Source organism: Methylobacterium sp. UNCCL125, from assembly GCF_900116795.1.
Classification (GTDB): Bacteria; Pseudomonadota; Alphaproteobacteria; order Rhizobiales; family Beijerinckiaceae; genus Methylobacterium; species Methylobacterium fujisawaense.
In genome coordinates, this window is the sequence record NZ_FPBW01000015.1 from 113291 (window position 1) to 167764 (window position 54474).

The 54474-nt window shown below is 70.7% G+C and carries 56 protein-coding genes and 1 other RNA gene (2 of these 57 only partly in view); 31 read left to right on the forward strand and 26 right to left on the reverse strand.

Features of this window, described 5'->3' with window-relative positions; genetic code table 11:
- Positions 1-270, reverse strand: partial view of a MarR family winged helix-turn-helix transcriptional regulator gene (locus BM396_RS16785; RefSeq protein ID WP_043382616.1) — the 5' portion only. Its footprint begins 159 nt before the window's first position; only the first 270 of its 429 coding nucleotides appear in the window; it begins with the start codon at positions 268-270; the stop codon falls past the left edge of the window.
- A gap of 137 nt (positions 271-407) precedes the next feature.
- Between BM396_RS16785 and BM396_RS16790 the strand changes: the two genes are divergently transcribed.
- Together BM396_RS16790 and BM396_RS16795 are read left to right on the forward strand one after the other, a co-directional pair.
- The gene (locus BM396_RS16790; protein WP_043382619.1) at positions 408-2225 is read left to right on the forward strand and encodes a chloride channel protein; all 1818 of its coding nucleotides are present in this window, start codon (positions 408-410) and stop codon (positions 2223-2225) included.
- The gene (locus tag BM396_RS16795) at positions 2222-2704 is read left to right on the forward strand and encodes a hypothetical protein (protein ID WP_043382621.1); all 483 of its coding nucleotides are present in this window, start codon (positions 2222-2224) and stop codon (positions 2702-2704) included. The genes BM396_RS16790 and BM396_RS16795 overlap by 4 nt, the downstream gene beginning before the upstream one ends.
- Before the next feature lie 19 nt (positions 2705-2723).
- On the opposite strand, the gene BM396_RS16800 is transcribed toward BM396_RS16795, so the two are convergent.
- Together BM396_RS16800 and glp are read right to left on the reverse strand one after the other, a co-directional pair.
- Positions 2724-3596 carry a 4-(cytidine 5'-diphospho)-2-C-methyl-D-erythritol kinase gene (locus BM396_RS16800; protein WP_043382624.1) on the reverse strand — a complete coding sequence of 291 codons (873 nt, stop codon included), beginning with the start codon at positions 3594-3596 and terminating at the stop codon, positions 2724-2726.
- A gap of 66 nt (positions 3597-3662) precedes the next feature.
- On the reverse strand, positions 3663-4913 hold the full coding sequence (gene glp / locus BM396_RS16805) for a molybdopterin molybdotransferase MoeA (protein ID WP_043382626.1): 1251 nt from the start codon (positions 4911-4913) through the stop codon (positions 3663-3665).
- A 143-nt stretch (positions 4914-5056) separates the two neighbouring features.
- On the opposite strand from glp, the gene BM396_RS16810 reads away from it, so the two are divergent.
- Together BM396_RS16810 and BM396_RS16815 are read left to right on the forward strand one after the other, a co-directional pair.
- Positions 5057-6199 carry an aminotransferase class V-fold PLP-dependent enzyme gene (locus tag BM396_RS16810; RefSeq protein WP_043382629.1) on the forward strand — a complete coding sequence of 381 codons (1143 nt, stop codon included), beginning with the start codon at positions 5057-5059 and terminating at the stop codon, positions 6197-6199.
- A 206-nt stretch (positions 6200-6405) separates the two neighbouring features.
- On the forward strand, positions 6406-7671 hold the full coding sequence (locus tag BM396_RS16815) for an MATE family efflux transporter (RefSeq protein WP_043382753.1): 1266 nt from the start codon (positions 6406-6408) through the stop codon (positions 7669-7671).
- A 15-nt stretch (positions 7672-7686) separates the two neighbouring features.
- Here BM396_RS16815 and BM396_RS16820 read toward each other — a convergent pair whose 3' ends face one another.
- Positions 7687-8685: a lipid II:glycine glycyltransferase FemX gene (locus tag BM396_RS16820; protein ID WP_043382631.1), complete on the reverse strand. Its 999-nt coding sequence runs from the start codon at positions 8683-8685 to the stop codon at positions 7687-7689.
- Between the two features lie 313 nt (positions 8686-8998).
- Complete coding sequence (locus tag BM396_RS16825) at positions 8999-10264, reverse strand: glycosyltransferase family 4 protein (RefSeq protein WP_081948663.1); 1266 nt, start codon at positions 10262-10264, stop codon at positions 8999-9001.
- 106 nt (positions 10265-10370) lie between these two features.
- Here BM396_RS16825 and BM396_RS16830 point away from each other — a divergent pair, with 106 nt between their 5' ends.
- Positions 10371-11552 carry a DUF1972 domain-containing protein gene (locus BM396_RS16830; protein WP_043382634.1) on the forward strand — a complete coding sequence of 394 codons (1182 nt, stop codon included), beginning with the start codon at positions 10371-10373 and terminating at the stop codon, positions 11550-11552.
- The gene (locus tag BM396_RS16835; protein ID WP_043382637.1) at positions 11546-12787 is read left to right on the forward strand and encodes a glycoside hydrolase family 5 protein; all 1242 of its coding nucleotides are present in this window, start codon (positions 11546-11548) and stop codon (positions 12785-12787) included. The genes BM396_RS16830 and BM396_RS16835 overlap by 7 nt, the downstream gene beginning before the upstream one ends.
- Positions 12788-12821: 34 nt before the next feature.
- Here BM396_RS16835 and BM396_RS16840 read toward each other — a convergent pair whose 3' ends face one another.
- Together BM396_RS16840 and BM396_RS16845 are read right to left on the reverse strand one after the other, a co-directional pair.
- Entirely contained in the window at positions 12822-14126 is a 1305-nt protein-coding gene (locus tag BM396_RS16840; RefSeq protein ID WP_043382643.1) for a VpsF family polysaccharide biosynthesis protein, read from the reverse strand.
- A complete protein-coding gene (locus tag BM396_RS16845) occupies positions 14123-16228 on the reverse strand; it encodes a GumC family protein (protein ID WP_043382644.1) in 2106 nt (701 codons plus the stop codon). Before BM396_RS16845 ends, BM396_RS16840 begins: the two co-directional genes overlap by 4 nt.
- A gap of 517 nt (positions 16229-16745) precedes the next feature.
- On the opposite strand from BM396_RS16845, the gene BM396_RS16850 reads away from it, so the two are divergent.
- The 7 genes from BM396_RS16850 (at position 16746) to BM396_RS16880 (ending at position 21576) form a co-directional block, all read left to right on the forward strand.
- On the forward strand, positions 16746-16925 hold the full coding sequence (locus tag BM396_RS16850; protein WP_244538889.1) for a hypothetical protein: 180 nt from the start codon (positions 16746-16748) through the stop codon (positions 16923-16925).
- 69 nt (positions 16926-16994) lie between these two features.
- Positions 16995-17151, forward strand: a non-coding RNA gene (ssrS, locus tag BM396_RS16855) — 6S RNA.
- Positions 17141-17758 carry a 5-formyltetrahydrofolate cyclo-ligase gene (locus tag BM396_RS16860; RefSeq protein ID WP_081948664.1) on the forward strand — a complete coding sequence of 206 codons (618 nt, stop codon included), beginning with the start codon at positions 17141-17143 and terminating at the stop codon, positions 17756-17758. The genes ssrS and BM396_RS16860 overlap by 11 nt, the downstream gene beginning before the upstream one ends.
- A 3-nt stretch (positions 17759-17761) precedes the next feature.
- A complete protein-coding gene (locus BM396_RS16865; protein WP_043382652.1) occupies positions 17762-18580 on the forward strand; it encodes a TIGR00282 family metallophosphoesterase in 819 nt (272 codons plus the stop codon).
- Between the two features lie 206 nt (positions 18581-18786).
- Positions 18787-19767 (forward strand): MotA/TolQ/ExbB proton channel family protein, encoded by a 981-nt coding sequence (locus tag BM396_RS16870; protein WP_043382654.1) that lies wholly within the window; start codon positions 18787-18789, stop codon positions 19765-19767.
- Positions 19767-20780 (forward strand): peptidoglycan -binding protein, encoded by a 1014-nt coding sequence (locus BM396_RS16875; protein WP_043382656.1) that lies wholly within the window; start codon positions 19767-19769, stop codon positions 20778-20780. The genes BM396_RS16870 and BM396_RS16875 overlap by 1 nt, the downstream gene beginning before the upstream one ends.
- Before the next feature lie 280 nt (positions 20781-21060).
- On the forward strand, positions 21061-21576 hold the full coding sequence (locus BM396_RS16880) for a methyl-accepting chemotaxis protein (RefSeq protein WP_244538890.1): 516 nt from the start codon (positions 21061-21063) through the stop codon (positions 21574-21576).
- A 40-nt stretch (positions 21577-21616) separates the two neighbouring features.
- Here BM396_RS16880 and BM396_RS16885 read toward each other — a convergent pair whose 3' ends face one another.
- Complete coding sequence (locus BM396_RS16885; RefSeq protein WP_043382659.1) at positions 21617-23461, reverse strand: ABC transporter transmembrane domain-containing protein; 1845 nt, start codon at positions 23459-23461, stop codon at positions 21617-21619.
- 240 nt (positions 23462-23701) lie between these two features.
- On the opposite strand from BM396_RS16885, the gene rpmE reads away from it, so the two are divergent.
- A complete protein-coding gene (gene rpmE, locus BM396_RS16890) occupies positions 23702-23950 on the forward strand; it encodes a 50S ribosomal protein L31 (protein WP_012322259.1) in 249 nt (82 codons plus the stop codon).
- Between the two features lie 298 nt (positions 23951-24248).
- Positions 24249-25610, forward strand: a complete 1362-nt coding sequence (locus BM396_RS16895; protein ID WP_051976072.1) for a diguanylate cyclase domain-containing protein — start codon at positions 24249-24251, stop codon at positions 25608-25610.
- A gap of 12 nt (positions 25611-25622) precedes the next feature.
- On the opposite strand, the gene BM396_RS16900 is transcribed toward BM396_RS16895, so the two are convergent.
- From BM396_RS16900 to BM396_RS16920, 5 genes are all read right to left on the reverse strand, one after another.
- The gene (locus BM396_RS16900) at positions 25623-26153 is read right to left on the reverse strand and encodes a protease adaptor protein RcdA (RefSeq protein WP_043353077.1); all 531 of its coding nucleotides are present in this window, start codon (positions 26151-26153) and stop codon (positions 25623-25625) included.
- 195 nt (positions 26154-26348) lie between these two features.
- The gene (locus BM396_RS16905) at positions 26349-28487 is read right to left on the reverse strand and encodes a TonB-dependent receptor family protein (protein WP_043382662.1); all 2139 of its coding nucleotides are present in this window, start codon (positions 28485-28487) and stop codon (positions 26349-26351) included.
- 44 nt (positions 28488-28531) lie between these two features.
- Positions 28532-28864: a DUF2946 family protein gene (locus tag BM396_RS16910; protein WP_043382665.1), complete on the reverse strand. Its 333-nt coding sequence runs from the start codon at positions 28862-28864 to the stop codon at positions 28532-28534.
- A 145-nt stretch (positions 28865-29009) separates the two neighbouring features.
- On the reverse strand, positions 29010-29984 hold the full coding sequence (locus BM396_RS16915) for a copper chaperone PCu(A)C domain-containing protein (protein ID WP_043382668.1): 975 nt from the start codon (positions 29982-29984) through the stop codon (positions 29010-29012).
- Between the two features lie 42 nt (positions 29985-30026).
- The gene (locus tag BM396_RS16920) at positions 30027-30404 is read right to left on the reverse strand and encodes a hypothetical protein (protein ID WP_043382671.1); all 378 of its coding nucleotides are present in this window, start codon (positions 30402-30404) and stop codon (positions 30027-30029) included.
- Between the two features lie 229 nt (positions 30405-30633).
- Here BM396_RS16920 and BM396_RS16925 point away from each other — a divergent pair, with 229 nt between their 5' ends.
- Both BM396_RS16925 and BM396_RS16930 read left to right on the forward strand, forming a co-directional pair.
- Complete coding sequence (locus BM396_RS16925; RefSeq protein WP_043382674.1) at positions 30634-31932, forward strand: L,D-transpeptidase family protein; 1299 nt, start codon at positions 30634-30636, stop codon at positions 31930-31932.
- 213 nt (positions 31933-32145) lie between these two features.
- A complete protein-coding gene (locus BM396_RS16930) occupies positions 32146-33801 on the forward strand; it encodes a calcineurin-like phosphoesterase C-terminal domain-containing protein (RefSeq protein WP_043382677.1) in 1656 nt (551 codons plus the stop codon).
- A gap of 36 nt (positions 33802-33837) precedes the next feature.
- On the opposite strand, the gene BM396_RS16935 is transcribed toward BM396_RS16930, so the two are convergent.
- Entirely contained in the window at positions 33838-34416 is a 579-nt protein-coding gene (locus BM396_RS16935) for a type 1 glutamine amidotransferase domain-containing protein (RefSeq protein ID WP_043382680.1), read from the reverse strand.
- Positions 34417-34582: 166 nt separating this feature from the next.
- On the opposite strand from BM396_RS16935, the gene BM396_RS16940 reads away from it, so the two are divergent.
- Positions 34583-34786, forward strand: coding sequence for a hypothetical protein (locus BM396_RS16940; protein ID WP_043353093.1), 204 nt, complete (start codon positions 34583-34585; stop codon positions 34784-34786).
- 7 nt (positions 34787-34793) lie between these two features.
- On the opposite strand, the gene BM396_RS16945 is transcribed toward BM396_RS16940, so the two are convergent.
- Positions 34794-35183, reverse strand: coding sequence for a hypothetical protein (locus tag BM396_RS16945; RefSeq protein WP_043353095.1), 390 nt, complete (start codon positions 35181-35183; stop codon positions 34794-34796).
- A gap of 318 nt (positions 35184-35501) precedes the next feature.
- Here BM396_RS16945 and BM396_RS16950 point away from each other — a divergent pair, with 318 nt between their 5' ends.
- Together BM396_RS16950 and BM396_RS16955 are read left to right on the forward strand one after the other, a co-directional pair.
- The gene (locus BM396_RS16950; RefSeq protein ID WP_010682786.1) at positions 35502-35711 is read left to right on the forward strand and encodes a cold-shock protein; all 210 of its coding nucleotides are present in this window, start codon (positions 35502-35504) and stop codon (positions 35709-35711) included.
- 216 nt (positions 35712-35927) lie between these two features.
- Positions 35928-36164, forward strand: a complete 237-nt coding sequence (locus BM396_RS16955) for a hypothetical protein (protein WP_043353097.1) — start codon at positions 35928-35930, stop codon at positions 36162-36164.
- A 35-nt stretch (positions 36165-36199) separates the two neighbouring features.
- Here the strand turns inward: BM396_RS16955 and BM396_RS16960 are convergent, their stop codons facing one another.
- Positions 36200-37015: an inositol monophosphatase family protein gene (locus BM396_RS16960; protein WP_043353099.1), complete on the reverse strand. Its 816-nt coding sequence runs from the start codon at positions 37013-37015 to the stop codon at positions 36200-36202.
- Positions 37016-37436: 421 nt separating this feature from the next.
- Here BM396_RS16960 and BM396_RS16965 point away from each other — a divergent pair, with 421 nt between their 5' ends.
- Positions 37437-37892, forward strand: a complete 456-nt coding sequence (locus BM396_RS16965; RefSeq protein WP_043382683.1) for a DUF6101 family protein — start codon at positions 37437-37439, stop codon at positions 37890-37892.
- Positions 37893-37907: 15 nt separating this feature from the next.
- Here BM396_RS16965 and ubiA read toward each other — a convergent pair whose 3' ends face one another.
- Positions 37908-38855, reverse strand: a complete 948-nt coding sequence (gene ubiA, locus BM396_RS16970) for a 4-hydroxybenzoate octaprenyltransferase (RefSeq protein WP_043353102.1) — start codon at positions 38853-38855, stop codon at positions 37908-37910.
- 88 nt (positions 38856-38943) lie between these two features.
- Positions 38944-39423, reverse strand: a complete 480-nt coding sequence (locus tag BM396_RS16975) for a hypothetical protein (RefSeq protein WP_043353104.1) — start codon at positions 39421-39423, stop codon at positions 38944-38946.
- 220 nt (positions 39424-39643) lie between these two features.
- On the opposite strand from BM396_RS16975, the gene BM396_RS16980 reads away from it, so the two are divergent.
- The 5 genes from BM396_RS16980 (at position 39644) to BM396_RS17000 (ending at position 43468) form a co-directional block, all read left to right on the forward strand.
- On the forward strand, positions 39644-40396 hold the full coding sequence (locus BM396_RS16980) for a 16S rRNA (uracil(1498)-N(3))-methyltransferase (protein ID WP_043382687.1): 753 nt from the start codon (positions 39644-39646) through the stop codon (positions 40394-40396).
- A gap of 294 nt (positions 40397-40690) precedes the next feature.
- Positions 40691-42058: a glutamate--cysteine ligase gene (locus BM396_RS16985; protein ID WP_043382689.1), complete on the forward strand. Its 1368-nt coding sequence runs from the start codon at positions 40691-40693 to the stop codon at positions 42056-42058.
- A 97-nt stretch (positions 42059-42155) separates the two neighbouring features.
- Positions 42156-42503, forward strand: a complete 348-nt coding sequence (locus tag BM396_RS16990) for a hypothetical protein (RefSeq protein WP_043382692.1) — start codon at positions 42156-42158, stop codon at positions 42501-42503.
- A 93-nt stretch (positions 42504-42596) separates the two neighbouring features.
- Positions 42597-42854, forward strand: coding sequence for a sulfurtransferase TusA family protein (locus tag BM396_RS16995; RefSeq protein ID WP_043353112.1), 258 nt, complete (start codon positions 42597-42599; stop codon positions 42852-42854).
- 38 nt (positions 42855-42892) lie between these two features.
- Positions 42893-43468 (forward strand): NUDIX domain-containing protein, encoded by a 576-nt coding sequence (locus BM396_RS17000; RefSeq protein WP_043382695.1) that lies wholly within the window; start codon positions 42893-42895, stop codon positions 43466-43468.
- 2 nt (positions 43469-43470) lie between these two features.
- On the opposite strand, the gene BM396_RS17005 is transcribed toward BM396_RS17000, so the two are convergent.
- The 6 genes from BM396_RS17005 to BM396_RS17030 form a co-directional block, all read right to left on the reverse strand.
- Positions 43471-44316 carry a WecB/TagA/CpsF family glycosyltransferase gene (locus tag BM396_RS17005; protein WP_244538891.1) on the reverse strand — a complete coding sequence of 282 codons (846 nt, stop codon included), beginning with the start codon at positions 44314-44316 and terminating at the stop codon, positions 43471-43473.
- 10 nt (positions 44317-44326) lie between these two features.
- A complete protein-coding gene (locus BM396_RS17010; protein ID WP_043382700.1) occupies positions 44327-45802 on the reverse strand; it encodes a GumC family protein in 1476 nt (491 codons plus the stop codon).
- Positions 45803-46082: 280 nt separating this feature from the next.
- Positions 46083-47195, reverse strand: coding sequence for a glycosyltransferase (locus tag BM396_RS17015; RefSeq protein ID WP_043382703.1), 1113 nt, complete (start codon positions 47193-47195; stop codon positions 46083-46085).
- Positions 47192-49192, reverse strand: coding sequence for a glycosyltransferase (locus BM396_RS17020; RefSeq protein ID WP_081948666.1), 2001 nt, complete (start codon positions 49190-49192; stop codon positions 47192-47194). Before BM396_RS17020 ends, BM396_RS17015 begins: the two co-directional genes overlap by 4 nt.
- Positions 49193-49296: 104 nt before the next feature.
- A complete protein-coding gene (gene selD, locus BM396_RS17025) occupies positions 49297-50343 on the reverse strand; it encodes a selenide, water dikinase SelD (protein WP_043382709.1) in 1047 nt (348 codons plus the stop codon).
- A gap of 40 nt (positions 50344-50383) precedes the next feature.
- On the reverse strand, positions 50384-51103 hold the full coding sequence (locus tag BM396_RS17030; RefSeq protein ID WP_043382711.1) for a cytochrome c biogenesis CcdA family protein: 720 nt from the start codon (positions 51101-51103) through the stop codon (positions 50384-50386).
- Positions 51104-51261: 158 nt separating this feature from the next.
- Here BM396_RS17030 and BM396_RS17035 point away from each other — a divergent pair, with 158 nt between their 5' ends.
- The 3 genes from BM396_RS17035 to BM396_RS32230 all read left to right on the forward strand — a co-directional run bounded on the left by BM396_RS17035 (position 51262) and on the right by BM396_RS32230 (position 52450).
- Positions 51262-51771: a metallophosphoesterase family protein gene (locus tag BM396_RS17035; RefSeq protein ID WP_043382714.1), complete on the forward strand. Its 510-nt coding sequence runs from the start codon at positions 51262-51264 to the stop codon at positions 51769-51771.
- A 129-nt stretch (positions 51772-51900) separates the two neighbouring features.
- Entirely contained in the window at positions 51901-52224 is a 324-nt protein-coding gene (locus tag BM396_RS17040; RefSeq protein ID WP_078947352.1) for a hypothetical protein, read from the forward strand.
- Between the two features lie 4 nt (positions 52225-52228).
- On the forward strand, positions 52229-52450 hold the full coding sequence (locus tag BM396_RS32230; protein ID WP_139239507.1) for a hypothetical protein: 222 nt from the start codon (positions 52229-52231) through the stop codon (positions 52448-52450).
- Here the strand turns inward: BM396_RS32230 and BM396_RS17045 are convergent, their stop codons facing one another.
- Positions 52451-52696: a hypothetical protein gene (locus BM396_RS17045; protein WP_043355558.1), complete on the reverse strand. Its 246-nt coding sequence runs from the start codon at positions 52694-52696 to the stop codon at positions 52451-52453.
- 168 nt (positions 52697-52864) lie between these two features.
- Between BM396_RS17045 and flaF the strand changes: the two genes are divergently transcribed.
- Positions 52865-53236: a flagellar biosynthesis regulator FlaF gene (gene flaF, locus BM396_RS17050; RefSeq protein ID WP_043355557.1), complete on the forward strand. Its 372-nt coding sequence runs from the start codon at positions 52865-52867 to the stop codon at positions 53234-53236.
- 13 nt (positions 53237-53249) lie between these two features.
- Here the strand turns inward: flaF and BM396_RS17055 are convergent, their stop codons facing one another.
- Complete coding sequence (locus BM396_RS17055; protein WP_043355555.1) at positions 53250-53663, reverse strand: flagellar biosynthesis repressor FlbT; 414 nt, start codon at positions 53661-53663, stop codon at positions 53250-53252.
- A gap of 150 nt (positions 53664-53813) precedes the next feature.
- On the opposite strand from BM396_RS17055, the gene BM396_RS17060 reads away from it, so the two are divergent.
- On the forward strand, positions 53814-54474 hold the 5' portion of the coding sequence (locus BM396_RS17060; protein ID WP_043382717.1) for a D-xylose 1-dehydrogenase. It continues 116 nt past the right edge of the window; the window shows 661 of its 777 coding nt (coding positions 1-661); its start codon is at positions 53814-53816; the stop codon falls past the right edge of the window.

Consider the following 54474-nt stretch of genomic DNA (forward strand, 5'->3'; position numbering starts at 1 on the left):
CAGACCGGCCTCCACCATGCGGGACACCAGTTCGGCCGCGCTGTGCGGGGCGATCAGCAGCTGCTCGGCCAGAAGGCCGACCGTGGCGGGCGCGCGTCCGACATGGCCTGCCAGGGTCAGCAGGGCCTGATGCTGCTGCGGCGGCAGCCCCGCCCGGGCCGCCGCGGCCTCGCTGAACGCCAGGAAGCGGCGGAGCCGGAACCGGAAATCCGCGAGCGCCGCATATTGCTCCCGCGACAGCGCCTCCGTCCCGGACGCGTCGGTGTCCATGATCGCCTCCGTGATGGGGCCTGTGATCCGCCGACGATGCCCCGGATCGACAGGCTTGTGCAGCCTCGCCACGACCGTGCCGTTGTGGATTATATCGGATCACGACATAAATGCGGTCGTGAGGAAAGGAGGCCTGGATGATCGGCGGGACGGAAGGGGAGCGCGGGGGTGCGAGGCCGTTGCGCCGTGCGCTGCGGGATTTCAGTGCTGATCGGCGGGTCCTGACGCTGGCCGGCATGGCTGTCGTCACCGGCACGGCCGCGAGCGTCACCGCCTGGATCCTGCTCACGCTCATCGGCCTTGTGACCAATCTCGCGTGGTATGGCCGCTTCGATACCGCTCTGACCTCCCTGGCCGGCGCGACGCCGGGGCCCTGGATGGTGGCGATCCCGGTGATCGGGGCGCTGATCGTCGGCGCCATGGCGCGCTACGGCTCGGAGAAGATCCGCGGCCACGGGATCCCGGAGGCGATGGAGGCGATCCTGATCGGCGGGAGCCGGATGTCGCCCAAGGTGGCCGTGCTCAAGCCGCTCTCCTCGGCGGTGGCGATCGGCACCGGCGGCCCGTTCGGCGCCGAGGGGCCGATCATCGTGACCGGCGGCGCGGTCGGCTCGCTCTTCGCGCAGTTCTTCCACCTCAGCGCCGCCGAGCGGAAGACCCTGCTGGTGGCGGGCGCGGCGGCGGGCATGACCGCCATTTTCGGGACGCCCGTGGCGGCCGTGCTGCTCGCCGTCGAAGTCCTGCTGTTCGAGTGGCGGCCGCGGAGCCTCGTCCCGGTGAGCGTCGGGGCGGTCACGGCGGCCTGCTGGCGGCCGGCCCTGTTCGGCGCCGGCCCGCTGTTTCCCTTCGCCGACAATCCGGCCCTGCCCTGGTGGGGGCTTCCCGCCTGCGCGCTGCTCGGCGTCGCCTGCGGCCTGATCTCCGGCGCGCTGACCCGGGCGCTCTACGCGCTGGAGGACGCGTTCGGGCGGCTTCCCCTCCACTGGATGTGGTGGCCCGCCCTCGGCGCCGTCGTGGTCGGCCTGGGCGGCCTCGCGGAGCCCCGGGCGCTCGGCGTCGGCTACGACGTGATCCACGACCTGCTCTCCGGCCACATGCTGGCGAGCGCCGTGGTGCTGATCCTGGTGGTGAAGGCGGTGATCTGGCTCGCCGCCCTGTCGTCGGGCACGTCCGGAGGCGTGCTCGCGCCGCTGCTGATCCTCGGCGGCGCCTTCGGCTGGCTGATCGGCCTGCTCCTGCCCGGCGCTCACGGCTTCTGGGCGCTGCTCGGCATGGCGGCGATGCTCGGCGGCACGCTGCCGGCGCCGCTCACGGGCGTCGTCTTCGCCGTCGAGGTGACCGGCGACGTCGCCGCCCTGGCGCCCCTGCTCGCCGCCACCATGGCGGCCTACGCGGTGACCGTGCTCCTCCTCAAGCGCTCGATCCTGACCGAGAAGATCGCCCGGCGCGGGCAGCACGTCACCCGGGAATACGGGATCGATCCCTACGATCTGGCCCGGGTCGAGGCGGTGATGACCCGCACCGTCGAGACCCTGGACGCGGACCTGCCCCTGGCCGAGGCTCTCGCCGCCATCGAGACCGGCCTCCACCACGCCTACCCGGTGGTCGACGGCGCGGGTCGGCCGGTGGGCCTCGTCTCGCGCAAAGACGCCCTGCGCTGGACCCTCGAAGTGCGCGAGGGTGAGACCGAGGCGGGCACCCTCGGCGAGCGCGTCTCCGACGCCGATCTGGCCGTCGTCCATCCGGGCGACGTGGTCTCGCACGCCCTCGACGTGATGCTGTCGGCCGGGCAGGGCCGCCTGCCGGTCACCGATCCGCAGACCGGCAGCCTCGTCGGGCTCCTGACCCGCAAGGATCTGCTTCAGGTGCGCGCCACCGTGGTGCGGGCCGAAGCCGAGCGCCGCGCGTTCTACCGGAAGGGGCGGGGTGAGCGGCGCGCACGGATGGAGGCATGACCATGGAGCCGCGCCTTCCCGGCCGGACCACCCGCCTCGACCAGCTCGGGCCGGGCAGCTGCTACCTGATCGCCGGCCCGGACGGGCCTGATCTCGCCCTCGTCGTCCTGCGTGACGGACGGCGGGAGGCCCTGCTGCTGAACCGGCGTCACGAGGCCGACGGCCACCTGCGGATCGTCTCTGAGATCGCCCCCGACACCGACGTGTTGGCGCTGCAGGGCGCTTTCCTGGCGCCCAGCGGTGCCCTCGCGGACATCGCCGTCGGCCACGCCGCCCTCGCTCCGGCTGCGCTCCATCTCGGTGACGGCCGCGCGTATCTGTGCGGCTGCGACAGGGACGGCCGGCTGGCCGCCTTCGATGTCGGGAGCGGCCGGGTCAGCGCGATGGATCCCGGCGACCTGCCGCGGGCAAGCCGCTGGCGCGTGATGGTGCCGGAGGGGAACGGGGTCGTGACGGTCTACGCGGCGGAGCCGGCCTGAACGCCTGCCGCGGGTTGGCTCAGCGCAGGAAGGTCGGTGCGACCCACCATGCAGGGTGGGCGGTGCGCAGGGCTGCGGCGGCCCGCACGGCCGCGCGCCGGTCGGCGAACAGCGCGAACACGGTCGCGCCCGAGCCCGACATCCGCGCGAGGCGGCAGCCCTGGCCGCGGAGGGCCTTGAGCGCGTCGCCGATCACCGGCGCCACGGTCAGGGCCGGTGCTTCCAGATCGTTGCGGGCCCCGGCCAGGGCTTCCAGCAGCGCGCCGGTCGCCATGTCTTGCGGGATCGTCGGATGCGGTGCGCCCGGGAGATCCTGGCCGGCGGCGAGGCCCAGCGCCTTGAAGACCGGTGCGGTGGGCACCGGAACGCCGGGATTGATCAGCACCGCGGGCAGCGGCGCGAGGCCGAGGGCCGGGCCGATCTCCTCGCCGGCACCGCGCATCATCCGGGCCCGCGGGACAAGGCAGACCGGCACGTCGGCGCCGGTCTCGCGCGCCACCGCGCCGACGGCCTCGTGGTCGAGGGACAGCCCGTTGAGGCGCGCCAGCAGCCGCAGGGCCGCGGCGGCGTCGGAGGAGCCGCCGCCGATCCCCGCCGCGACCGGCAGGCGCTTCACCAGATGGAAAGCGCCCACGCGCAGCCCCGGCACCCGCGCGGCGAGCCCCCGGGCGGCCCGGAGGACGAGGTTGTCGTCCGTGGGACCGGCCGGGCCGGCGGTGGGCCCGCTGACGGTCAGGCCCAGCGGGGCAGCGGGATCCAGCGTCAGGCGGTCGGCAGTCCCCGCGAAGGCGACGAGGCTCTCAAGCACGTGGTAGCCGTCGCCGACGCGGCGGCCGAGGACGTGGAGCGTCAGGTTGACCTTGGCGGGGGCGCGATCGGCGAGAAGGGGCACGGGGTCTCGGTCGGGTCGTGGCGGTTTGTCCCGAGGCTCTACAGCCTCGCGGACCAGAACAACAGCTCAGCGGGTGTCTCCGCCGAACGCCCCGTGCGGCCGATAGGGCAGGGCGTCGCCCACGCGGATCGCGGTCAGATCCTCGGCGAGTTCGACCAGCCCGTCGCTTCCCGCAAGGCCCGACAGAGCTCCGCCGGGCGCCGGCACGGCCTCAGGCAGACCGTCCGGGCCGGCGCGCAGGCAGACGCGCAGATATTCGCGCCGCCCGGGACGCTTCTCGCGGGCGAAGCCGCTGCGGACCGCCATCTCGGGCGCCGTGTCGTGTGCCCCGGAGAGATGCAGGACCAGGGGACGCAGCACCGCAAGGGCGGTCACGTAGGCAGCGGCCGGATTGCCCGGCAGGCCGATGAAGGGCGTGCCGGCCACGGTTCCGAGTGCCACCGGGCGACCGGGCTTGATTGCCAGCCGCCAGAAGGTCAGCGCGCCCGAAGCCTCGACCGCGGCGCGGACGTGATCCTCCTCGCCGACGGAGACGCCCCCCGATGTCAGGATCAGGTCGTGGGACGCGGCGGCGCCCGCGATGCGCGCCCGCAGAGGCCCCGGCTCGTCGCGCAGGATGCCGAGATCGACCGGGTTGGTGCCGAGCCGTTTCAGGAGCGCGGCGAGCATCGGCCGGTTGGCGTCGAAAATGCCGGCCGGCGACAGCGGCTGGCCGGGCGGCGTCAGCTCGTCACCGGTGGAGAACAACGCGACCGTCAGAGGCTTCCGCAGGGGCAGCGCGGGCAGGCCGCAGGCGGCGGCGAGCGCGACGTGCTGCGGCCCGAGGCGCGTCCCGGCGCGGATCACGATGCTGCCGCGGGCGACGTCCTCGCCGGCCCGCCGCCGGTTGGAGCCCGGCAAAAGGCCCTCGGGCAGGACAACGGTGCCGCCCTCGATCCGCACGTCCTCCTGCATGGCGACGGTGTCGGTCCCCGGAGGCATCGGCGCCCCGGTGAAGATCCGAACCACCGCGCCCGGATCCGGATCGGCGGCCGGATGGCCGGCCGGCACGCGTCCGCCGATGGGCAGGCGCGTTTCGCCCTCGACCGCGAGATCGCCGGCCCGCAGGGCGTAGCCGTCCACCGCGGCGTTGTCGAAGGGGGGCAGATCGAGCGGCGCGATCAGGTTCTCCGCGAGGACCCGGCCATCCGCACCCGCGAGCGGAACCGTCTCGATTCCGGACAGGACCGGAAGCCGCGCCCGGATCAGCGCCACCGCGTCGGCGACCCGCATCGGCGCGGGTGCGGCGTCGAAGCAGTCGGGGCTCAGGCGGCCCATGGCGCTGCGGGCTCAGACGGGGGCGGGCGGGTCGGCACAGGCGGCCTCGCGGGCTGGGACGAGTCGCCTTGCGGCATCGGCGCCGCGCGATCAAGCCCGGGCCTTGGTCCCGACAGGTCAGATCCTCTAGGCTCCCGCGCATCATGGCGTTTCCCGAATCCGTCTCTGTCGCGCTTCCCTGCCAGCGCCACCTGTTCGAGATGCCTGCCGCCATCTGCTACCTCGACGCGGCGGCGTGGTCGCCGCTTCCGCGGGCCGTGCGCGAGGCGGGCGAAGCGGGAATTCTGGTCAAGAGCCGACCCTGGGACCATCCCCGCGCGGTGGTCCCGGCTTGGGCCGAGCGGGCGCGCGCAGCGGCCGCCCGGCTGATCGGGGCCGGCGCGGACGATATCGCGATCGTCGGCGCGGTCAGCCATGCCATGGCGGTGGCCGCGCACAACCTGACTTTGAGACCGGGCGGGCGCCTGCTGCGCGTGGCCGACGAGTTTCCGTCCCTGCGATTCGCCTTCGACCGCCTGGCCGAGCGACAGGGCCTCGTGGTTGAGGAGATCCCGCGCCCTTCGGACGGGGACTGGACCGAAGCCGTCGCGGCCGCGATCACGCGGCCGGGCGCCGCGCCGCTCGCCCTCGCCACCCTGACCCCGCTGCACTGGACCGACGGCAGCCTGATCGACCTCGACCGTCTCGCCCCCCTGGTCCATGCGGCGGGCGCGGCCCTGGTGATCGACGCGACGCAGGCCGTGGGCGCCGTTCCTGTGAGCGTCGCCCGGTGGCGCCCCGATTTCCTGGCCTTCCCCACCTACAAATGGACCCTCGGTCCCTATGGCCTCGCCTTCCTGTACGCGGCGCCGCACCGGCAGGACGGGGCGGCCATCGAGGAGAATGTCGGGAACCGGCCGCCGGCCGTCGGCGCACGCCGCTACGACCGGGGCGAACTCTACGATCCGGTGGCGTTGTCCATGGCCGTAGCCGGGTTGGAGCTGATCGCCGAATGGCGCGTGCCGGCCATCGCCGCCGGCCTGCGCGGGCTGACAGACCGCTTGGCGGACGGGGTCGCCGCGTTCGGCCTGACGCCGATGCCGGCGGCCTTGCGGGCACCGCACATCCTGGGATTGCGGCCGCCTGCGGGGATGCCGACCGATCTCGTCGGGCGCCTGCACCAGGACAAGGTCTTCGTCAGCGAGCGCTCCGGCGCCCTGCGCATCAGCCCGCATGTCTGGGCGAACGACGACGATCTCACGCGCTGCATTGCCGCACTGCGCGCCGCGTGCCAGGGCGTCATCTGAGACCGATCGGGCGCGGATCCTTCGACGCAGGCATAGAGCCGGAGGAATGCGGATGCTGCGCCACCGGCCGGCTCTCGATGACGGTGCCGGAACACCGTCGGCTTGCCCACACGGAGACTGTCCACACCCACATGCCCGATTCGATGCCGCGTCCCGGTGATTGGCTCCGGATCCCGGGTCCCGGCCGTCGCCGCCTGCCCGGACCGATGCGCGCCGTCCTCTCCGGGCGGTTCGCCGTGATCCTGTCAGGCGAACTGATCCAGAGCCTGTTCCACTTCCTCCTGAACATCCTGCTGGTGCGCGAACTCGGCGCGCACGATTACGGCTTGTTCGCCATCGTCTTCGCGGTCGGTGCGGTCGGCATCACCTATATCCGGGCCCTGGTCGCGGTCCCGGCGACGATCCACGTCGCCCGGAGCCTGGGGCGGCCGGCGGCGCTCGGCTACGACGTGATGTTCGGCTCGGGGGCGGTGCTCGTCTCGGGCGTCATGGCGACCGGCGTCGGCTTGGTGCTGATCCCGGTGATCGGCCTCGGCGCGCTCGCGGCGGGAGCCTTCGTGGGCCTCTACGCCTTCCGCAGCTATCTGCGGATCGTGCTTCTCGCCCGCGGCCGTCCCCGGATCGCCGGCCTGAGCGATCTGGTCTACGCGGTCTGCGGCGGTCTCCTGGTCGCGCGGTGGCTGAACGGCGAGGGCACGGCGCTCCTGGATCGGGCCTTCGCGGCGATCGCACTCGCCCACGCGATCGCGATCGCCGTGGCGTACGGGGCACTCCGCGAGCGGATCCGCTTCTCCCTCCACGCGCGGGCACGGGCGCGCTACCGGGCGATCTGGCGGACCCTCGCTTGGTCTCTGGCCGGCGTCACCAGCCTGACCGTGCAGGGGCAGGGGCTGACCCTGCTGCTGGCGCTCCTGGCCGGGCCTGCCGCCTACGCGCCGATCGCCGCCACGATCGTGCTCTATGCGCCGCTGCGCATCCCGGCGAGCGCGCTGCTGAACATGATCCTGCCGGAGATCAGCCGGCTGCTCGCGGCCGGGCAGGTCGACGCCGCACGCCGGCTCGTCATCCGCAACGGGATCCTGCTCGGCAGCGCCTGTCTCGCCTATGGTGCGCTGATGGCGGCCGCCCTGCCGCTGATCGAGGACATCCTGTTCAAGGGGCGGTTCACCGACCAGCCGATGGGCTGGATCGGGCTCGGCGTCTGGGCGGTGGTGACCGTGTCGCTGCTCTACGCGATCCCGCGGGCCTATCTGGAGGCCTCCGCGGCGTTCCGGACCATCACGGCGGGTGCGGTGGCGAGCGCCGCCCTCGGCATGGCCGTGATGGTGCCGATCCTGCTGCTGCTGATGCCTCCCGCCACGGCGCTCGTCGGCCTGCTGTCCTCCGAGGTGGCCACGCTGGTCTGGTCGGTCTCGGCCTTTCGGACACTGGCCCGGCATCCGAGGCCGGCGCGGCCCGTCGGCGTCCTGTGAAGGGCGCGGCGGCGCTCAGCGAAGGGAGAGCAGGACGGGCGCCAGTTTCCGCAGCGCGGGCGTCTTGCTGTAGATCCAGAGCGGGTTGTGCTGGACGACGTGGGTGCACAGGCCGCGCTTGAAGTCGAAGACGGGACGGTTCACCGCCGGATCGATGCCGCCGAAATCGAAGACGCGGCAGCCTTCCGCCTTCGCTCGTTCCACGAAGCGCCAGACGGCGAGGGTGGCGGCGCCCGTCGCCCGGGCCCGCGCGTTCGAGGCCGTGTAGAAATCCGTGCAGCGCGTGTCCGACAGATGCGCGATGCGCACGAGGATGCGCTCTCCCTTCTCGCGGACGTCGAGGAAGAGCAGGTGCTCGTCCTCAGCCGCGATGTCCCGGTAGGCCTTCGGCTGCAGCGTCGTGGCGAAACCCTTGCGCTCCCGCAGGGCCGCGAACATCGCGGTGAAATCGTCGAAGGCCGACAGGCGCTCGGCTCGGTCTGTCAGGAAATGCGTCGTGACCTCGGTGTTGCGCTCCGCCTTGCGCAGGGCCTTGCGCCAGCGCTGCTCCATACCGGCCTGGATGGCGTCGAGATCCTGCGTCAGGTCGAGTTCGAGAGTGTGATCGTGCGCGCCGATCACCGGGGTGAAGCCGTGCATCAGGAGAGCCAGCGTCGCATCCCGGGTCTCGAACTGCTCGTAGTCGATGGCGAGGATGTCGAGCCGACCGAGGGCGAGGTGATCGATGAACGCCGCGAACACCGCCTCCGCGCGGTGTGTCCCGGCCTGGGTCAGCAAGGGACCGCCTTGGACGTGGATGAACCGCGCCGGCCCCTTGCGACGGGTCTGCCACTGGATGAAGGCGAGATCCGCGCCGTCGCCGGTCACCACCGCGCGCCGCACCGCCAATCCGCGCCGCGCCTTGTAGGCGCCCCAGGGACTGCCGCAATAGATGTTGGCGCCCGGGCAAGCCCAGATCCGTCTGTCCCAGTCCAGGGCATCCGCAGTCTCCTGAACTGCGAGCTTGGCCGCCATGTCGCTCCTCGTCCTGCCCAGGCAGGGTTGTCCGCGCCGCACGCTCATCGATCAGGCGCGGTCGCATTGCATCCTTGCGCCGCCGATCGTCCACAGGGTGACTGCCGCACTGCGCGCCGAATCCCCGGCGTGTCCAGCGGGCCTTCGAGGCCTCGGGGCGGATCCGCGAAGCGGTGGACGACCGTCAGTTGCCGTACGGTCCGCCCCGCCCCGCGCGGCTGCGGTGCTCGGCCCCGATCGCTGAGGGCGAGCCCGGTCCCACGACCGGCTCCGTCGCCGGATCGGAACCGAGCCGAATGCGAGGACGCCGGCTCTAAGCTGCCGGGCGGGCCGGAACGTCCGCGGCGCGCGCGGCATCCGTCGCCCGCGGGCGGCGCAGCGTCGTCCGGACGATCGCCTCGATACCCTCGGCCGCCGAGGCTTCGGAGAACAGGCTCTCGTAGCGTGCCCGCGCCGCACGGCCGAAATCGCGCCAGCGTGCCGGGTCCGCGACCAGATCCGCCAGCACGGCGGCGATCGGCTCCGGGCCGCCCGACGGAACGATCCAGCCGGTCTTCCCGGCCTCCACCACCTCCGGAAGGCCGCCGATGGCGGTGACGAGCGGCGGAACGCCGTAGGACATCGCCTCGATCGCCACGCGGCCGAGGGATTCCGGTCGCTGCGACGGCATCGTGACCACGTCGGCCCAGCGGTAGAGCGCCGCGGGATCGGCGACGAACGGCGCGAGGGTGACCTGATCGGCGAGACCCGCCTCGGCGATCCGCTTCACCAGGGCCTGCTCGCGGGCGTCATCCTCGAAGGCGCTGCCGACGATGCGCACCTGGATCCGCTGGCGCACGGGTTCGGGCAGCGAGGCGAGGGCCTCCACGAGGACGTCCTGTCCCTTGATCCGGCTGATCCGGCCGAGCATCAGCACCCGAAGCGGCCGAGACCCGTCATACGCAGGCCGGTTCGGCTCCGCCGGACCGGCGATGCCGTTATAGACGACGCGGGCTGTGGTCCCGTGGGGCAGGGCGTAGGTTCGCTCGGTGGCCCGCGAGTTGAACACCACGTTGGCGCCGCTCCAGCGGATCAGACCACGCAGGACCTTCAGCACAACGCCTTCGGGGATCTCGTGGACGTGCACGATGCTCCGGCCGGGCGCGAGCCGGGCGGCCAACAGATAGTCGGCCACCACGGTGGTGTTGATGTAGACGAGGTCGCTCGCGCGGATGCGACGCAACGCACGGATTATGGCGATGGGCAGCGTCAACAGACCCAGAGTTGCGAGGCGCGCCAGATTCTTGCGCCGCAGGATCCAGAGCGGTGCGATGACGATGTCGTTGGCGAACGGCTCCAGCCCGGCGACGATCGGACCGTGCCGCGGGAGCACCACGTCGATCCGCGCGGTGGGATGGGCGGCCCGGATGGTCCGGACGGTCTCGATGAAGCAGCGATCCGAGCCGTACAACTCGAAGCCCTGATGGACGCAGGTGATCCGCAGACGCGACGCGGCGTCGCCCTCCGCGCGCATGGCGGCTGCGAAGGCGCGATCGTCGTCGCTGACGCGACCCGACTTGAATCCTGGGCTATCAACCATAAGTCTATTTCTAAATTTTTACAGCAACTAGCGGTTGTAATCGCAGGGCGCCGTGACTGTATCCTCGGGCTTTACAATAGGGGCCCTTAATTGGGAAGGAAGGTCCATGGCTGACCGCGCACCGAAACTACTTATTCTTGGCACGCGCGGAATTCCGGCTGCGCATGGCGGCTTCGAGACTTTTGCCGAACGTCTGGCGCTGTTCTTGGCCGGCCGCGGATGGCAGGTCGGGGTGTACTGTCAGCGCGACGTCGAGACGGTGCAGGAGCGCATTTCGACTCGCCTCTGGAACGGCGTCGAACTGATCACCGTGGAGACCGGCCTGAGCGGCCCTGCCGCGACTCTCGCCTTCGACGCCATCTGCACGCACGATGCGGCGACACGCGGCGGAGTGTGCCTGGTGCTCGGGTACAACGGTGCAGTGTTCCTGCCCTACCTGCGGGCGCGCGGCGGACGGATCGTGACGAACATGGACGGCATCGAGTGGCGCCGTCCGAAATGGTCGCTGCCCGTCCGCGCCTTCTTCTATGTCAGCGAGTGGATCGCCGCGTGGTCCTCGCAGCGGTTGGTGGCCGACCATCCCGGGATCGCCGACCATCTCGCCCGACGCCGGCCGCGCGCGGCCATCACGACCATTCCGTATGGCGGCGACCCTCCGGCCGAAACCGGACCGCCGCCCCTCGGGCTCGAGCCCGATCGCTACCTCGTTTCGATCGCTCGCATCGAGCCGGACAACAACATCCTGACGCTCGTCGAGGCGTTCTCACGCCGCGCCCGGGGCATGCGGCTGGTCGTCCTCGGCACGCTGAATGTCGGCAACCCGTACCATCGCGCCGTGGAGGATGCCGCCTCGCCCGAGGTGCTGTTCCCCGGCGCCATCTATGAGCCCGAGCAGGTTCAGGCCCTTCGGGTTCATGCGCGGGCCTATCTCCACGGTCACACCGTGGGCGGCACCAACCCGTCGCTGGTCGAGGCGCTGTGGGCAGGCAACGCCGTGATCGCCCACGACAATCCGTTCAACCGGGGCACGGCCGGCGACGATCAGTTCTACTTCTCGGATCGGGACAGCTGCGCCGCAGCGATCGCGCATGTCCTCGCCGACGAGGCCGCGGTCGCGGCGGCCCGCAAGGCCGCACGGCGGCGCGCCGAGCGGTTCCGCTGGGACGACGTGCTGGCCTCCTATGAGGACACGCTGCGCCGGGTCGGCGGCTATCCGCCGGCGCCGGACGTCTCGGCCACCGAACCCGGCGCCGTTCTCGTCGGCGCCGCAGCCGGTCCGGAATGGTAGGCCCAAGCCGGCGCTCCCTGCTCGTCGGTGCCCTCGCAGCGGCGGGGGCGCGACCCGCCCGAGCGACGCCTGCGCCGATCGCGTTGCGTCGGGGCATCGCCCTGTGGCCGTGGTTCTCGCTGACCACCGAATATCCGCCTCCGCGGACCGACTATGCCTGGCCGCCCTTCCAAGCCGGCCGGCCGATACCCACGCCCCGCGACCTGGGGCAGCTCGCCGATCTCGGCTTCGACTTCGTGCGACTGCCCCTCGATCCCGGACCCTTCGTGGCCTTCACTGGCACCCGGCGCACCGAACTGTTCGATGCGCTCTCCGCCGCCATCGATGCGATCCTGGCGGCCGGGCTGCGCGTCGTGGTCAATGTCCAGGCCAATGCCGCGACTCACCATTACACGCCCGACGCGTTCTACGGTTCGGACCGGGCGCTGCTGTTCTCCGCCTATCGCGACCTCGTCGGCGCCCTCGCGCGCCTGTGTGCTCGGAAGGATGCCGGCCAAGTGGCCCTGGAACCGGTGAACGAGCCGCCGCAGGCCTGCGGCGCGCTCGCCTGGAATCGGGTCCAGAACAGGCTCCTCGAGGCGGCCCGGGCGGCGGCACCGGCGCTGACCCTGGTGGCGACGGGATCCTGCGGCAGTCTCGTCGCCGGCCTGACCGCGCTCGATCCGGGCACCCTCGCGCGGTTTTCGCCGCTGCTCTACACGTTCCACTTCTACGAGCCGTACCTGTTCTCCCATCAGGGGGCGACGTGGCTTACAGAGGAGCCGTTCTATCGCTGGCTCACGGCGGTTCCCTGGCCCGGGTCGCGCGGCACGCTGCGGGAGACGCTGGCGGTGGTCGAGGCGCGCATGGACGCGGACCGCACGGTGACGCAGGCCGAGAAGGCGCGCGATCGGGCGGTGATTGAAGCGAAGCTGCGCGACTATTTCGAGGCCGCGCCCGGCCCCGCCTACATCGCCGACGCGATGGCGCCGGTGTCGACTTGGGCGGACCTCTACGGCATCGCCCCGGGACACGTTCTGATGGGCGAGTTCGGGGCCCTGCGCACCGATGCCCGGTTCACGGCGTCCCGGGCTCCGGACCGGGCCGCCTATATCCGCGACGTCCGGATGGCGGCCGAGACGAATGGGTTCGCCTGGTCGTTCTGGAATCTCTTCGACGGCCTCGGCTTCATGGACGACGCTCACGTCGCCGATCCCGCCCTCGTCGCAGCGCTCGGGCTCCGGAGCCGGTCCTGAAACGGCCGCCGATTCGGCCGCTCTTCGCTCCCAATCAGACGCGCCCCCGGGCGGGGAGGGGCGGGAACAGCACGATGAGCATCAGGGCGAACTTGGCGAGCAGGGTGGTCTTGCCGGCCAAGCCCTCGAAGGTGTTCACCAGGATCACGAAGGCCAGGATCGGCAGCCAGACCCCGCGCCGACAGTCCCGCGCGACCTCCGCAAGGTAGAGCCCCACCGCGATCACCAGCACCGCCGTCACCAGGATGCCGTGATAGAGCACGGCCGAGATGATCGAATTCTCGATGCCCCATTCCAGCCCGTAGATCCGGCGCAGGGTGTTCACCTGCAGGAAGTCGGGGCCGAGCAGGAGCTGCCGGAACGGGATCGCGTCGAAGACCGAGAGCATGTCGACCCGGGCCTTGGCGCTGCCGCCGTCCGAGACGAACCGGTCCAGGAGGGTGTCGAAGAAGCCGGCAGCGGCCAGGATAGCGACCAGAACCGGCAGCAGGGTGAGGGCGAAGCAGGCACCGGCCGCCGCCGCCAGCGGAACGCGGCCGGTGCGCAGGGTGCGGTTCAGGGCCACGAGGCCCACGCCGCTCCCGAGAACCAGTGTCGTGACGGTGGCCGAGCGACCGCCGAACGTGACGAGGGCGACCAGCTGGAGGCCGATCATCGCGGCGCGGGCCATCGGCGCCAGCCGGCCACCACCCTTGGCGAGCGCCAGGATGTAGCAGGCCGTCAAGGTCGCGTTGGCCAGCGGATGCCCCTGCAACGCCGCCGAGCGGGTGTCGGATTCGAACGCGACGCCGTCGAACCGATAGGGGAAGAATCGCTGGCCGCTCGCCAGTTCGAACAGGCCGAGCAGGGCGTTGGCGAGCATGACCCAGTGGAAGACGGTCTCCAGCCGGCCGAGCGTGGCGGCGTCGCGGTCCATCAGCAGGATCGGGATGAGGCCGGCGAGCACGAAGGTATCGATCGAGCCGGCGAGGCCCGCGCCGCCCCGGGCCGCGATCAGCGCGAGGAGCGCCACGCCGCAGGCGGCCAGGAGCACGCTGGCCGGCCGTCGGTTCAGCGCGCCTGCCACCGGGATCACGGGATTGCCCGCCCGCACCAGCGTCCAGCCGATCAGGATCACCGCCAGATAGGTGGCCGGGTGGATCTTGGAGGCGGCCGAGCCGGTGATCCCCTCGTAGTTGAGCCCCAGCACCCACAGAAGGCCGCCGGAGACCCCGACGAGGAGGAGGGCCCAGAGTGACAGCGCCGCCGCTTCCACCCGCAGAAGGACCCGCAGAACCGGACCCGGACGCGCCACCGCGGCGCGGCGGCGCGCGACGGCGGTCTGCCGGAGGGTCCTCACGCGGTCCGCCGGGTGAGGAGCAGGGAGCCGGAGACCGGTCGGCCGAGGGCCTCCGACGTGTCGACGAGGTCGATCAGATCGCGCTGGCGCGTCGCACCGTTGCAGGCGACCAGCAGCAGCCGGTCCGCGGCGGCGGCCAGAGGGCCGAGCCGCAGATTCTCGGTCAGCACGCCGCCATCCACGATCACGAGGTCGAAGCGTCCTTTCACGCCTGCGATGAAGCGCTCGATGTTGGCGGGTGTCAGGGCGTCGCGCAGGGGCTTCACCGTATCGCCGAGTCCGATCCGGCGGGCACCGGAGGCCGGGTCGGTCTGCGTCACGGCGTTGAGGCTCTGCTCGCCGCGCAGCACGTCGAGCAGGCCGCCGGTGCCGGAGCCGTCGGATCGCAGATCGGCATCGATCCGCAAAACCCGGTCGCCGCGCCCGACCGCCACGGCGGCGAGCAGCGCGATCACGGCCCGGCGCTCCGCATCGTCGGATTCGCCCGAAGTCACGAGCAGCGCCAGGGAGCGGCCGCGGCTGCTTGAGGTCGCGGCGAGGTGATCGAGCGTCATGCTCGCCGCGCTCGCGCTCGCGCCGCCCGGCCGCAGGCCGGGCAGCACCGCGACGACCGGGGCGTTCGACAGGCGCTCCAACTGCCGGGACGAGAGCACGGTCGGCGCGAGGTATTCCCGCGTCAGCGCGAGACCGGCGCCGAGGCCGAGGCCGCCGGCGAGGGCGGCGGCGACCAGGATCAGGCGCGGTGGCCAGCTCGGATCCTGCGGCGGCCGCGCCGCGGTGATGATCCGCGCGTTCGAGCTGTCGATGCTGGTCTGCTCCTTGATCTCCCGGGCGCGGACCAGGAAGGCGTTGTAGACCGAGCGCGCCGCGTCGACCTCCCGCTCCAGCTCGCGCTGCTGCACCGACGACTGGGCGTTGACCGCCGATTGCCGCTGCAGGCGCTCCAGCTCCGCCGCGAGGGTCCGTTCGTTGGCCTGGGCCCGCTGGGACTCGGTCTCGGCGGCGCCCGCGATCCGGTTCAGCTCGGCGTCGATCAGCCGGCGGACGTCCTGCATCTGCGTGCGCACGGCGGCGATGAACGGGTGGCGCTCGCCGAGATTGGTGCGCAGGTCCGCCTCCTTGGCCGCGAGTTCCGCGTACTGGCCGCGGAGCCGGTCGATCACTGAGGACTGGACGGCTTCCGGCATCGCTCCGGACCCGATCGCCTGCCCGCGCGCGTCGCGGATCCCCTGAAGGCGCGCCTTGGCCTCGGCGGTCCGAGCCCGTGCCGCGACAAGCCGCGCATTCAGGTCGGTGAGTTGCTGCTCGTTCACCAGCCGGCCGCTGGAGGCGATGAGGCCGTTGCGCGCCTTGTAATCCTCCAGTTTCTTGTCGGCGGTGTTGACGGCGTTCCGCAGCTCGTCGAGGCGCCCGCGCAGATCGCCCGCGGCGCGCTTGGCGGCGTCCGAGCGGGCCTCGGTCTGGTCCGTCAGGTAGGCGCCCGCGATGGCATTGACGATCCGCGCTGAGAGATCGGGGTCGGTCGTGGTGACGACCAAGTCGATCACGAACACCTTGTCGGCGCGCTTGACCGCGAGCCGGCGTCGCAGCTGGTCGAGGGCGCGGCCGCGCGCATCGACGCGCCGTTCCGGTCTCGGTCCGGTCAGCATCTCGCGAAGGGACGCCAACGCACGGGTGACGCCGCTCTCCTGCGGAACGCCGAAGCCTGGCACCCGCTCGAGGCCGGCCTGATCGACCGCCCGCCCCAGGACGGCGTCCGACTCGATCACCTTCACCTGGCTCTCGACCTGCGCGATGCCACCATCCGGCGACAATGCGGCGGGATTGACGTCGTTGGTGACGACCTGACGGTCCCGGGGATCGATCAGGATCTGTCCCGTGGCCGTGTAGAGCGACGGCGTGATCAGGGCATAGGCCAGCACGGTGAGTCCGAGCAGCAGCGCCGTTCCGAAGACCAGCCGCTTGCGCCGCCACAGGATCCGCCACAGGTCGCCCAGCTCGGCCGTCGTGTCCGGACGGTTCGGGCCCGGACGCTCGGGATGAGCCGGCTGCACGGGGGCGAGCCACGTCGCGACAGCGATGTTATGGTCGATCTGTGCCACGATCGGTCACCGTCGTCTCAATCCGGGTCGGTCCCTCGCGGGCGCCTTCTCTACTGCAAGAGTCGCGCAGTCTGCGGACAATGTATCGGGACCCCGATCAGCGCCTCAATCGCGCGGATGACTGGGGGCATGGTAAACAATCGGCACGCGGCGCGGTCCCGGATGACTGCGTCGTTTCGATTGTTGCTACAGCATGTCGGTGGCGCGCGGCTCGCACACGTCGCCGCATCGCGGAGGTCTGTCGGCAGGCCGACCTAGCCGGCTCGCCAGCCACGCAAAGACGGCGGCCCCCGTGATGCGGCTTTCACCGATATGGAGCGCCATCGGCGTGGATAACCGCTGCGGCATACTCTATTATCCCATCGGATAAATTGTATTGATCACGTGGCGACGTAGCATTGTCTAACTTCGCGGCCTGCGATCCAATTTTGGGTGCGCTCTTATGCAGACAGCCAGCTTCGAGGACCGGGCCGGTGGGCGGCGCGATGTCAGTGCCCATCTGCGTCGGATCGCGGACGTGACCGGGGTGCCGATTGCGGCCTTCTTCGGGACTCCGGCATCGCGCCCGCTGGCCGATCTCATCGAGCTGATCCGCCTGTGGCAGTCGGTCGCCGACGAGGAGGGCCGCATCGAGATTCTCGCGGTGGCCCGGGCCCGAGCGGCCAGCGCGAAAGACGGCGGAGCGGCGCCGGCCTGAAGCGACGACCTGCGGTTTTTGGTACGCACGGCTCTGGCGGGATCGGGTCAGGACCGCTACATGATGACAGCGGGGCTGCAGAGTTCGTCAGGAGCACTATCCCCGGGGCCTTATCGACTCCCTCGGGAGCTGTCCCTGGCCTCGTCCCTGGACTTGGCCAACACGGCGCCCACCTACGCTGTAGGTTTCCCGGGATCGATCCTCCAACGGCTCACGTGGCTCCGCACCCGACCCCTCCCCTGGCCAGCGCCGAAGCTCCGGACGTCGCCCGAAAGGCGGAACTCCGCCGCGCTGCCCTCGCAGCCCGCGACGCCCTCGATCCCGCGGCTCGGCAGGCCGCCTCGGCGGCGATCGGACGCGCGCTGCTCGCGCTGCCCGAGCTTGCCCAGACCCGTCTGGTGGGGGCCTTCTGGCCGATCCGCAGCGAAGTCGATCCCCGCCCCGCCGTCGAGGGCCTGCGCGCCCGCGCCCAGGCCGTTGCCCTGCCGCACGTCACGCCGGATGGCCTGGTGTTCCGCGAATGGCGCATCGGCGACGACCTGATCGCCGGCCGATTCGGTCTCAGCGAGCCCGATCCGTCGCTTCCGCCGGTGGAGCCCGACGCGCTGATCGTCCCGCTCGCCGCCTTCGACCGGACCGGTCAGCGTATCGGATACGGCCGCGGCTACTACGACGGCGCGATCGCGCGCCTCTCCCGGACCCGTCCGGTCCTGACCGTCGGCATCGGCTTCGCCGCCCAGGAGGTGGAGCGGGTGCCGGCCGAGCCACACGACCGACCCCTCCAGTTCGTGATCACCGAGTCCGGCGTGATCCGCTGCGACAGGACCGCCTGACCCATGCGCCTGCTCTTTCTCGGCGACGTCGTCGGGCGCTCGGGCCGCACCGTCGTGTGCGAGCGCCTGCCGCGCCTGCGTGAGCGGTGGCGCCTCGACTGCGTGGTGGTGAACGGCGAGAACGCGGCCGGCGGCTTCGGCATCTCCGAGGCCATCTGCGACGAACTGATCCAGGCCGGTGCCGATGCAGTAACGCTGGGCAATCACAGTTTCGACCAGCGCGAGGCGATGGTCTTCATCGCCCGCCAGCCACGCCTGGTGCGGCCGGCGAACTATCCCCCGGGTACGCCGGGCCGCGGCGCGACCGTCGTGGAGACGCAGGGAGGCGCCCGCGTCCTCGTCGTCAATGTGATGGGCCGCGTCTTCCTCGACCCGATGGACGATCCGTTCACGGCCGTGGAGCGGGAACTCACCGCCTGCCCCCTCGGCGCGGCGGCCGACGCCGTGATCGTCGACGTCCATGCCGAGGCGACGAGCGAGAAGCAGGCCTTCGGTCATTACCTCGACGGGAGGGCGAGCCTCGTCGTCGGGACGCACACGCACACGCCCACCGCGGACCACCGGATCCTGCCGGGTGGCACGGCCTACATGTCGGATGCCGGCATGTGCGGCGATTACGATTCGGTGATCGGCATGCAGAAGGACGAGCCGATCCGGCGCATGATCCAGAAGACTCCGGGCTCCCGATGGGAGGTGGCGGTCGGTGAGGGCACCCTGAGCGGCATCGCGGTGGAGACGGATGCGCGCGGCCTCGCCACGCGGGTCGCAGCCCTCCGCCTCGGGCCGAATCTGGAGGAGAGCTGGCCGCAATTCTGGGATTAGCGTCCCGTCCGGTGCCGCGGATGCCGGTTCGGCTTAGGACGAGGCGGCGGTCTTAAGCCTTTTGTGCGTCGCCGGTCCCGAAGGGGGTGGGCATAGCTTCCCGCTGACCTTCGCGAGACTTGATCGCGTGCGGGCCTACCCCCACAGTGCCCACGATCGGCGCCGGCATCCGGCTGCCGCGTAATGAGATCAGGTTAGAGCGACGGATGGCCGCCCGAGAAACCGGCGACGTTAACAAGGGGCCGCTGGCACAACCCGGGATCTATCTCGGGCGCATGGTCATCTTCTTGATCCTGGTGGGCTTCCTGGCCTTCATCCTGTTCAGGCAGATCACCCCGGCCTTCCTGGCCAATCCCGGACTCAACGGTCTCATCCTCGGGGTGTTGCTGATCGCGGTCCTGATCGCCTTCGGTCAGGTTGTGCGGCTGTTCCGCGAGACCGCCTACGTCAACGCCGTCGCCAACGGCGGGCCGGTGAAACGGCCGCCGGCCCTGCTGGCGCCGATGGCGCCGATGATCGCCGCGCGGGCTGGAGGCGCCACCCTGCCGGGCACCACCGGCTATCTGGACACGATCGCGGTGCGCCTCGACGAGGGCCGCGACATCCTGCGCTACATTGCCGGCATCCTGATCCTGCTCGGCCTGCTCGGGACCTTCTGGGGTCTCATCGATACGCTGTCGGCGGTGGGCGGCGTCATCAAGGGTATGCGCGGTGGCGGCGATGCCGGCGTGATGTTCGACGAACTGAAATCCGGTCTTGCGGTGCCGCTCTCAGGCATCGGCCTGGCCTTCTCGGCCTCGCTGTTCGGCTTGGCCTCGTCTCTGATCACCGGCTTCCTGGAACTGCAGGCGGGGCAGGCCCATGCCCGGTTCCACAACGAATTGCAGGACTGGCTGATGTCCGGCGCGACCGCGCCCGAGGCCGTGGCGACCGTCGCGGCGGTGCGGCCTGCCGCGGGCACGCAGGAATTGAAGGACGCCGTCGACCGCCTGACGGCACTGGTGGCCGAGGGCGGCGGGAGCCGCGCGGCGACGCAGGCGATGACCAATCTCGCCGAGGGCATCCAAGGTCTCGTCCAGCACATGCGCGCGGAGCAGCAGATGATCCGCGACTGGGTGGAGGCGCAGGCCAGCCGCGAGCGCGAGCTGAAACAGGTGCTCGACCGGCTGGGCCGGGAGCGCGTCTAGTGGCCTCCACGGCGACGCGGACCCGGCGAACGCTCAATGTCTGGCCCGGCTACGTCGACGCGCTGGCGACGCTGCTCCTCTCGGTGGTCTTCCTGCTCACGGTGTTCGTGGTGGGGCAGTTCTTCCTGTCGCAGGAGCTGACCGGCCGGGACGAGACGCTGGCCAAGCTCAACCGCCAGATCTCCGACCTCACCGATCTGCTCGCCTTGGAGCGGACGAACCGCCGGAATCAGGAGGAGGAGGCGCGGAACCTCCGCACGACCCTCGTGGGCGTCGAGGCCGAGCGCGACCGGGCCAAGGTGCAGGCCGAGGCCGCGACCGTCAGTCAGGGCGCCGCGGGTACGCTCGACAAGCAGCTGGAGGCCGAACGCGGGGCGACCAAGCGGGCGCTGTCTCAGATCGACCTGCTGAACGAGCAGATCAGCGCCATGCGCCGGCAGCTCGCCGCCCTGGAGGACGCCCTCTCGGCCTCCGAGAGCCGCGACCGGGAATCCCAGGCGCGGATCGCCGAACTCGGCAGCCGGCTGAACGTCGCCCTTGCACAGAAAGTTCAGGAACTGGCCCGCTACCGGTCCGACTTCTTCGGCCGCCTGCGCCAGATCCTCGGCAATCGGCCCGACATCCGCGTGGTCGGCGACCGGTTCGTGCTGCAATCCGAGGTGCTGTTTCCGGGCGGCTCCGCGACCCTCAAGCCTGAGGCCGGGCCGGAACTCGACCGCATCGCCGGGGCCATCTCGGATCTCGCCAAGCAGATCCCGGCGGATCTGCCCTGGGTCCTGCGGGTGGATGGGCACACCGATGCGCGCCCGATCGGCACGTCGCAATTCCCGTCGAACTGGTCGCTCTCGGCGGCGCGCGCCATCGCGGTGGTCCAGTACCTCGCCGGCAAGGGAATCCCGCCGCAGCATCTCCTGGCGGGTGCCTTCGGCGAATTCCAGCCTCTCGAGGCCGGGGCGACCGAGGAGGCCTACGCCCGCAATCGCCGGATCGAGATGAAGCTCACCGAGCGGTAGGGCTGCGCGGCCCACCCGGTGGCCTCAGGCGCATCCGGCCTCAGGATCTGAGCCGGCTCCCCCGGCGAGGTCGGGATCGCCCAGTATTCCCGGTCGAAGAGGGCTATAAAGACGCAAAATTTGTGTCCAATTCAATCTGTATGATTTTTACATGCTATCATCGAAGCGTGTTTTGCCTCCTGTATTTGCGGTTTATTCGCGGCCGTCTTGACGGACCATCGATTTAACCTCTCGTTATCTTTGATGCTCCAGGGTGCCGGCGATCCGGGGAGTGTCATCGATGTCGAAGCTCAACCTGTTCCCGAACGCCGCTCGGCGCGACGTCAGCCATCTGCCCGGTCCGGCCACGGACGGGCACGCCGCTCGACGCCCTCCGGTGGGCCGCGATACGATGGAGTGTCTGGGTGACCAGGAGCCGCATGACGAGGCCGGCGCGATCGCGGCGGCCGTGCGGGTCTTCGAGGACGGGCTGATGCAAATGCAGGCGAGCGCGAGGGTTGCCGGCGCGGCGGACGCGGGTGAGGCTGTGGCCGACCAGGCGACCGGCCTCCTCGCAAGCATCGCCGGTCAGACGAGCCTCATGGCACTCCGGGCCGCAATCGAGGCGGTCCGTGACGGCGGGGAGGGGAAGGGCTTCGCGGTCGCCGCCGCGGACGTCAAAGATCTGGCCGGTCAGATGGCACGGGCGACGGATACGATCGTCGCGCAGGTCGGCCTGATCCAGGCTGCGGCGGAGCGGGCGCAGGGCGGGGCTGCGCATCGTCATCGCCGCGTCGCGCAGGCCTCCGCCCAGTGAGCGGCGCCGGCCGTCGCGGCGATGTCCAGACCCGCTCCGGCTAGTCCGCGACCGGCAGGCGCTCGCCGCGGCTGCGGGGCTCCTTGCCCCGTGCCGTTTCGTCCAGCGCATCGGTGAATTGCAGGTTCGCGAGCTGGGCGTAGAGCGCACCCTGCGCCAGAAGGCTCTCATGGGTTCCGGTCTCGACGATTCGGCCGTCGTCGAGGACCAGGATGCGGTCCGCGGCGCGGATCGTCGCGAGACGGTGGGCGATCACCAGCGTGGTGCGGCCCTGCATCAGCGTCGCGAGGGCGGCCTGGACCGCGCGTTCGGACTCGGCATCCAGCGCCGATGTCGCCTCGTCGAGGAGGAGGATCGGCGCGTCCTTGAGGATTGCCCGCGCGATGGCGATGCGCTGCCTCTGACCGCCGGAGAGGGTCACGCCGCGCTCGCCGACCTGGGTGGCGTAGCCCTGCGGCAGTGCCGTGACGAAACCGTGCGCGTTGGCGAGTTCGGCCGCGCGCCGGACCTCCGCCTCGCCGGCCTCCGGTCGGCCGTAACGGATATTCTCGGTGACGGTCCCGGAGAACACCACCGGGTCCTGCGGGACCAGGGCGATGCGGGAACGCAGGCGCTCGGGGTCGACCCGGGCGATGTCCGTGCCATCCACCAGGATCCGGCCGCTCTGCGGATCGTAGAAGCGCAGCAGCAGCTGGAACACCGTCGATTTGCCGGCGCCGGACGGGCCCACGATGGCGATGCGCTCGCCGGGTGCGGCCGTGAAGCTCAACCCGCCCAGGGCGGCATGTTCCGGTCGGGTCGGATAGGCGAAGCGCACTTCCTCGAACGACACCGCACCCCGCGCGGGCTCGGGAAGCGCCATGACGGGCGACGGCGCGCGAATTGCGGGTTCGGCAGCGAGGATCTCGGTGAGCCGCTCGGCCGCCCCGGCCGACATGGCGAGGTCGCCGTAGACCTCGGAGAGCTGGCCGAGGGCGCCCGCGCCGAACACGGCGTAGAGCACGAATTGCGAGAGTTCGCCGCCCGTCATCGTGTGATTGAGGACGCCCTGGGCGCCGTACCACATCACCCCGACAACCGAGGCCGAGATCAGGAAGATCGCGACCCCCGTGAGCAGGGCCCGGGCGCGGATCGAGGCGCGGGCGGCCAGGTAGGCCTCCTCGGAGGCTGCGGCGAACCGGGCCGCCGTCGCGGCCGAGCGGCCGAAAGCCTGCATGGTACGCACCGCCCCGACGGCCTCGGCCGCGTACGCGGAGGCGTCGGCGAGGCGGTCCTGGGCCGCTCGGGATCGCCGCCGCACGCCGCGGCCCGAGACGATCAGCGGGAAGACGATGATGGGGATTGCGGCCAGCACCATCACGGACAGGCGCGGGCTCGTCACGACCATCATGGCCGTGGCGCCCACGAACAGGAACAGGTTGCGCAGCAGGATCGAGACCGAGACCCCGAAGGCCGACTTGATCTGCGTCGCGTCCGCGGTGAGCCGGGAGACGATCTCGCCGGATTGCGACCGGTCGAAGAAGGCGGGGTCGAGCAGGGTCAGCCGGGCGAAGACCGCGCTGCGGAGATCCGCGACCACCCGCTCGCCCAGGGACACCACCGTGTAGACGCGGGCCGCGCTCGACAGCGCGAAGGCCGCGACGACGCCGAGCAGAGCCAGGAAATAGGCATCGATCACCCCCGAGCCGTCGGCGGTGAACCCGTGGTCGATGACCCGACGCATGGCGATCGGCACGACCAGCGTTGAGGCGGAGGCGCAGACGAGGGCGATCAGGCCCGCGGCGATCCGCACGCGGTAGCGCAGGGCGAAGGGGAGGAGCGGCCGGAGGGCGCTCAGCGGGGCTTTGGGTCGGCCATCCGCGGCCGCCTTGGTCTTACGGGCCATCACGCCTCACGTGTTTTCTTTGTCCCGGTCCGCGGCGCTTGTGACCGGGGAGCGGCTGCGGTATAGGCCGCCGCTCATCCGATTGCGTGTGTTCAATGGCCGCGGGCCGCCACCACGGTCGGCTTGGACGTGCCGTTGCCACGAACCCATGGTTCGGTGCAACCGGTGATATCTTCCGCATTCCGGGCCGGGCGGCGCCTCCTGCGCTTCCCGCCGGCGTGCCAGACAGGGACCAAGGTCATGGCGAAGGACGCGGCCGCAAAGGCCAAGGGGACCGAGCACCCCGATTACCACTTCATCAAGGTCGTGATGACGGACGGTACCGAGTACCAGACCCGTTCGACCTACGGGAAGGAGGGCGACACCCTCAATCTCGACATCGATCCGCTGACCCATCCGGCCTGGACCGGCGGTGAGCAGAAGATGCTCGACCGCGGCGGCCGGGTGTCGCGCTTCAACTCGCGCTTCGGCAATCTCGGCAAGCGCTGAGTCCCGAACACCTCGCTCACGCGAATCGCGCAATCAGGCGGGCGGTCTCGTTTCGGGGCCGCCCGTTTTCGTGCGCGCTGCCCAGCGCACGTCCTCGCACCGCGTGGCGCGTGGTCTTGTCCGGCGGATGGTCTTCACTTCGGAGTGGAGACTTCTCGCGCAAGTTGTTTTTGGACTTAGACTTAAGAATTATTGATTTCTTACGGAGAAAAACATAGGGAGATCGAGCGCGATCTGACCAGAGGCAGCGCGGCTGCCGTCGCGGGCGGGGTTTCTGCGTCAGGGAACGGTTGCAACGATGAGTGGGGCTCCGTCGATAGAGCATGTCGACCGCGCAAACGTCGACCGGACTCTCTCGATCGAGCGCCGCGAGCCGCGGGCGGCACGTTACGGCTACGCCATCGCGATTGCCGCGGTGCTCTGCGCGCTGGCTGCGCGTGCGGCGCTTCCGCCCGGCCTTCCGTTCATCACCTTCTATCCCGCGGTCATCCTCACCGCCTATTTCTGCGGTCTCGGTCCGGCACTCGTCTGCACGATCCTATCGGGCGTGGCCGTGTGGTACGCCGTGCTGCCGTCGAACCTTCCAGCCACGGGCGCATCGTCGGCCGCCATCGCCCTGATCCTGTTCGGGATCGTCGTGGGCATCAACCTGATCCTCATCGAGAGGATGCGGCGGGCCTCGGACGCCAACGCGGCGTTGGCGCAATCCACGCGGCGGCTCATGGTCGAGCTCCAGCGTGAGACCAGCCTGCGCATGGCCAACGAGCAGCTCGCCGAGAAGACGCTGCTTCTCGATCTCGCCCTGCAGGCCGCCGATGCCGGAACCTGGCGCTACTGTGTCCGGACGGGGCGCGCCCAGCTCTCGGAGCAGATGGCGCGTCACCACGGCTTCGGCGACCAGCCCATCGAGATCGACGTCGAGCGAGACTGGCGACCGCGTATCCATCCCGACGATGCCGAGCGGACCTTGCGGGATCTCGGGGCGGCCATTGCCGGGCGAACGAAAGTCGTCACGGATTTCCGCGTTCTCCTGCCGGATGGCCGGGTGCGCTGGATCACCGGCCTCGGGCAGGTGGAGACCGACGCGGCCGGTGCCGTCACCGCGGTCGTCGGTCTCAGCCTGGACATCACCGCCCGTAAGGAGGCCGAGGCGAAGATCGCCCACATGGCGTGCCACGATCCCCTGACCGGGCTCGCCAATCGAACGCTGTTCCACGACCGTCTGGATGCGGAGATTGCCCGTGTCCGCCGGCACGGCGCCACCTTCGCGCTGTTCTGCCTGGACATCGACCGCTTCAAGGCCGTGAACGACACCCACGGCCACTCGGTCGGCGACGCGCTGCTCCGGATCGTCGCAGCCCGACTTCAGGCCGTCATCCGCACGGAAGACATGCTGGCGCGGATCGGGGGCGACGAGTTCGTGATCATCCAGACCCAGGCCGAGCAGCCCGAGAGCGCTTCCGCCCTCGCCGAGCGCCTGATCGGCACCGTGGAGCAGCCGATCGAGCTCGAGGGGCATACCCTCTCGGTGAGCCTCAGCGTCGGGATCGCCCTGGCGCCCGCCGACGGCCACGATCCGCTGAGCCTCTACAACAGCGCGGACCGCGCCCTGTACCGTGCGAAGGCGCAGGGCCGGAACACCTTCCGATTCGCGGGCTGAGGCCTCAGGCGATCAGCCCTCGGCCATCCGGAACGCCATCCGCAGCAGGCCCTGCTGCTGGGCCACCGGGCTCTCGACGGGGACCGGGGTCGGCCGGTCCTCGGCGATCAGCGCGTCAAGGTGCAGGATGCGGCTGTGCAGGCGCCGGGCGCGCACGATCAGCTGCTGGAGACGCATCGGCAGCAGGTTGAAATCCTGCTGCTTCGGCGGCTCCGCCGTGCCGAGCTTGACCCGGTGCTTCTCCTGAAGGGCCTCCGCCGGGGTCATCTCGCCTTCAGCGACCGCGCGCTGCACCAAGAGCCACGAGGCGATCTGCATCAGCAGCGTGGTCAGGCGCATGCTCTCGGCCGCGTAGCTGAGGGTCGCGTCGCGGGAGACCAGACGCGACTCGTCGCGGCCTTCGCCGTCGAGATAGGCGGCGGTCTCCTCGACCAGGGTCATCCCGTCGCGGAACAGCGCCTTGAAGGCGTCCGAGTTGACGTAGGACCTGCCGAAATCGATCCAGTCCTGATCGTCCCGAAACGTGACATCGAAGCCGTTCATCTGCCTCTCCTGTGCCGTCCGACGGCCCGGCTCGTTCCGATCCGGGACGCTCCGTCCTTGGCTTTCGGACGACACCGCAATCCTAGCGCCGATTGGCCCGAACAGCAGGGTTCATGTTTTTTTAACCTTAACCCGCCGTCCGGTGCCTGGAGAAGGGTTGGGAGAAGGGTTTCGGGTCCGGGGGCGGAGAACGCCTCAGAACGCGGCCCGGATCCCTCCGAAGACGCTGCGGCCGCTGCCGGGATAGAACGCCGCCAGCGCGCCCGCTCCGCCGGCCGTCGCGGCGGCGTTTGCGACCACGGCGATGTCCGAGACGTAGCGGGCATTCGTGAGATTGCGGGCATCCACGAACAGGGCGACGCCGTCGGCGAAATCGATGCCGGCCTCGACGCCGAGCAGGGCGTAGCCCGGCACCCGCAGGGTGTTGGCGTGATCCGCGAAGGCGCCCTGTGGGACCCAGTCGAGCGACGGCGCGACGTGGAAGCCGCTCGGGTGCCGGTAGCTCAGGACCGTCCGCAGCACGTCCGACGGGATCCCGGCGATGCGGTTGTTGCCGAAGACCGGGTCGCCGACGAATCGGAAGTCGTTGTGGGTCCAGATCTGGGTCAGGCTGACCCCGTCGCCGGTCCCGGCGAGATCGCGGACGAGGTCCAGGGTGACGGCCGCCTCGACGCCCTGGTGGACGGAGCGGGGCGTGTTGAAGGTGGCGGCCGGAATGTTGAGGCCGGGATTGGTCGCGAAGTTGATCAGCTCGTCGCGCAGGTCCGACCGATAGAGCGTCACGTCGAAGGCGAGGGGGCCGAAGCGCCCGCGGGCGCCGGCCTCGTAGGTCCAGGCGCGCTGCGCCCGCAGGGGTACGAACGTGGTGCTCAAGAGGTTCTGCTGAACGAGATCGGAGAAATCCGGCACGTCCCGGGACCGGACGACGTCGCCGAAGACCTGGATGTCGGGCCGCGGCTGCCACAGCAGGCCGACCTTCGGGTTGAGCCCCTCGTAGGTCACATCGGCGAAGCGCGGCCTCGGGTTGCCCGGCAGGCCGCCCTTGTCGCTGAAGGTCCGGTTCGACGAGAACGCCTTCGCGCCGGTCATCAGCGCCACGTCCGGCAGGAACCAGAAGCGGTTCTCGCCATAGGCCTCGACGCTCGACGCGCTTTGGAGGGAATTCAGCGTCTGCGCCCCCCGCTGTCCGCGGACATTGACGAATTGCAGCGCGGAGTTCTGGCCCGCGAAGGCGCGCAGCCCGAGGACGACGTCGTCGCGGAAGCCGCCGAGATCGAAGGTCCCGGCCCAGTGCGGGCTGATCCCGTAGGTCCAGCCATCCTGGTCGATCGCCTGGAAGATCGGATGGTACAGGCTCTTGTGGATCGCCCAGGTGTCGACGTCGAGCTTGCCCACGTCGAGGAGGAACGAGGTGCGGTTCGCGATGCGCTCCGTCTCGACCTTGCGGGACTGGTTGCCCGAGATGGCGGCGGGATTGGCCAGCGTCGGCGTCGTGAGGCTCTGGCCGAGGGTCAGGGTGCCCGGGAGCTTCTGGTCGGTGAGATAGGTGCCGAGATAGAAGCGGGTCTCGATGTCGGGGGCGATCCGGTACCCGATATTGACGTTGAAGTTCTTCGTGGCCTGCGCCTCGTGGGCACGGAAACCGTCGGAGTTGGTCAGCGTCGCGTTGACCAGCACGTCGAGCGGCCCGTCGATGCGGGACATCTGGGCCTGCTCGCGGATCGTGCCGAAGCTGCCGCCATCGACCCGCAGGATGTTGGGCGCCAGCGCCGTGTAGGCCGTGGGCGTCACGACGTTGACGGCGCCGCCCAGGGTCGTTGCCCCGAAGGTGAGGGCGTTGCCGCCCTTGTAGACCTCCACCGAGCGCAGGGCGAGCGGATCGACCTGATAAAAGTCGCCGCTCCCGTCCGCGAGGTTGAGCGGTATCCCGTCCTGCAGCAGCTCGATGCCGCGCAGGTGAAAGGCGCGGGCGATGCCGGAGCCGCGGACCGACAGGCGCAGCTCCTGCCCGTAGCGCTCCTGCACGTAGACGCCCGGCACATCCTTGAGCACGTCGCGGAGCGTGTTGGCGTAGCGGTCCTGGAGCGTCGCGGCGTCGACGAAGGCTACGGACCCGACGGTTCCCGCAAGGACGGCCCGCTGGCGGTCGACGCTCGGCACCGAGAGCGAGCCGCGGGTCTCGCCCGACGGCGCGTCCGTCGCGGCGGCGCCGACGACGCTGAGTTCGGACAGGGTGACCGAGGCGGCCGATGACTGAGGTTGCGCTGCGGCCGGCGTCGCGCAGGCGGAGAGCAGGAGCGCGGCGCGTCGGCCGGCCCGGAACAGGCGGGGCATGGGGCAGAATCCGTGTCTGATGATCGGGGGCGGGCGGCGATCGGTCAGACGACGGGTGGGGCGCGGGCTCCGAGACCGGGACGTGGCGGCGCCCGCGGGAAAGCGACGCGCTGCGGCCGCGGGCCGGCGGCCGCGACCGGACGGGCGAGGGGGACGGCCGTCACGGTCGAGGGCGCGGGGAGGGTCGCTGGCCCCGCCGCGCGACAGGCGACGCAGCAATCCCCGTGGTGATGAGCCGGCAACTGCTCGCCGGCCGGTGCCCGATCTGTCTGGCCGCCATCGGCGAGGCACAGGATATGGTCCGGTCCCGCATTGGCCGAGGCGATGCCGCCGAGGATGCCCTGCAGCGCCAGGGCATAGAGGGCGAGGAACGCCACGACCCGAGCGCATGCACGGACCGACCGTGCGGGAACGTCCCGACGAGCCGCGCGGCCGCGCAGGCCGGGCGCCGTGGCGGCCCGGCCTCGTGGGTTCTCCCTTCTCACGTCGGTCGCCCGGCGGCCGATGCTCCCTGTCGGGCGGCTAGTGCTGGTGCTGATGCTGGCCGCTCGGCGCGCCCGCGCCGATCGGGGCCACCGTGAAGGTCACCGGCACGGCGCCCGCTCGCTGGAAGGTGAGCGTCCCCGCGATGGTCTCGCCGGCCTTCGGCGCGCCGGTGAGACCCTCGAACATCAGGTGGTAGCCGCCGGGCTTGAGCTCCACGGTCTCGCCGGGCTTGATCGTCAGGCCGTCCGAGACCGGTGCCATCTTCATGACGCCGCCCTCCATCGACATGGAGTGGATGTCGCTGCTCTTGGCAAAGGGCACCGTCGCGCCCGTGAGCGTGTCGGGCGTGCTCCCGGTATTGGTGATGCGCACATACCCGCCCGCGACCTTGGCGCCGTTCGGCGTGGCGCGCAGCCAAGGCGTCTCGATCGTCAGGTCCCCGGCCTTCACGGTCGAGCCGGCGGCGGGCGTCGCCGCGGCCGGTGCGCCGCCGGCCTGAGCCACCTGGACGATCCGGAAGGACGGCGCCGCCGCCTTCAGGTCATGGGCGTCCTGGCCGGCCTTGGGGATCTCCGACCAGGAATAGCCGCCCTCCGAGCAATCCTGCTGGACCGGGACGTAGAGGGTCGCGCCGGGCTCGAACGTGCCGGCCACCTGCGCCAGGAACGTGAACTCGTCGACTTGGTCGTCCGGCAGGGAGCCGCCGCTCCAGGTGATCGCCGTCACGCCCTCAGAGGCCGTGCCGTGATGGGTCGCGTAGGTCTTGGCGTAGGGGCCGCGCGTCGTGGCGAGGGTCCAGCCGGGCTTCGGCATCGGCTTGGCGCCGACGAGGCCCTCCGGGATGCTGACGCTCACGCGGGTGGTCGGCTTGCCGTTGCAGCCGTGCATGATCTGGACGACGCCGCGATACGCGGCGCCGGGGGCGGCCTGCTTGCGTTCCAGCACTGCGTGAGCCTGCGCCGCGGAAGCGAGCAGCCCGAGGCCGAGGGCGGCCGAGACAAGGGTCTTCATGGGAGTACATCCGTCCTGAGGGATCCGAGAGGTGGTGATCGCTCAGGCGGTCGGCGGCCCCCGGGGGGAGGCGATTGTGCCGGGCGGGGCGCGGGCGCCGATGCTGCCGGTGAGGGGCCAGGCCGGATGAAGGTCCGCGGCCGCGGCCCACCGGAGGGTGGTCACGGCCGGTCGCGGCGGAAGCGCCGGCCCGGTGGCCTGGGCCGCCGTGCAGCAATCGCCATGGCTGTGGGGAACGGGCGCTTCCGGTATGGCCGCCGGGTCGGAATGCTGCGCGCAGAGGCCGTCGGTCGTCGCCGGCCACGGCATCAGGCCGCCGAGGAAGGCCTGGAGCAGCAGGGCGTAGAGCGCCAGCACGGCGATCACGGCCCGCAGGGCCGGCCCGACACGTCGATCCGAAAGGGCCTCGCCCGAATCCATGCTGCTCCCGCGCACCGTCCGAACCGGACCGCTATGGCATCCCTGCCACACCGGGCCGCCTTAGGCTGTTGCCAGGGTGCCGCACCGGGACGCTGCGTGCGCTGGCGCACGGCGATGCCACATTCCGGCCCCTTCGATAGGGAGTCTTAACGCCATCCCGACACCGTGGCGCACGAGACAATCCGCTCCCGTCACGATCTGACGAACCCCGGACCAGAGCCAGCGACCGATGCGCAAGAAGGCACAAAACCGGTTCACCGCAATCCTGAGCGTCGCCGCTTTCGGCGCGCTGGGCTTCGGCGCCGCCCAAGCCCGCGATCAGGGCAACTATGCCCAGGCCGAATGGGCGCAGGACTACGCTTCACCCGCCGGTATGCAGGTGCAGCGCGAGACGGTTCCGATCCTCTCGCCGCAGACCGTGACGTCCACCGAGCAGATGGTGGAGCGCTACAAGGACATCGTCGCCCGCGGCGGCTGGCGTCAGGTTTCCGGCGCCGACCATCTGCGGGTCGGCTCGCGCGGCCCGGCCGTGGCGGCCATCCGCCAGCGCCTGATCGTCACCGGCGACCTCGATCCGGCCGCCGGTGGCTCGGGCGTGTACGATTCGTACGTCGCCGCGGGCGTGAAGCGGTTCCAGGCCCGTCACGGCCTCAGCCAGACCGGCGCGATGACGATGGCCACCCAGCAGGCCATGAACGTCCCGGCCGAGGTGCGCCTCCGCCAGCTCGAGATCAACGTCGTGCGCCTGCGCTCCTACTCGGGCGATCTCGGCCGGCGCTTCGTGATCACCAACATCCCGGCCGCGCTCGTCGAGACGGTCGAGAACGGTCAGGTCGTGACGCTCCACGCCGCAGGCGTCGGTAAGATCGACCGCCAGTCGCCGATCATGAACACCAAGGCGACGCAGATCAATTTCAACCCGACCTGGACGGTCCCGGCTTCCATCGTGAAGAAGGACCTGATCCCGAAGATGCAGAAGGATCCGAACTACCTCACGGACAACAAGATCCGGATCCTGTCGAACGGCTCCGAGATCTCGCCGAAGTCGGTGAACTGGTTCTCGGATGAGGGCACCCGCTACACCTACCGGCAGGATTCGGGCGCCGACTTCAACTCGATGGGCATCGTCCGCATCAACATCCCGAACCCCTACGGCGTGTTCATGCACGACACGAACACCAAGGGCGTGTTCGGCGACGACTTCCGCTTCATCTCCTCGGGCTGCGTGCGCGTGCAGAACGTGCGCGAGTACATCACGTGGCTGCTGAAGGACACGCCCGGCTGGGACCGCCAGAAGGTCGAGGAGGCGATCGAGAGCGGCAAGCGCGTCGACGCCAACATCGCCCAGCCGGTGCCGGTCTACTGGACCTACATCACCGCCTGGTCGACCCCGGACGGCATCGTCCAGTTCCGCGACGACATCTACAAGCGCGACGGCGTGAACGTCCCCTCGACCATCGGCGCACCGACCCCGGTCGCCAGCGCCGATCCGATGCCGCAGACCTTCGAGCCCGGCGACGAAGAGTAGTCGTTCCGCGGGCGCCGGCCGCCTCCGGCGGCGCCCGCCCATCGAACCCGATCCGAGGCCCGCACCTCCGCCGAGGCGCGGGCCTCGTGCGTTCGGGGCCGCTTCTGTCATCCGGAAGTCAAACGCGTCTGCTTGGCCGCGGAGGCTGCGTCCCGGAGCCGGTTGCCGGCCTCCCGCGAGACGACGCGCCGCGAAGCCGTGCAGGAGCCATCCATGTCGCGCGATACTCAACCCGGAGGCCTGACCCGCCGGAGCACCATGGCGGGCGCCGCCGCCCTGGGCCTCGTCGCGGGCCGGGCCGGCGCGCAGGAGACCGCCGAGGCCACCGGGATCGTCTCCGCGCGCGATGCGGCCGGCGGGGACCCGGCTCCGTTGCCGGGTGTGCTGGTGTCCAACGGTCGCGAGGTCGTGCGCACGGACGATCAGGGCCGCTACCGCCTGCCGATGTCGGGCGACGGGGCGGTCTTCGTGATCAAGCCGCCGGGCTACGCCCTGCCGCGCGACGCCGACAACGTGCCGCGCCATTCCTACATCCACCAGCCCGGGGGCACGCCCGCCGAGCTGGGCCTGCGCTATCGCGGGCTCGCGCCCACCGGGCCGCTCCCGGCCTCGATCGACTTCACCCTGACCCGCGTGGACGAGACGACGGACTTCGACGTCGTGCTGTTCACCGATCCCCAGCCCGAGAGCCGGTTCGAACTCGACCATGTGCGGGACACGGCGGTCGCCCGCGCCATGGCGATCCCGGCGGCCTTCGGCCTGACCACCGGCGACGTGCTGTTCGACGACCTGTCGCTCTACGGGCGGTCCAACCGCATCGTCGGGCGGATCGGTCTGCCCTGGTACAATCTGCCGGGCAATCACGATCTCAACATGCAGGCGCCGGACGCGCGCTACAGCCGCGAGACGTGGAAGCGGGTGTTCGGCGCGCCGACCTACGCGTTCCGGCACGGCCGGGCCTGGTTCGTGATGCTCGACAACGTCGAGTGGCTCGGGCCGCCCGTGCCGGTGGGCGCCAACACCTATCGAGGCCGGATCGGCGAACGCAGCCTCACCTTTCTGCGCAACCTCCTGGCCGAGATCCCCCGGGACGACCTGATCGTGCTGGCCATGCACATCCCGCTGCACACCGACACCGCGCCGGACGATCCGCGCAACACCACCACCGACCGCGCCGCGCTCCTCGAGCTGCTCGCCGGCCGCAAGGTTCTGAGCCTCGCCGGCCATACCCACACGACCGAGCACCATTACCTCGCCGACGGGCACCACCATCACGTGCTGACCGCCGTCTCGGGCTCGTGGTGGAGCGGTCCCGACGCCCGCACCGGCATCCCCTCCGCCGACAGCCGCGACGGCACGCCGAACGGGTTCCACGTCCTGTCGATCCGCGGCGCCGACTACACGTCGCGCTACGTCGCCGCGCAGGGTCAGCCGGACGAGACCATGCGGATCCTGTTCGAAAGCGAGTTGCGGGCCGGCGCGCCGGAGGTGGTGCGCTGGACCCGGCCCGTGCAGGGCCTCCGGCCGCCGGTGCCGCAGGACGCGCTCCCCGACACGACCCTGGTGGTGAACGTGTTCGACGGCGGCCCGCGTACGCACCTCGCGTTCCGGGTCGGCGAGGCGCCGGCCCGGCCGATGGCGCGCACCCGCCGCCTCGACCCGTTCGTCACCGAGCTCTACGAGCGCTACCCGGAGACCAAGAAGAGCTGGGTGAAGGCGACGCCCTCGACCCATATCTGGACGGCGCGGCTTCCGGACGATCTCGCCCCTGGGGCCCACCGGGTGATCGTGGAGGGGACGGACGAGTACGGCCGCCCGATCCGCGGCTGTACGGTGCTGGAAGTCACCGGCGAGCGCAGCCGCGGCTGAATCCGGGCGCCGCGTGCTCGGCGGCGCCCGCGCGGGTCACGCCGCCAGCTGGCGGGCGCCGTGGCCGCCCTCCTGGATCTCCTCGATGACCTTCGCGCAGAAGGCGTCGAGGTCGCCCGGGTTGCGGCTCGTGACGATGCCGTGATCGGTCACGACTTCCTTGTCGTGCCAGCGGCCGCCGGCATTGATCACGTCGGTCCGGATCGAGCTGAACGAGGTCAGATCGCGGCCCTTGGCCGCGCCGGTCTCGATCAGCAGCCACGGGGCGTGGCAGATCGCAGCCACGACCTTGCCGGATGTGAGGAAGCTCCTGATCACGTCGAGCGCCCGGGGCTCCAACCGGAGCTTGTCCGGGTTGATCTGACCACCCGGCAGGACCAGGGCGTCATAGGATGCGGGATCGACCTGCTCCAGATCGGTATCGACCGCGACCTCCTTGCCCCAGTCGGTCTTGTCCCAGCCGCGGATCGTACCCTTGCTCTGGCGCGATTGCGGGGCGGCGACGGTCACGGTGGCGCCGGCCTGGGCCAGCTTGGCCTGCGGGACGGTCAATTCGCTCTCCTCGAAGCCGTCGGTGGCGAGGATCAGGATCTTGGCTTGGCGGATGTCGGGCATGGTGGGTGTCCTCTTTGGGGATCTGCCCGGCTAACAAAGGGTCGTTCGCCCTGTTCCTGCGGCCCTCGGCCGCCCGGCCGCGTCCGAAACCGGATGTCGGTGCGGTCAACGGAACTCCCGCGAGGGCGACCCGTTGGTCACCACCCCAACCGCCAGGAGTCGCGTCATGGCCAATCCCGGTCTTCCCGAGCCCACGCCCGGCGACCTGCCGCCACCCCCGCCGGCGCCCGATGAGGAGCCCGATATCGGTCCGACCGGTCCGCGCACGCCTTATCCGGTGAACGATCCGGGGATCGGAGAGCCCGGCGGCCCGGGCTCCGAACCCGACGTCTTCCCGGGCACGCCGACCGATCCCGGCACCCGCATGTGAAATGCTGTCAGTGACCGCCGTGCGAGGTTCGCACGTCGCGCGGCGCGCTGAGGATTTCGGAGAGGCTCGTCACCACGTGGCGGGCCTCTTCGTCCGTGAGGCGAAGCTGAAAGGGCGGTAGCGCGCCGGCCTGGAGGGCGACCACGGCCTGGCCTTCGTCATCGGTGCCGATCTCGATCGCGGACGACGTCACGTCGAGCATGGCGACCTCTTCGTCGCCCATCTCGTCGGCCATGTCGGGCTCGTCCGTGTCGTCGATCGCCGTCAGAAGTTGCCCGACGGCGCGCACCAGCGCCCGGGCGGCGCGGGCATCCATCACCACTGCCGTCGCCTGATCGTCCTTCTGGAAGGACAGCTGGATGTTCGCACCGTCCAGCGAGACCGAGATGCCTGCCATGTATCGTCCAGAGCCACGCGCCTTAACTGCTTGAGCGCATTCCGTATATGCATCGTGAACGCCCGGAATCACAGGGGGGCGGGGCCTCTCGGCCGCCTCCCGATCCCGGCCTGCGACGCAGATGATACGCCGCTCATGCCTTGTTGCGGCCGCAGCCTGCGCTTAAATACGTCCTCGGGGGGCTTTTCCACCGAGGCTGACGCTGCTCAAGGTTCAGCGACTCGCGCCCCGCCGCACTGGCCAAATCCAGAAAGACCGTGGTGCATCACGCGGCCCTCGTGCCGCGCGGATGGCCTATGGACGAACGAGGTACACTACGTGAATACCGGCACTGTAAAGTGGTTCAATGAGACCAAGGGCTACGGTTTCATCCAGCCCGACGATGGCGGCAAGGACGTGTTCGTCCACATCTCGGCAGTCGAGCGCGCCGGGATGCGCAACCTGATCGAAGGCCAGCGGATCACTTACGAGATCCTCACGGACAAGCGCAGCGGCAAGGACGCCGCCGGCAACCTGCAGGCGGCCTGACCGTCGCAGGATTTGAAGGCGCCTCACGCGGCTTTCCTTGCGCCAGCCGGTACAGGTGAAAGGCGCGCATGACGCGCGAAGCGGCCGCCCGAAGCGGTTCCCCTTCCGACGCTGCCATTCCGGGCAAGATCGCCCGGTCCGGGTCGCGTCGGAGGCAATATCCCAGAAACGACGCCGGACGGAGCCAACGTTCGGTCCAGAGAAGAAAAGACACAGATGTTGTTCGAGTTTACACGGCGCCGCGGCGTCCGTTCCCCCGTGACCGATGCGCCGACCTTCCGGGTGGGCAAGCTGGCCCGGGCCAAGACCGCGGAGCAGACCGGGGTCGATGTCAGCGACCTGATCGACCGATCCTACAATTACCATTCCCCGCGCGAGCTGCATTGGCATCTCGCCGAGCGCCTCGGGCTCGCGCCCGGCGCGGTGAAGCTTCGCGAGGCGGCGGCGGCCTGAAAGGCCGGACCGCCGGTCTGCGCAGGGCCTCGTCCTCAGACGTCCCAGGCGGACAGGACGGGGTCGCGCAGGCCGACCGGTGCCGCGAGCAGCTCGCCGTGCACCGGGTCGGGGCGGTTGTAGAGCGTCGCCGCCCCCCCGAAATCGCAGACCACGCCCCCTGCCTCACGCAGGACGAGGTCGGCGGCGGCAAGGTCCCAATCGCGGGCATTGCCGGAAATCATCCCGATATCGACCGTTCCGTCCGCCACGCGGGCGAGCCGCAGGGCGAGAGACGGGATCCGCGCGATCACCTCGAAATCCGGTTCCGTACCGGCGCCGCGGGTCAGACGGTCGAGCATCGGCTTCGGGCCGGTGATGCGGGCGCCCGTCAGGTGCTGCCGTGCATCGACGCGGATCGGTTCGCCGTTCCGCGTCGCGCCGCGACCGCGCACCGCCTCGTAATCGGCGTTGCCCACCGGCGCGTGCACGAACCCGATCAGCGGTTCGCCGCCCGACAGGAGCGCAACCGCGATCGACCAATCCGGATGGCCCGACAGGAAGGCCCGCGTCCCGTCGATCGGATCGACGATCCAGACGAGGTCGTGGCCGAGGCGGGCCGGGTCGTCGGCCGTCTCCTCCGACAGCCACGCGGCGCGCGGCACGAGGGCGCTCAGGCGCACCTTCAGGAAGGCATCCACCGCGACGTCCGCCTCGGTCACCGGCGAGCCGCCGGCCTTGGACCAGATGCGGGCCGAAGTCTGACCGCCGAGCCTGAAGAACGGCCGCGCGATGTCGGCCGCCTCGCGCATCACGGCGCGCAGCTCCGGCATGAGGGCGGATACGGCATCGTCGGTGAGAGAGTCGGGCATCGCGCTCCGCGTGGAATCCGTGCGGCCCGCGAGGGCCTTGCTGTCCCGTCCGTCCGGTGACGCGGACGTCCGGGCCCGCCTGGGCTCACCCGCTCGGGCTGAGAAGACCCGGCACGGAGGATCGCGCGCCCGGTCGCCTCGTTGTACGGCGCCTCCCGCAGCGCCACAAGGATGCTGGTTGATCGTTCGATAACGACCGGTCTGGGCAAGGAAATGTTGAGCATTCAAGGAAGCATTGAGCATTCCGCAAATGACAGCGCTGTCCAGATTCGCTTAACGACGGCTCTTAAGCGGTGCGGAGGAGTTCGGGTGCGATTTTGCTTGGCATAACGGACGGCCCGACAGGGACCGCCACTTGCTCCAGGGACTCGGACTGATGAACACTTCCCCGGCCACGGACAAAAGCCACGCAGGACACCCGATGCACGGTGCCGACACCGCGCCCCGTTTCGTCGCTTCGCCGCTTCCGGTGATCGGTCGCGCCGCGGGTGCGCGCCGCGCCGTCGGGATCGCGCTCGCCTATGCCACCGAGGATGCGGAGATCACCGGGGCCGACCGGTTCAGCCTGATCCTGGTGGATGCCGAAGGCGACGTGCTCCAGCGCCTCGGCAGCTTCGAGGAGGACGACGTCGTCGCCGTGTGGCGCGACATCGCGGCGCGGGCCGGACTGACGCGGATGATCGTCCGCGAGGACGGCCTCCTGGTCCCGGTCTCGCAGCAGATCGGCCGGCTGATTCTCGGCCAGGTCCGGATCCGCCGCCGTCATGCAGGCCTCGGCCGCCGCCGCCCGCGGTTCCTGGCCCGCCGCAAGACCGGCCGGCTGCCGGCGCGTCCGCAGATCTTCCGCGGCGAGAACGAGATCATCGCCCGCACCTGAGGGCGCCGACCGCTCTTAGACGAGATTGCGCAGCACGAGGTCGGCGGTGAGGCCGACGAACAGAAGCAGCCCGGCATCCCGGTTCGACCGGAACAGCGCCAGAGCCCCGCGCCCATCGCGTTCCCGCAGCGACAGGACCTGCCAGGCGAGGTGCCCGGCGAAGGCCGCGACGCCCAGATACCCGACGAATCCCGCACCGGCCCCGCGCGCCGCCAGCATCACGAAGGCAGCCGCCAGCGCGTAGCAGAGCCCGACGGCGAGACGCACATGCCGGCCGAACAGGCGCGCCGACGAGCGGATCCCCGCGATCTCGTCGTCCTCGATATCCTGCACCGCGTAGATCGTGTCGTATCCGATGATCCAGCACAGGGCGCCCGCGTAAAGCAGCAGCGCCGGCGGATCGAGGCGGGCGAACACGGCGGCCCAGCCCATCAGCGCTCCCCAGGCGAAGGCCAGGCCCAGAACCGCCTGCGGCATCGGCATGACCCGTTTCATGAACGGGTAGATCGCCACCGGCAGCAGCGAGCAGAGGCCGATGATCACCGCCTCGGCGTTGAACTGCAGCAGGACGGCCAGCCCGATCAGAGCCTGGATCACCAGGAAAAGGGCAGCATGGCGCGGACGGACCTGACCGGAGGGCAGGGGGCGCAGGCGCGTGCGCTCGACCTGCGCGTCGAGGTCTCGGTCGGCGATGTCGTTGTAGGTCGAGCCCGCTCCGCGCATCGCCACCGCGCCGATCAGGAACAGGAGGCAGTGCCAGGGATCGGGAAAGGCCTGATCCGCGGCGATCGCCGCCAGGGCGGCCGACCACCAGCAGGGCAGGAGGAGGAGCCACCAGCCGATCGGCCGATCGATCCGGGCGAGGCGCAGGTATGGACGCCAGGAACGGGGCGCCAGCCGGTCGACCCAGTGACCGGAGACGGCATCGGCTGGCCGCCCGTCGTCAAGCGCCGTCCCGTTCATCGGTCGGATCTCCGGTCGTGCCACACGTGCGTCCCCCATCGCTGCAGAGGGGGGACCCGCGCCGGATCCGTGATCCTCTCAGACGATCTTACAGAGCGCCCTGCGGCAGCTTGAAGCTGCCGGTCAAGCCCGGTCCGCCGAGCAGGCCGCCGCCGCCGCCGCCGGCCTGGGCCTGGGCCTGTGCGCGGGCCTGCGCCTCCATCTTGGTCGCCTGAGCGGCGACGCTGCAGATCTTGGTGCGGATGCCGCTGACCTTCACGTGGTCGGCCTTGAAGCCTTCCGCGAAGGAATCCGGGATCGAGCACCATTCCTTGTTGGCGGCGATCCACTTGATGCCCTCGGTGCCGTTGGCCTGGAGCTTCCCGAACAGGGCGCAGGCCTCCTGCGGGGTCATCTTCTTCTTGGACTGCGACGCCGCATTGGCGCGGCCGACCAGTGCCTTGCGCTCGGCCAGGGTCTTCTGGATGGCGCCGCATTCCGGTGCCGCGCTCTGCGCGAACGCGGCGGTACCGAACACGACGGTGCCGACCAGCACCGCCGCCCCCAGCTTCAGACTCCCCTTCGCCATTCCGAGACTCCCTCGACGCCCCTGCCGAATCCGCGAGCGGCCGGCTTTCTTCCGTTCCCCTGGGTTCGCCATAGGATTGTGGCGTCAATCGAGCGGCAAACCGGCTGCGCCATGCACCGGTGGACTGGCTGCCGAAAACCGGGGCTCGTAACCATTCGGCAACACTTTCGGGCGCGCCCCCCGCGTTGACAGGCTCGCCGCCCCGCGCGACCACGCCGCCATGCCGGCCTATGACTTCACCGCCCCGCGCCTTCACGTCGCGGCCGATCTCGCCGCGGGCGTGATTCTCCCCCTCGATCGCGCCCAGGCCAACTACCTGCTCAACGTGCTGCGCCGGGGGCCGGATGATCCAGTCCTGGTCTTCAATGGACGCGACGGCGAGTGGCGCGCGCATCTGGTCCAGACCGGGCGCAAGGGCGCCGACCTCCACGTCGCCGCACTGACGCGCGCCCAGACGAAGCCGGCCGACCTGCATTATCTCTTTGCCCCGCTGAAGAGCGCGCGCCTGGACTACCTCGCGCAGAAGGCGGTCGAGATGGGCGCCGGGACGATCCGCCCGGTCATCACCCGGTACACGCAGGGCGACCGAATCAACATGGACCGGCTGCGGGCCAATGCCGTCGAGGCGGCCGAGCAATGCGGGATCCTGACGATTCCCGATTGTCCCGACCCCGAGCGTCTCGCCCCGGCCCTGGCGGGGCTCGCCGCCGAGCGGCTCCTGGTGTTCTGCGACGAGGACGCGCCGGTGCGCGATCCCGTGCAGGCGCTGCGGGCGGCCGGCGATCCGCAGGTCCCGCCACCGCTCGCCGTGCTGGTCGGTCCGGAGGGCGGCTTCTCGGAGGAGGAGCGTGCGCTGATCCGGGCGCGGCCGAACACCGTCGCGCTCTCCCTGGGACCGCGCATCCTGCGGGCCGACACGGCCGCGGTCGCCGTGCTGGCCCTGGTGCAGGCGGTCCTCGGCGACGCGCGCTGAAGGCGGCCCGGCCCGATCCATGTGTGCCCGCGCACATGAAGGTGTCAGCCCGGACGATTGTTTCCCCGGATCGGACGTGAAGCGGCGCGCTGGCCGAGGCAGCCGCGTTGTGGGTTCCCGGCGGCTCGATTATGTCCCGGAACGGACGCCGCCTGCGCCGCGGGCTCATCGGGGTCGGGGGCGGGTGTCCGCCCGGAGCCCGCTCGCGAGAGCGGGTCGATACCGGGTGGATCCGCCGAAGCAGTTCGGCGCGCCCGTTCCAAGGCATAAGTCAGACGCACGGGCAGGCAGCGCATGGCGCGCGACAGCAACGACACCACGCCGCTCACCACGCGCGCCGAACTGATCGAATGGTTCGCGGCGGGCGAGAAGCCGCGCGCCCGCTTCGCGATCGGCACCGAGCACGAGAAGATCCCGTTCTACCGGGAGAGCCGGGCGCCCGTCCCCTATGACGGGGATCGCGGCATCCGGGCCCTTCTGGAGGGCCTTGCCGGCGAGACGGGCTGGGAGCCGATTCTCGATCTCGGCAACATCATCGGCCTGTCGGCGGAGGCGGGCGGTGCGATCTCGATCGAGCCCGGTGGCCAGTTCGAGCTGTCCGGCGCCGCGCTGCCCGATGTGCACGCCACCGCCGCGGAACTCGCCACGCATCTCGCCGCCACGAAGCGGGTGGCCGATCCTCTGGGAATCGGTTTCCTGACGCTGGGCATGAGTCCGAAATGGCGCCGGGACGAGACCCCGGTCATGCCCAAGAGCCGATACCGGATCATGGCCGGTTACATGCCGAAGGTCGGATCGCTCGGCCTCGACATGATGCTGCGCACCGCCACGGTGCAGGTGAACCTGGATTTCGCCTCCGAGGGCGACATGGTGCGCAAGATGCGCGCATCCCTGGCGCTGCAGCCGGTGGCCACCGCGCTCTTCGCCAACTCTCCCTTCACAGACGGCCGGCCGAACGGCTTCCTGTCGCGCCGGTCCGAGATCTGGCGCGACACCGATGCCGATCGGACGGGGATGCTGCCCTTCGCCTTCGATGCCGGGTTCGGTTACGAGGCCTATGTCGATTGGCTGCTCGACATGCCGATGTACTTCGTCAAGCGGGGCGACACCTACCACGACGTGTCGGGCGCCTCGTTCCGTGACCTGATGGCCGGCAAGCTGCCGCAGCTGCCCGGCGAGTTCGCGACGGTCTCGGACTGGGCCAATCACGCCTCCACCGCCTTCCCCGAGGTCCGGCTGAAGCGTTTCCTGGAGATGCGCGGCGCCGATGTCGGCGATTCCGGCATGATCGCCGCCCAGGCCGCTTTCTGGGCGGGCCTCCTCTACGACGAGGCGGCCCTCGACGCGGCCCTCGACCTCGTGAAGGGGTGGAGCCCGGCCAATCGCGAGGCTGCGCGGGCCACCGCACCGCGCCTCGGGCTCGCGACTCCGGTGGCCAACACCACCCTCGGCGCGGTCGCCGCCGAGGCCCTGGCGATTGCCCGGTCGGGTCTGCGGGCACGGGGCCGCCGCGACGCCGAGGGGCGGGACGAGACCATCTACCTGCAGCCTCTCGAGGCCATCGTCGCGGCCGGCCGGACGCGGGCAGAGGATCTGCTCGCCGATTACGAGGGCCGCTGGGGCGCCTGCGTGCGGCCGGCCTTCGCCGAATGCGTCTTCTGACGCCTCTCTGATCGACCGACGCACCGGGCGCGAATCACGTCCAGAGCGTGCTATTGGAACGTTCCAGCAGGGCGTTTTGCCGCTGGAGGATCTTACCATGACCCGTGTCACCGCCGTCATCCTTCTGGCGATGGCTTCCTTGCCGGCGAGCGGGGGCGCAGGTCAGGCGGCCGATCTGGCACGGTTCGAGGCTCCAGGCTCGGCGCCGGGCCCCGGCCGCTGGCATTACGGGGCGGGCGGACGCATCGCCGGAACCGTGGCGGCCCGCGGGCGTCCGCAATACAGCTACTATGGCGAGTACGGTTATCCCGCACCCTTCGGTTACGGCTATGCCTACGCGCCGGTGCCGAGCCACGGCTTCGACTACGGCTATTCCGGTCCGCGCTATGTCTGGTCTGCACCAGACAGCTATTACGGGCCTGCCTTCGGTTATTACGAATGGTGAGCGGATCCGCTGGCTTCGCGGGCCGGCGATGCCTATGACGCGCCGGGTGCCGGTCGCTATGCCGGTCGCTGCGCCGGTTCGGGAGCTTGCGGCGTGCGGGACGAAGATCCGGATTGCGTCGATCTCGACCTCAGCGGGCTGAAATGCCCCCTCCCGGTCCTGCGCACGCGCAAGGCCCTGCGAAGCCTTCCTGCCGGCCGCACGCTGGTGGTGACGTGCACGGATCCGCTGGCTGCCCTCGACATCCCGAATCTCGTGCGGGAGGAGGGCGCGCGCCTCGACGCTGTCGAGCGGCGCGCGGAACGCCTGCGCTTCCGCATCACCGTGTCCGCAAGGCCGCCGCATTCCTGAACGATCCGTGAGCCTTCCAGGGGCAAGGCAGGATCGGTATGGCACCGCGGATCGGGGGCGTGCGCCTCGTGCACGACGGTTGGGCGCGCTACCTCGTGGCCGAGGTGATGCAGGAGGACGGAACCCGCCTCACGCGGGAGATGGAGGATCACGGCCGGGCGGTCGCGGTGCTGCCTTACGATCCGGAGCGGCGGGTCGCCACGCTGGTCTCGCAGTTCCGGGCGCCGGTCCTCTACTCGGGGGGGCCGCCGAGCCATATCGAGGTGCCGGCCGGCCTCCTCGACGAAGGCGCCTCGGAGGACGAGGCACGGCGCGAGGCCCTGGAGGAGACGGGGTTGCGCCTGGGGGCGCTCGACTTCGTCGCCAGCGCCTGGTCGATGCCGGGCATCTCCACGGAGCGGATGGACCTGTTCCTCGCCGCCTACGGCGAGGCCGACCGGACCGGAAGCGGCGGCGGCCTCGCCGCGGAGGGCGAGGCCGTGGCGGTGCATGAGATCCCGCTGCCGGAGCTGGCCGCCATGGGCCGCCGCGGCACGATCACCGACATGAAATCGCTGACGCTGCTGTTCGCGCTCCAATTGCGGCGGCCGGACCTCTTCGAGGCGACGCGCTGAGATCAGCTGGCGCGCCGGCCCATCTGCTCCCGCATCGCGAGGCCGATGAAGCGCCAGGACTTGATGAAGTAGCGGCGGAACAGCCGCCGCGGCGCCTGCAGGAACCGGTAGATCCATTCGAGGCCGAGGCGCTGCATCAGCTGCGGCGCGCGCGGCAGGAACCCGGCCGCGACGTTCAGGGCGTCGCCGACGCAGAACACCACCGGCTCACCGAGCGTCTGGCCGTGCCGATCCACCCAGATCTCGGATTTGGGCGCGCCCACACCCATCACCAGCAGTGTCGTACCGTGGACGCGGATCCGCTCCGCCAGCGCGCGGCTGTAGGCCGCATCGTGCTCGAAGCCGAAGGGCGGGACCGCGCTGGCTACGGCGCCGGCCGGAAGGCCCGCCGTCTGCAGGCGAAGGGCCAGGGCGTCCGCCGCATCCTTGCGGGCGGAGACGAAGAAGACCCGCTGCGCGAAGGCCGGCGGATCGGCGAGGACGCAGCCGAGGAGATCGTGCCCGGTGATCCGGTGCACGGGCCGGCGACAGGCCCTCCGGGCCAGCCAGACCAGCGGCATCCCGTCGAGGGTCCTGGCCGCCGCACGCGCGTAGGCCTCGCGAAAGGGGGCATTCTCGCTAAGCTGGACGACATGATCGACATTCGCCGTGACGATCATCCGGGGCCGGCCGTCTCGCCGGGCCGCGACGGCGGCCACGAGGGCCGCGACGGGTCCGGTGTGAAACTGGTATCCGAAGAGTTCGACGGTCGCCTCCGCCTGCGGCGACCCGGACGCCGCGCAGGCGGGGCCGCTCACCGTGTGTGCTTCCCCGCGGACCGGATCCATGGCGCCGAGGTAGAGGCTCATCTCTCCGATGTCACGCATCGGCGGCCCGGAAGCTGGCCGCCGGCCGAGTGGCGGCGCGCAGGGTGCGGCGACGGTCGCTGTCGGCGCCGAGGAGCAGGGCGATGCCGCCGCCGAGCAGCAGGCCGAGGATCAGGGCCACCGGCAGGACGATCTTGGGCGACGGCGGGAAGGTCCGCTGGCGCGCGGGTGTCGCGGCCGAGATGATGCGGACGTTGGTGGTGTTGAGCCGCTCCTGCTCGCTCGCCTCGCGGGCGCGCTTCAGGTAGGCCTCGTAGATGCCGCGGCGGGCCTCGAGAGTCCGCTCCAGTTCGCGCAGGCCGACATAGGCCCGGTCGCTGCTCGCCGTCTCGGTCTTCACCCGGTCGAGATTCGTCCGGATCGCCGCCTCGCTCGCGGCGGCGCGGTCGTAATCCTTCTGGGTCGTCTCGATGATCCGCTCCTTCTCGCGCTGGATCAAGCGCTGCAGGTCGCGCTGCTGGGCGTATTGCTCGGCCATGGCCGGGTGGCGTTCGCCGAGGCGGGTGGCGAGCTCCGCGGTGTTGCGGGACAGCGTGGCGTATTGCTGCCGCAGAGCCTGCATCTCCAGGGATTGCAGCATCTCCGGCAAAGCGGTGCTGGGATCCGACGAGCGCATCCGGCGCGCCTGATCGAGGCGCGACTTCGCCTCGGCGGTCTTGATCGAGGCGGTGACGAGCTGCTGATTGAGGTCGCCGAGCTGCTGGTCGGTGAGCAGGCGGCCGCTGGCCGCCACGAGCTTGTGATCCTCACGGTAGCGGACCACCGCGCCCTCCGCCTGCTCGACATCCCGCTTCAGGCTGGCGAGCCGTCCGGCCAGGGCGTTGGACGCGCGGCGCGCGGTCTCGGTGCGGGCCGCCGCTTCTTCGGCGAAGTAGGCGTCCCCGATGGCGTTGGCGATGCGCGCGGCCTTCTCGGGATCGCGGGACTGCACCGCGACATCGATCACGAAGGTCCGCTCGGCCCGCCGGACGGTGAGCCGGTTCTGAAGCGTGTCGAGAGCGGTGATGACCGGATCGCGACTCGCCGCCGGCGGAAGCATGCCCAGAGCGCCCTTCACCCAGGTGAGGGTCGGGTTGTTGCCGTCCGGCAGGACGAACTCGTCGTCCTGATCGAGGTGGAGCTTGGCGATCACCCGGCGCAGGACGCTGTCGGACTGGATCACCCGCACCTGGCTCTCGGCGATCGAGACGCCGCTGTCGGCCTGGGGCTGGCGCGCGTTCACGTCGTTCTCGACGACGCGCAGATCGCTCGGATCCACGAGAACCTGGATGCTGGACGTGTAGCGCGGCGGGATCAGGCCGAGCAGCGCCACCGCCACGGCGACCATGAACAGGCCGCCCAGCACGATGAAGCCGCTGCCGCGCCACAGGCGCCGGAGGATCACGCGACCGTCCGTCTGCGGGGTCACCTGCGGCAGCACCATTCGGACGGGCTGCTCACCGCTCATCCGTGTCGAGAAGTCGAACATACGCCTCGCTCCCTGACCTGTCGGGACGGAGACAACCGCCCGCCGCCAACCTCGTCGCCTGTTCCTTTTCTGACCAGCTTCGTGCCGGTCTGGAACAGGTGCTCGCCCGAGGCGCCGTCTTCGTCGGGAGTCCAGCAATCAGCATACCGGACCAGTAGTATCGCCCCGTTGCGGTTCCTGCTTCAGGAAGCCCGCAGATATCGCATACAGACGTAATCCTAACTGTCACGACAATCGAACGTGAAAAGTCTCCGATTTGTTGGGGACTACGCAGGCCGCCTCAGGCGCTGCGGTCGCATGCGACAATTGACTCCAACGGTGCGTAGGCTGTCGGGTCGCCCGACAGGAAGCGTTGGAAGCGCAGCCCATCCTCGGCCGCTGTGGCGTTCCAGCACGCCACGTTGGCCCGGCTTGCCGCCGCCGCGCGGGTCAGACCGCCATCCCGGAGCCAGGCGGCGATGGTCCGAGCGGCGCCGTCCGGATCCTCCGGCCGGATCAGCAGGCCGGACGTCCCCAGCACCTCACGGAACACCGGGTCGTCCGGCGCCACGACCGGCAGGCCGCCATGCTGGACTTCCAGAAGCGGCAACCCCAGCCCCTCCGCCTTGGAGGTCGAGACCAGCAGGTGGCACGACCCCGCGAGGGCCCGCAGCTCCGCGTCGGCGAGGTATCCGTGCCGGTGCAGGAACGGCGGTGGTGCCTCCAGGAAGGCGTGCCGCCCCCATCCGACCCGGCCAACGAGATGGAGTTCCGCCGGGATGCCGGCGCGGATCAATGCCGCCGTCAGGGCGAGGGTCGCCGGATAGTTCTTGCGCGGTTCGATGGTCCCGATGGCGAGGAGCCGCAGCGTCGCGCCGGGCTCGTAGGCCGCCGGCCCCGGCAGGTCGGCCAGGCCGAAGGCGTCGCGGACGGCGGGTCGCAGCAGGGCGACGCGGGCGCGCTCCGCGCAGAGGGCGCGCACGGCCGCGCCGGTGGTGCGGCTGTTGACGAACAGGTTCGGGCACCAGCGCAGGGCGAGGGCGAAGCTCGGGCTCATGTAGATCCGGCTGCGCAGGCTCAGATCCGCCTTCCGCGTTAGCAGGAAGGTGTCGTGGACGTAGAGCAGGCACCGTGCCGCCGCGATGGCGCAGAGCGGCCCGGGCGGGAAACCCGGGAACAGGAACAGGGCGTCCCTGTCCGTGAGCGCCCGCGCGGGGAGGCCGATCTGCTGGGCGGCGATCATGCCGGGCAGGGAGCCGGCGGTCACCGGCCGCACAGTGTGCGGGGCGAGCTTCTCCGGGGCGAACAGGTCCAGGGTGACCCGCTCGATCCCCGTGACATGGGCCCGCAGATGGGTCTGGTCCAGGTAGATCCGCCGCTGCGCCATGCCGGATTTCGCCTTGTGGTCCGTCATGGCACCCTGCGCCGCAGCGTGCCGGCCAAGTACAGGCACCGCCGCACGAAGAGCGGCATCCGGCGGCCGAACACCATCTGCTTGGCCCGCCGCAGCCGGCGCACGAGCGGAGGCGAGACCGCCGGGACCGTGCCGGTCGCGCCCGTCCGCAGATCGGCCGCGAAGGGGAAATGCCCGAGCATCGCCGGGGCGAAGCGCGGATGGGCCGCGCCGTCCCCCAGGCCCAGCCGCCGGAAGACCGCCTCCAGCGACAGCGCCGCCGCGGCCGGGCTGTAGCGGCTCTCCAGGGCGATCCGCGCGAAGGCGCCGAGGCGGGTGCGGGTCGCCCGGTCATCGACCAGGGCGGCCAGGGCGTCGGCAAGGGCGCCGGGCCGCATCGGCACGAGGCGGCCCGAGACGCCGTCGATCACCGCTGAGGTCAGCCCGGCGGTGCGGTAGGCCAGGGTCGGGACCCCGCACAGGCCGGCCTCGATGGGCGTCTGTCCGAGAGTCTCGTGGCGGCTCGCGGTGACGTGGAGGTCGCAGGCGCCGTACCACGCCGCCAGCATCGCCTCGTCCGCGATGAGGCCGGGCGCGAACAGGTTCGCGATCCCGAGCCGGGCCGGATCGTCGAGGCGGCCGATCGCCACGACGCCGACGCCCGGTTTCGCCACGGCCTGAAGCGCCGCCCGGAGATCGGCAAAGCCCTTGTCGGGCCCGTCGACGATGACCGAGGATACGAGGATCAGCACGTCATCGGGGGGCAGGCCGAGCCGGGCGCGCAGGCCGGCGCGATCGCCGGGCCGGAAGACGGCGGTCGGGAAGGCGAGGCGGATCGGCTCGACCACGGTGCCGGGCGGCGCGAGTTCGCGGGCCCGCGCCAGCGTCCAGCCGGAATTGGCGAGAAGCCAGGGAGCCGGAGATCGGGCCGGGGATCGCACTTCGGGCCCGACCGGGGCGCCGGCGAGCACCGCGCGTTTGCGGTCGTGCATGCCGGCGATCCGGCCGGGGGCCAGTTGCGGATACTCGTCGGGGGTGGGGCAGGCCGCATCGCAGCCGATCGCGGCGCGGCCGCACGCGCGCGGATGGGCGCACCGGCCCGTGAGGGGGAAGAGGTCGTGCAGCACGAGGCCGACCGGTCCCCGCCGGGCCAGACGGCCGACGACGTCGAGGCTGCGGGTGGCGCCATGCAGGTTGCCGGCCAGGACGAGATCCGGTGCGGTCGCCGCGATCGCGGCCTCGGCCGGGGGGAAGACGTCGCGCCACTCGGCGGCCTCGGGACGGCCGCTCAGGGTGACCTCCGCGATCCGGTGACCGGCGAGAGTCAGTGCCTCGGCGAGCCGGCGCTGGGCCACGCCGGCCCCGCCCTGGGTGCCCGTCCCGGTGAGCGAAACGATCGACAGACCGCTGGCGGGCGGAGGAAGGTCCGAAAGCAGCCTGTGGAGCAGGGCGGGACGACCGATCAGGCTGCGCCGGTCCTCGGATGTCGTCGACCAAGCGACCCCCTCGTTCAGCATGCCGTCGGGGTCGAGGTCCGCATGGTCCGCCAGCCCGTCTCGCCGCCAGAGGATCCCGCCCCCCGCAGACCTGCGGCCACCGGCTTCCGCCGCGCGATCGGGCCCGTCGAGGCCCCGGACGGCGTGGTCGAACAGGACGCGCAACCCCGCGACCGCGTCGACCTCGGCGAGCGAGGCCTCCAGCGCCAGAGCGATCAGCGCACCCGGGGCGAGCAGGTCGCCGGCAGCGAGCCAGAGCAGATGATCCGGACCGGGATCGGTCAGGATCCGCTCCACGGCCGCGCGTCCGGTCGTGGGCGCCAGCACGTCGTGTCGGAACTCCGGATAGTCCTGGCGCAGGACCGACGCGACGGTCCCGGCCAGGGCGGCATCCGCGTGGGCCACCGTGATGATCCGGATCCGCGGCCAGGGGCGCCCGTCGGGCAGCGACCGCGGACGGGCGGGTCCGGGGGGGCTGCGCCCGTACGGCCAGCCGGCGACGCCGTGGGGAGGCGGTGACATGTCTGCGGCCTCGGTCACGGCGGCTCTGGCGGCGGCTCGGGTCTCGTGCGGGGCGACAGAGTGGACGGGAAGGTTGAAGATTGCCTCTCGGGGCCGGCGGCGTCTCAGCCCATCACCCGGATCCGCGCCGGACCGGCCTCGATCCGGCCGATGCGGGCGGCCGCCGGGTAGCCCGCCGATCGGATGCGCGCGAGGAGCGCGTCGGCCCGGTCGGCCGAGCAGGTCACCAGCAACCCGCCCGAGGTCTGCGGATCGGTGAGGATGTGGCGCCGCCAGTCCGGAAAACCCTCCGGCAGGTCGACCGCCTCGCCGAACGCCGACCAGTTCCGGTGCGAGGCACCGGTGACGGCGCCGGCGCGCGCCAGCGCCTCCGCCTGCGGCAGCAGGGGGAGGGCGTCGGCCTCGAGGGTGAGCGTGAGACCGGCGCCGCGGGCGATCTCCAGCCCGTGGCCCAGGATGCCGAAGCCGGTCACGTCGGTGAGGGCATGGACGGCGGGCTCGGCGGCCAGGTCGGGTCCGATCCGGTTAAGCAGCGTGGTGGTGGCAATGAAGTCGCGGTAGCCGGCATCGTCCAGGATCTCCCGCTTGATCGCCGCGGAGTAGACCCCGACCCCGAGGGCCTTGGTGAGCAGGACGGCATCTCCCGCCATCGCGTCGGCGTTGCGTCGCACCGCCTCCCGGCGGCAGGTGCCGATCACCGCGAGGCCGTAGATCGGCTCGGGGGCGTCGATCGAGTGGCCGCCCGCCACCGGGATGCCGGCCTCGGCGCATTGCTCTGCGCCGCCGCGCAGGATCCGCGCGACCACCTCCGGGTCGATCTTGCCCAGGGGCATCCCGAGGATCGCGAGCGCGAAGAGCGGCCGGCCGCCCATGGCGTAGACGTCCGAGATGGCGTTCGTCGCGGCGATCCGGCCGAAATCGACGGGGTCGTCCACCATCGGTGTGAAGAAATCCGTGGTGGCGATGATGCAGGTGCCGTCCTCCAGCTCCCATACGGCCGCATCGTCCGCCGTCTCGTTGCCGACGAGGAGCCGCTCGAACGGCCCGGCCGCCGGCTGCTGGGCGAGGAGCTGGCGCAGGGTGGCGGGGTCGAGCTTGCAGCCGCAGCCGCCGCCATGGGCAAGACTGGTCAGGCGGGGGGCATCGGTCATCGCTGATCTCCGTTCCGGACGTCCTGGGACCATGGCGGACTCAGTAGCGCGTCGTCAGCGCATTGAGCCAGTCCGGCGAAGCCGCGACGGCCGCAGCTTCGACCTGCTTGTCGAGTCCCGTCAGCACCAGCAGGCCGAGGACCACCATCACGGCGCCCAGCGCGGCCTTCGCGGCCCGGCCGGCCGCGGCGAGGCCGCCGCGCCAGCGCAGCAGCGCCTCGCGGGAGACGAAGCCGAGGAGCATCAGCGGGGCCGCGGCCCCGATCCCGAAAGCCAGCATCGTCAGGGCGACGCTCCCGAGATGCTCGCCCCGCGCCGCCATCAGCGAGGCCGCGCCCAGGGTCGGTCCCACGCAGGGGCTCCAGGCGGCGCCGAGCAGCAGGCCCACGGCGAACTGGCCGGACAATCCGCCGGAGCCGAAGCCGCCGAAGCGTTCCTCCGCCCAGGCGCCGACCGGGCCGGCGGCCGTCGCGACCCGGGCCTGGAGCCGCGGCAGCATCAGCACCGCGCCCAGCAGCAGGAGGAGAACCGCGCCGGCACGCCGGAACGCGTCGCCGTCCAGGCCGATGGTGAAGCCGATCGTCGCGACGAACAGCCCGATCGCCGTGAAGGCGATCGCCAGCCCGCCGGCCAGCGCCACCGGGCCGAGGCGATGCTCCGCGGCCGCGGTGCCGAGCACGATCGGGATCAGCGGCAACACGCACGGCGAGAGCACCGACAGAAGCCCGGCCAGGAAGGCGAATCCGACCGTTCCCAGCATGCCCTCGCGCTCCCGATCCCGCTCGCCCTGCGGAGGTCTCCTCCGTGCCGCGCGGGCGGTCAACGCGCCAGGCGGCCGCGGGCGTGCGGGAACAAGGCGGCGGCCAGCCGATTTCGGCGGCAGTCCGGTGGCGTTCCCGGGCGAGGCGGAGCAGACCGGTGACCATCTTCTTCACGGGCGACACGCATTTCGGCGACCCGCGGGCACTGCGCTTCGACCACCGGCCCTATCCGGATCTTGAGGCCCACGATGCCGGGCTGGTCGCGGCCTGGAACGCCGCGGTCTCGCCCGGCGACACAGTCTGGCACCTCGGCGACTTCGCCCTCGGGCCGAGCGGAGACCGGATTCGCGAGATCCTCGCCGGGCTGAGCGGCGAGAAGCACCTGATCGTCGGCAACAACGACGGGCCCGATACTCTTGGTGCGCCCAGCTGGACGTCGGTTCGGCACTACGCGGAAATCGAGGTCGAAGGCCGCATGGTCGTGCTCTGCCACTACGCGTTCCGCACGTGGAACGGCATGAGCCGCGGGGCCCTCAATCTCCACGGGCACAGCCACGGCAAGCTCAAGCCAATGCCGAAGCAGTACGACGTGGGTGTCGACCCGATGGGGCCGGCACCCGTGCCGCTCTCCGCAATCCTCGCGTCCCGCCGGCGTCGGGGGCGGTGAGTCGGGGCGGAACTTTCACGTCAGCTTCACCGTTTCAGCGGACAGGAAGGGAGTGGACTCGTGCCGCTCCGAGAAACCCGGCCGGTCCGCCTTCGGAGTGGCCATCCCAAACCGTGTGTGAGTGTTGAAGTGAGTGCCATGTCGGTCACTCTGACCCGTTGCCTCGCCAGCCTCGTGGCAGGCCTCGTGATGACTTCCGCGGCGTCGGCTGTGCCGGCCTGCATCGAAGCCCAGCGCAAGGTCGACGAGGCGAATGCCCTGCGCTTCCAGGCGCGTCAGGAGGCCCGTCTGGGCGATCATGACCGCGTCTGCGACACGCTCGATGAAGTGGGCGACCGCTACGACGATGCCCGCGACGCCTTCGAGCGATGCGGCGAGGGCGTCGTGGCGATCGATCTCCGCAGCGAACTGCGGGGCCTGCGGATCGCCAAGAAAATTAACCGCTGCGATTGATCGGGTGCGCATCCGCACCTCGGACGTCCCGTTCCTGCAGCATCACCCCGACACGCGCGACGCCGGTCGCCGAAAAGGTTCTGCGCCCATGACCCCCGCCACGCTTTCGAACGACATCGAACCCGCCGTCGTCCGCACCGGCCCGTCCTTCGCGGCAGCCCTGTGCGGCTTCGTCAGCACCACCGTCGCGACGACGATGCTGCTCATGCTGATCGGTGCGTTCTGATCAGGGCGCGACCGACCAGAATCGCTGACGGTTGAACAACATATCCTGGGAGCCGACCTTCGGTGCCGGCTCCGTCCGCCGCCCGCAATCGGGTTCGGCCGGCTTCGTGACAGCCGCGAGCGTCGTGTGGGCCGGCACGGGTATCAGGCCCAGGCGCGTCTGAACCTCGGGCTGCCGCGCCGCCGCGATGGTCAGCACGCAGGCGATCAGGCCGCCGGCAACAGTTCCGAGAACGAAATTCAACATCGGGCCTGGGATCCGGGGCCCGATTCCTTTGGGCCACACAGCGTCGTCGATAAGCAACCCGGCGGCATCATGGCGGATCTGGCGCTCACGCGCTTTTAACTCCTGGTCTGCGACAGCTACGCGCCAGCTTGCCGCCAAGGCAGGCCTGACGACGGGGCTGGACCGCCGATGAATTACGCCGCCAACGCCTACGCCAAGACATCCCACAGCGCCCTCTCGCCGCGCGAAGCCGAATCCGCGGTTCTGCTGAAAGCGGCGCAGAAGCTGATCGGTGCGAGCCAGGGGCTCTCCGAGGGCGATGCCGGGCGCCTCAACGACGCCCTGTCGTTCAACCAGCGCGTCTGGACGCTGCTGACCTCCGAGGCCACGTCGGACCTGAACCCGCTCCCTTCGGACGTCAAGCAGGGCGTCGGCCGCCTGGGCGTGTTCGTGCTCCAGAGCTGCATCGACACGATGATCGCGCCGACGCCCGAGAAGATCGCGACGCTCGTGTCGATCAACAACCACATCGCCGCCGGCCTGCAGGGCAATCCCGGCTGAGGCCCGAGGGCCGTCAGGAAGCCGCCGACGTTTCCGGCAGGTCCGGCTGGGACACCGCGCCGGCGGCTTCCCACTCGACGAGTTTGCGGCTCAGCTTGAGCGCCCGATAATACGCGCCGGTCTCGACGGCCTGGGCGATCCCCGCGATGTGAGGGGCCGCCGCCGGCGCGAGCCCGAGCAGATCCGTCGCCTGCCGGAAGAACAGGTCGATCCCCTGCGTCGGATCGTCGGCGAGGTAGATGACCGTCAGGGTCAGGTGGAGGCGCTTGCAGGCCGTGTCGGCCTCGGTCTCCGTGATGATCTCGCTCTCGCGCAGGAACTTGCACTGCGTCTCGATCAGGAAGGTCGAGCGCCGGTCGCCGTTGCGCAGCAGGGCACCGTTGATGATCAGCCGTTCGAAGGGCTTGAGTTCCAGACGCAGGGGCATCGGGCGTTCCTTTCTAGAAGACCCGGCGATCTCATTCGCGAACCGTTAACGTTTCGAGAATTCCCGCCCCGAGCGCAGCCGTTGCACCACGCGGGTGCCGTGATAAACTCCCACAAATGACGACCGGGTGAAGCGTGTCGGGGAGGTCCGATGACGGCGCAGACGGATCGGCGCGCACGGTATCCGAGCCTCGGTGGCAAGCGCGTCCTGGTCACGGGCGGCGCCTCGGGAATCGGCGAGGGTCTGGTCGAGGCCTTCGTCGGCCAGGGGGCCCGCGTCCTGTTCTGCGACATCGCGGATGATGCGGCGAACGCAGTGGTGGCGCGTCTGACGCCCGGCGCCGCGCACGCCCCGCTCTACCGGCGCTGCGACCTGACGGATGTCGATGCGGTTCGCGCGCTGGTCGCCGAGGCGGATACGGTTCTGGGCGGCTTGGATATCCTGATCAACAATGCCGGCAACGACGACCGCCACAGCCTCGCCGAGGTGACGCCCGCCTATTGGGACGACCGGATGGCGGTGAATCTGCGCCACCTGTTCTTCGCCGCTCAGGCGGCGGTGCCGGCGATGCGGCGTGCGGGCGGCGGCGTGATCCTCAATTTCGGATCGATCAGCTGGCATCTCGGGCTGAAGGAGATGCCGCTCTACCAGACCGCCAAGGCGGCGATCGAGGGGATGACCCGCGCCCTGGCCCGCGACCTCGGCCGCGATGGGATCCGGGTGGTGTCGATCATCCCCGGCAACGTCCAGACGCCGCGGCAGGACAGATGGTACACGCCGGAGGGCGAGGCGGACATCGTCGCCGCGCAAT

Coding starts and splice junctions, on each gene's coding strand:
- BM396_RS16975 (WP_043353104.1), bottom strand. CDS start 39,423: ATGGCGAAGGGGAGTCTGAAGCTGGGGGCGGCGGTGCTGGTCGGCACC.
- BM396_RS16835 (WP_043382637.1), top strand. CDS start 11,546: ATGGTAGGCCCAAGCCGGCGCTCCCTGCTCGTCGGTGCCCTCGCAGCG.
- BM396_RS16825 (WP_081948663.1), bottom strand. CDS start 10,264: ATGGTTGATAGCCCAGGATTCAAGTCGGGTCGCGTCAGCGACGACGAT.
- BM396_RS16945 (WP_043353095.1), bottom strand. CDS start 35,183: ATGGCAGGCATCTCGGTCTCGCTGGACGGTGCGAACATCCAGCTGTCC.
- BM396_RS16795 (WP_043382621.1), top strand. CDS start 2,222: ATGACCATGGAGCCGCGCCTTCCCGGCCGGACCACCCGCCTCGACCAG.
- BM396_RS16925 (WP_043382674.1), top strand. CDS start 30,634: ATGCGCAAGAAGGCACAAAACCGGTTCACCGCAATCCTGAGCGTCGCC.
- selD (WP_043382709.1), bottom strand. CDS start 50,343: ATGACCGATGCCCCCCGCCTGACCAGTCTTGCCCATGGCGGCGGCTGC.
- BM396_RS16895 (WP_051976072.1), top strand. CDS start 24,249: ATGAGTGGGGCTCCGTCGATAGAGCATGTCGACCGCGCAAACGTCGAC.
- BM396_RS17030 (WP_043382711.1), bottom strand. CDS start 51,103: ATGCTGGGAACGGTCGGATTCGCCTTCCTGGCCGGGCTTCTGTCGGTG.
- BM396_RS16870 (WP_043382654.1), top strand. CDS start 18,787: ATGGCCGCCCGAGAAACCGGCGACGTTAACAAGGGGCCGCTGGCACAA.
- BM396_RS16960 (WP_043353099.1), bottom strand. CDS start 37,015: ATGCCCGACTCTCTCACCGACGATGCCGTATCCGCCCTCATGCCGGAG.
- BM396_RS16830 (WP_043382634.1), top strand. CDS start 10,371: ATGGCTGACCGCGCACCGAAACTACTTATTCTTGGCACGCGCGGAATT.
- BM396_RS17000 (WP_043382695.1), top strand. CDS start 42,893: ATGGCACCGCGGATCGGGGGCGTGCGCCTCGTGCACGACGGTTGGGCG.
- BM396_RS17015 (WP_043382703.1), bottom strand. CDS start 47,195: ATGACGGACCACAAGGCGAAATCCGGCATGGCGCAGCGGCGGATCTAC.
- BM396_RS16880 (WP_244538890.1), top strand. CDS start 21,061: ATGTCGAAGCTCAACCTGTTCCCGAACGCCGCTCGGCGCGACGTCAGC.
- BM396_RS16930 (WP_043382677.1), top strand. CDS start 32,146: ATGTCGCGCGATACTCAACCCGGAGGCCTGACCCGCCGGAGCACCATG.
- BM396_RS16810 (WP_043382629.1), top strand. CDS start 5,057: ATGGCGTTTCCCGAATCCGTCTCTGTCGCGCTTCCCTGCCAGCGCCAC.
- BM396_RS16900 (WP_043353077.1), bottom strand. CDS start 26,153: ATGAACGGCTTCGATGTCACGTTTCGGGACGATCAGGACTGGATCGAT.
- BM396_RS16990 (WP_043382692.1), top strand. CDS start 42,156: ATGACCCGTGTCACCGCCGTCATCCTTCTGGCGATGGCTTCCTTGCCG.
- rpmE (WP_012322259.1), top strand. CDS start 23,702: ATGGCGAAGGACGCGGCCGCAAAGGCCAAGGGGACCGAGCACCCCGAT.
- BM396_RS17045 (WP_043355558.1), bottom strand. CDS start 52,696: ATGTTGAATTTCGTTCTCGGAACTGTTGCCGGCGGCCTGATCGCCTGC.
- BM396_RS17010 (WP_043382700.1), bottom strand. CDS start 45,802: ATGTTCGACTTCTCGACACGGATGAGCGGTGAGCAGCCCGTCCGAATG.
- BM396_RS16905 (WP_043382662.1), bottom strand. CDS start 28,487: ATGCCCCGCCTGTTCCGGGCCGGCCGACGCGCCGCGCTCCTGCTCTCC.
- BM396_RS16940 (WP_043353093.1), top strand. CDS start 34,583: ATGGCCAATCCCGGTCTTCCCGAGCCCACGCCCGGCGACCTGCCGCCA.
- BM396_RS16820 (WP_043382631.1), bottom strand. CDS start 8,685: ATGGCGGCCAAGCTCGCAGTTCAGGAGACTGCGGATGCCCTGGACTGG.
- ubiA (WP_043353102.1), bottom strand. CDS start 38,855: ATGAACGGGACGGCGCTTGACGACGGGCGGCCAGCCGATGCCGTCTCC.
- BM396_RS16980 (WP_043382687.1), top strand. CDS start 39,644: ATGCCGGCCTATGACTTCACCGCCCCGCGCCTTCACGTCGCGGCCGAT.
- BM396_RS17055 (WP_043355555.1), bottom strand. CDS start 53,663: ATGCCCCTGCGTCTGGAACTCAAGCCCTTCGAACGGCTGATCATCAAC.
- BM396_RS16885 (WP_043382659.1), bottom strand. CDS start 23,461: ATGGCCCGTAAGACCAAGGCGGCCGCGGATGGCCGACCCAAAGCCCCG.
- BM396_RS17020 (WP_081948666.1), bottom strand. CDS start 49,192: ATGTCACCGCCTCCCCACGGCGTCGCCGGCTGGCCGTACGGGCGCAGC.
- BM396_RS16965 (WP_043382683.1), top strand. CDS start 37,437: ATGCACGGTGCCGACACCGCGCCCCGTTTCGTCGCTTCGCCGCTTCCG.
- flaF (WP_043355557.1), top strand. CDS start 52,865: ATGAATTACGCCGCCAACGCCTACGCCAAGACATCCCACAGCGCCCTC.
- BM396_RS16915 (WP_043382668.1), bottom strand. CDS start 29,984: ATGAAGACCCTTGTCTCGGCCGCCCTCGGCCTCGGGCTGCTCGCTTCC.
- BM396_RS16815 (WP_043382753.1), top strand. CDS start 6,406: ATGCGCGCCGTCCTCTCCGGGCGGTTCGCCGTGATCCTGTCAGGCGAA.
- BM396_RS16985 (WP_043382689.1), top strand. CDS start 40,691: ATGGCGCGCGACAGCAACGACACCACGCCGCTCACCACGCGCGCCGAA.
- BM396_RS16955 (WP_043353097.1), top strand. CDS start 35,928: ATGTTGTTCGAGTTTACACGGCGCCGCGGCGTCCGTTCCCCCGTGACC.
- glp (WP_043382626.1), bottom strand. CDS start 4,913: ATGGGCCGCCTGAGCCCCGACTGCTTCGACGCCGCACCCGCGCCGATG.
- BM396_RS16865 (WP_043382652.1), top strand. CDS start 17,762: ATGCGCCTGCTCTTTCTCGGCGACGTCGTCGGGCGCTCGGGCCGCACC.
- BM396_RS16920 (WP_043382671.1), bottom strand. CDS start 30,404: ATGGATTCGGGCGAGGCCCTTTCGGATCGACGTGTCGGGCCGGCCCTG.
- BM396_RS16790 (WP_043382619.1), top strand. CDS start 408: ATGATCGGCGGGACGGAAGGGGAGCGCGGGGGTGCGAGGCCGTTGCGC.
- BM396_RS16935 (WP_043382680.1), bottom strand. CDS start 34,416: ATGCCCGACATCCGCCAAGCCAAGATCCTGATCCTCGCCACCGACGGC.
- BM396_RS17005 (WP_244538891.1), bottom strand. CDS start 44,316: ATGAGCCTCTACCTCGGCGCCATGGATCCGGTCCGCGGGGAAGCACAC.